We start from the raw sequence: 56,426 nt of genomic DNA on the forward strand, positions 1-56,426 counted from the left end.
TGAGCCGCTCGTGGATGCGATCCGAGGCCGCGCGAAAGCGCGCGGAAAGCTCGCGGTCGGCGGCGGCATCGCCAAGGTTCTTCCAGTCCTTGACCAGCTGGCGATGCCGGCGGTCGAGTTCGCCATCGCTGAGATCGCGATCGTCGGCCAGCGCTTCGAGGGCATGGCAGAGCTGCTCGCGCTTGGGGCCGGCGACGAAACCGCGCCAGTCGCGCAGTTCGGCGAGCTGGGCGCCAAGGCGCTTGAGCATTGGCAGGTGCTCGCGACGGGCGTCTTCGGGCAACTGCTCCAGGCGCTGGCGCAGGCTCTGATGAAGCCGGCTGGCGCGCTTGAAGGCGCCGCGGTCGAGCAGCTCGTCGAGCGTGCCCAACTCCCGGGCAAAGCGCTCGGCCGACGCGCTGGCCTCGCCGGCCGCTTCGTCGCGCTGGTCGTTCAGACGGCGCTGCGCGCGGGCGAGCAACGCCGGCGGCGGCAGGTCGGCGGGCCAGTCCAGTGCGGCGACGGCGTCCCGGAGCGGCGCATCGTCGCAAGCCTCGAGCGCCTGTTTGAGTGCCGCGGCCTGGGTCTCGGCACGTTGCCAGGCCGCCAGGATGCGTTCGTGCTCGAGCAGTGCCGCGTTGTAGCGCTCGCTGAGCGTGGCGTCCGGGGCGTGCTGATCGGAGAGCGTCTGCCAGCGATTGGCGAGCAGACGCTTCTGGGCCTGCAAGCTGGCGATATCCTGTTCGCCGATGCGCTCGCCCTGGCGCAGGCCGGCAAGGGTATCTTCCAGCGCCTCGATCAGCGAGCGCCGCGTCTCGTCGGCGTCCTCGCGGCGCTGGTCGGCGGCGGCGATCGCGTGGTGCCGGGCTTCGTGATCGGCGATGATCTTGCGACAGCGCAGCGCGGCTTCATGAAAGCGTTGCTCCTGGCTGCGGCTCGGCACGTCCGGCAGGGCCTCCCATTCACGCTGCAGATGGCGATAGCGGCCGGCGTAGAGTGGCTCCCAGGCATGCTCGGCGTGTTGCTCGAGTGCACTGAGCAGTTGTTCGCGGCGCGCCGCACGCTGGCGCGCCTCGGCGGCGTCCTCGCGTTGGCGGTTGAGGCGCAGGCGGGCGATTCGCGCCACCTGCTTGTCGCGCCGGGCGCGGCGGCTCAACTGGGTCAGCGCGGATTCGCTGGTGACGCGCTCGGCGGCCGCCTGGCGCACCGCGGCGATGCCGTTCTCGCAGGCCTGCGTGAGCAGCCGCGCTTCGTCGTCGAGGCGTGCCAGGGCAGCCAGCCGCAGGTCCTGGTTGTCGCCCTGCAGGGCGATCGCCTCGAGCAGCTCGGGATCATTGAGTCGCTCGACCAGCGTCAGCCGGAATGCCAGCGGCGTATCGCCGGCGCGCCCGATCAGCAAGGCCAGCAGGCGTTCGTGGAGTTCGCGGGAGGCGCCACGTTCGAGCAGTCCGACCAGCCGAGCCGGATCGTCGAAACGCGCCAGCGCGGCGCGTCGCACCTCGCCGTCGCTGTCGGTGGTCAGCGTTTCGAGACGCTGGCGGTCCTCGACGTCGGCGGGGTCGAGGCGGTCGATGGCCTGGCGGCGCACCGCGGGATCGCTGTGCTGCCAGCGTGGGGCGAAGAGGTGACGAAGAAATCCTGGCATGACTGGCATGAGTGGCTACGCATCCCTGATGATGTGGCGTACGAAAGTGAGGCATCCGGCGGCATCCGCTGCCGTCATTGTGGCCTCCATGCTATATAAGCATGCGCATCGACGCCGGAAAAGCCCGGGCGTCGTCGCCTGGCGACACTGACAAGCGTTGTATGCTGGGCGTATGATCAGTTGCAGCCCGGCGACCCCTCGCTTAGTTTTAACTGTCATTACCCGACCGTGGAGACCGGCTATGAGCCTCAATGTGGACAGGGCGGGCAGCGCCTTCACCTTCAAGGGTGGCATGCTGCCCATGACGGTCATGGAGCTGACCAGCGCCGATCCTGAAGCGATTCGCGATCAACTGGTCGGCAAGCTCAATCAGGCGCCGGCCTTCTTCCAGCACACCCCGGTGATGCTGAGTGTCGAAAAGCTCGACGAGCCGCACCTGGCGCTGGAGCGTGTCTGCGCGGTCTGCCGCGCCCACAAGTTGTTGCCGGTGGCGGTGCGTGGCGGCGGCGATCCGGTCAAGCAGTCGGCCTGGGCGTTGGGGCTGGGCTGGTTCCCGCCTCAGGAAGAACGTGTCCGCAACCTGGAAAGCGTCGAGCCGACGGGCGGTGAAGACGCGCTGCCCGAGGAAAAACCGCCCCTGGTGCCCGGCGTCGGTGGGGTGGTCGCGGTGGGCAGTCGCATTCATCGCGGCACGGTGCGCTCCGGGCAGCAGGTTACCGCGCCGGATGGCGACCTGGTCGTGCTCGGCGCGGTCAACGCCGGTGCCGAAGTGCTGGCGGGCGGCAACGTCCATGTCTACGGGGCGCTGCGCGGGCGTGCGCTGGCCGGTATCCACGGCGATCGCGAGGCCAGCATCTTCTGTCACGAACTGCGTGCCGAACTGCTTTCGCTGGCCGGCAATTACAAACGTCTGGAAGACATCGACCCGCAACTGCTGGGCAAGGCCGTGCAGGCGCGGCTCGATGACGATCAGCTGACCATTGCGCCGCTGGCCTGAGCCGGCCGCGGCGAGACGATCTTCGATATCAGCAACAGGAAGCTTATCTTGGCCAAGATCATTGTAGTGACCTCCGGCAAGGGCGGGGTCGGAAAAACGACCAGTGCAGCAGCCATCGCCACCGGGCTGGCACTGCGCGGCAAGAAAACGGTGGTAATCGACTTCGACGTGGGGTTGCGTAACCTCGACTTGATCATGGGCTGCGAACGACGCGTGGTCTACGATCTGATCAACGTGATCCAGGGCGAGGCGGGGCTCAACCAGGCGATGATCCGCGACAAGCGGGTCGAGAACCTGCATATCCTGCCGGCCTCGCAGACCCGCGACAAGGATGCGCTGACCGCCGAGGGCGTCGAGAAGGTGCTCGACACCCTGGGCAAGGACTTCGATTACGTGGTCTGCGATTCGCCGGCGGGCATCGAGCGCGGCGCGCAGCTGGCCATGTATTTCGCCGACGAGGCGGTGGTGGTGACCAATCCCGAAGTCTCCTCGGTGCGCGACTCCGATCGCATCCTCGGCCTGCTGGGTTCCAAGACCCGCCGCGCCGAGCAGAATCGCGATCCGGTCAAGGAGCACCTGCTGATCACGCGCTACGATCCGGAGCGGGTCACCGGCGGCGACATGCTCAACCTCGAGGACATCCACGAGATCCTGGCGATCAACCTGATCGGCCTGATCCCCGAGTCCGAGGCGGTGCTGCGAGCGTCCAACCAGGGCGTTCCGGTGACCCACGATCAGAAGAGCGATGCCGGCCAGGCCTACACCGACACGGTATCGCGCCTGCTCGGTGAAGAAGTGCCTTTGCGTTTCCATGAGTATCAGAAGAAGAGCCTGCTCTCCCGCATGTTCGGAGGAGGTCGTCGGTGAAGCTACTCGAATTTCTCAAGCGTGAACGCAAGAAATCCGCGTCGGTCGCCAAGGAGCGCCTGCAGATCATCGTGGCGCACCAGCGTAGCCAGCGTGACCAGCCGGATTACATGCCGATGCTCGAGAGGGAATTGCTGGAAGTGATTCGGCGCTACGTCAATGTCGATCAGGATGCCATCAACATCACCCTCGACAGCGAAGACGACTGCTCGGTGCTCGAGCTCAACGTCACGTTGCCGCGCTGACGCAGGTTGCTGAGTCGGGCGAGGCGCTGTGCTAGTCTGGACGCTTTGAGCCGGTAGAGGGAGCGTGCATGGCGCAGCGCAGCGATTCGCCGCAGACATTCCTGTGGCACGACTACGAGACGTTCGGCGCCGATCCGCGCAGCGACAGGCCTTCCCAGTTCGCGGCCATCCGCACCGATGCCGATTTCAACGAGCTCGGCGAGCCACTGACGCTCTATTGCCAGCCCGCGGACGACTATCTGCCGGCGCCGCAGGCCTGCCTGATCACTGGTATCACGCCGCAAACGGCGCGCCGGCGCGGGCTGCCCGAGATGGAGTTCGCGGTGCGCATCAACGCCGAGATGAGCGTGCCGGGCACCTGCGTGCTGGGCTACAACAGCCTGCGCTTCGACGACGAGGTCACTCGCCATCTGTTCTATCGCAATTTCCTCGACCCCTATGCCCGCGAGTGGCAGAACGGCAACTCGCGCTGGGACCTGATCGACGTGGTGCGGGCCTTTCATGCGCTGCGCCCGGCGGGCATCGAATGGCCGCTGCGCGATGACGGCGCGCCGAGCTTCCGGCTCGAGGATCTCACCGCGGCCAACGGCATCGAGCACGCCGGCGCCCACGATGCGCTGGCCGACGTGCGCGCGACGATCGCCCTGGCGCGGCTTCTGCGCGCGCGCAATCCCAAGCTGTTCGGCTACCTGCTCGATCTGCGCCGCAAGCGCGCGGTGGCCAGGCTGCTGGACATCCCCACACGCAAGCCGATGCTGCACATCTCGCGGCGCTATCCGGCCAGCCGCGGCTGCAGTGCATTGGTGATGCCGCTGGCCGAACATCCGTCGAACCCCAACGGGGTGATCGTCTACGACTTGAGCGTCGATCCCGAGCCGCTGTTCGAGCTCGACGTTGCGGCGATCCGCGCCCGGGTCTTCGCCAGTGCCGACGAGCTCAGCGAGGGCGAATCGCGGATCCCGCTCAAGGTCATCCATATCAACCGTAGCCCGGTACTGCTGCCGATCGCTGCGCTGACCGACGAGGTACAGGCGCGGCTCAGGCTCGACCGCGCGCGCTGCGAGGATCACTGGCAGGCGCTGCGCGCACGCCCCGAGGCGGCCCGCAAGGCCGCTGTGGCGTTTGCCGAGGGCCCGGGCAAGACGCCCAGCGACCCGGACCTGATGCTCTATTCCGGCGGTTTCTTCTCGCCGGCCGATCGTCAGCAGATGCAGCGCGTTCACGAAACCGAGCCCCAGGCGCTGGGCGAGACGGCCTTCGCCTTTCAGGACCCGCGACTCGAGGAGATGCTGTTCCGGCTGCGCGCTCGCAGCTATCCCGACACCTTGAATAGCGAGGAGCAGCAGCAGTGGGAGGCGTTTCGCTGGGCGCGGATGAACGATACCTCGCTGGGGATTCTGACTCTCAAGGCCTTCGCCCGCGAGATCGAGCAGCTCAACCAGGTCGCGCTGAGCGATCGCGATCGTCAGGTGCTCGAGGAACTGGTCATGCACGTCGAGGCGATAATGCCGCCCCAGGCCTTCGAGTAGCGTGAACGGTATGGCCGGCGTTAGCGATGCGCGGTCAACAGGCACAACAAGACCCCCGCCGGGATTGCCGGCGGGGGTCTTTGCGGATGACGATGAGCGATGGCGGTTCAGCGCCGTTCGGGCAGCGCCTCGAAGCCGGCGGTCCGGGCACTCACCTCGCTGGGCGCGTCGCCGGGGGTGAAGGTGACGGTCAGTGCCGGACTCGCTTGCAGGCTCTGCCAGGCCTTGCGTATATCCTCGACGTCGAGATTCGAGACCCGTTCGGCCAGCCGCTGGCGGCGATCGAAATCGGTGTCCTCGTAGGCCAGCTCGAGCCATAGCCGCTGGGTCAGCTCGGACAACGACGCATCACGTTCGAGCAGCCGGTCCTGCACCGCCTGACGGTAGGGCGCGAGGCTCGCTGCGTCGAGTCCGGCCAGACGCTTGCCGAAGTCGCCGAGGAAGGCGTCGATACGCGACTGGATGCGTGCGACGTCGGCGCTCGGTGACTGGACCAGCAGGCTGATGCCGGGCGCCTCGAGCAGCGGCTGATAGCCGGCGTTGACGATGTAGCCGAGCTGCTCCTCGGTACGCAGCTGCGCGTAGAAGGGCGTCTCGATCAACTGGCCGAGCACTGCCAGCCGGGCCTGGCTATCCAGCGAGCGGTCGTTGCCCTGCAGGTAGCCCAGCACGGCGCTGTCGTTGCGTGTCGAGCGCGGATGCAGGGTCGGCGGCTCGCGGGGCACCTCAAGCGTCTCGAGATCGGGGATCGCTGAATCGGCCAGCTCGGGGGCCAGGGCATTGGCGACGCTCAGCCCCACGCGACGCGCCCGTGCCGGCTCGAGGTTGCCGACCGCCAGGCTCTCGAGGTGCAGGCTATCCAGAAAGCGCCGGCGATAGGCGCGCAGGTCGTCGGCGTCGAGGGTGTCGATGGCGTCGAGCAGGGCGGTATTCGACCAGCTGGGACGAATCAATGCGTCGCCCAGGGTCTGTTGCATTTGCTGGTAGAGCGGTCCCTGGGGGGCATTGCGCCATTGGCGCTCGAGCCCTAGCTTGACGCGCGCCACGCTGTCCGCGGCGATCTCGCCCTGGCGCAGCTGTTCGAGCACGCGTTGAATGACCCGCTCCTGATTGTCCCGCCAGCCGGAAAACGACAGCGTCATGCCGCGGCCATGGGCGTAGGCGTTGAACGACTGGCCGGCCAGGCGCGCCGGATAGAGCGCTTCGTTGAGGCTGTCGTTGAGCCAGCCGGCGAGCAGCCGGGTCAGGGCGGCATCGCGTGCCTTGTTTGCCGCGGCGGGGTTCTGCAGGCTGAAGCGCCACTCGACGCGCGGCGTACCGAAGCTTGCGTCGGGGCGATACCACAGGGCGTGCTCGGGGGTGTCGATCAGTGCCTTGGGCGGTGCGGAATCGAGCGGCAGCAGGCTCAGGTTCTCGGCGATGTAGGGGTTGGGCTCGGGCAATGCCAGCCCGTCGAGCGGCTCGGCCGGGGGCCACTCGTCGAGGCGCGCTAGCCGATAGGGCGCGTCGAACCACTCGGTGGTTTGCTCGCCTTCGACAGCGGGCCCGCTGTAGACGCGCAGCAGGCGCTCGGGGGTGAGCTTGGCGAGGATCGTGCGCAGCTCGTCGGGCTGATAGCCATCCATGCGGTACGGCCCGTACTGGACGTCCTCGAGCGGATAGTAGGCCATGTTCATCGCCAGGCTGCTGGCCAGATCGATGGGCTCGCCGCGCTGCTGAAAGCGGAAATCCTGCTCGGCGAGTTGGGCCTGCTCCCGGTAGCGCCAGGCATCGAGGCCTGATTTGCGGATACGCTCGATCATCGCGAACAGGCTGGCCTGGATCCGGTCGAGTCGCTTGGCGCCCTGTGGCGTCAGGCTGATGTCGACCACGAACAGCGCGTCGTCCCCGTCGCCCTGCGCGCTACCCGCGGACAGACCATCGGCCCAGCCGGCTTGGCGCAGCGCAGCCAGCAGGCTGCCTTGGCCCTCGTGGCCGAGCAGGTTGGCGAGGTAGTCGAGCGACTTGTGACGATAATCCTGTTGCGGGTCGGCGATGGGAAAGACGAAGCGCACCTGGCGGCGATCCTCGAGGCTCTTGACCGCGAGCCGAGCCGGCAGCTGCTCGTCGGTCAGCAACGGTTGAGGCAGGGTGGGCCGGCTCAGGCCGCGATCGGGGATGGCGGCGAAATCGTCGCGAACCCAGCCTTCCAGGGTTTCCAGCGATTGCGGGGCGATCACCACCAGATTCATCACATTGGCGCCATAGCGGGCCTGGTAGAAGTCGATCAGCGATTGACGCAGTGATTGGCTGCCATCGTCGAGCGTCTCGAGATTGCCCACGGCGAAACGTGTCGAGGGATGCTCGGGGTTGAGCGCCTGGTTCATGGCTTCGTTGACGCGACGCCCATCGTCACGCAGTCGGGCCTGGTATTCGGAGTTCACGGCCTGGCGCTCGCGGTCGACATAGTCGGCGTTGAAGCGCGGGGCGATGAAGAACTGGCTGAAGCGATCGAGCGCACCCTCGAGTGCGCCAGGCTCGATATCGAAGAAATAGTTGGTGTCGCGGCTGGCGGTGAAGGCGTTGTGACTGCCGCCGTGCTGGTTGATGTATTGCTGGTAGCTGTCGGCTTGCGGATAGCGCTCGGTGCCCAGAAACAGCATGTGCTCGAGAAAATGTGCCAGACCCGGAGTGGCCTCGGGATTCTGGCTGCTGCCGACGGCGACATTCATTGCCGCGGCGGCCTTGTCGGCGTCAGGATCGCTGATCAGCAATACTTCGAGCCCGTTGTCCAGCGTCAGGCTACGGTAGTCGCGGTTGTCGTTAGGGCTGACGATCGGGGGGGCTGAGTCGGCCGTCGTGGCTTGGCTGCCATCGTCGGCCATGGCCGGTACGCTGAACAGCAGGCCGAGGAGCAGCGCAAGGGCGCTGGACCGGGGTCGCAGTGAGTGCATCATGTCTCCTGTTCGCTATGCCAACGGATCATCTTGCCGGTGGGGCGGCCGCAGGCCCAATCCTGATTGGCGGGGTCGTTTACCTGTCTTGATACAGGAAAAGCGCCCAACAGTTCCAAAGGCGCCGGCGACAGGCCGTCACGTACCCGCGACAGCGGCGTCGCCGGGTCGAGCCATTCGGCAAGGCGCTGGGGCGCTATTAGCGCCGGAAAGCGCTCGCTGAGCGGAGCCAGCAAGGGATTGGCCGGCACCGTGATCAGCGCCGTGGAATCGTTGTAGGCACTCAGCGTGGTGTGGTAGCGGCACCACAACCCGGCGAGCAGCAGGGGGCCGCGGTCGCCCCGGGTGATCAGAAACGGCTGCTTCATGCGCGGCTGGATCTTCCACAGGTAGACGCCGCTGACCGGGATCACGCAGCGGCGCGCGGCAAAGGCGTCACGGAACATGGCGCGTTCATCGAGGGATTCGGCGCGCGCGCAGTGCGGCGCGTGATCGAGCACCTTGAGCCAGGGCGGCGTCAGCCCCCAGAACGCCGTGGCCAGATGCCATCCCGAGCCTGTCTGGCGAACGATCGATAGCGGGTTGCGCGGGGCGCGGTTGGGGCTTTGCTGCAGCGGCTGATCGACGTGCAGTTCGTCTATCAGCTCGGCGAGCGGGTGCGCGGCGATGTGCAGGCGTCCGGCCATGGGCTCTCCTGGGGCGGTGCGCTGGCGCGCGGTGAGGGTGTCGGCGCGCGGTGTAGGCGCACTCAGCGGGCTTGCGTTTACGCACGGTGTCGATATGCTGGGGTGAAAACAGTGTTCGACCACGCCGTCCAACGTCGGACGGGCGACGAGACGAGGAACTCAATGGCACGTCCCAGACAGCATGCGCCCGAGGCGTTGCATGCCCAGGTCATGACGGCATGCGATGGCTGGCTGCGTGAACAGCCCGTGCATACGCTCTCGCTGCGTGCGCTGGCTCGGGAAATCGGCTGCGCGCCCAGTACCCTGCTGAAGCTGTACGGCAGCTTCAACAATCTACTGCAGTACGTCAATATCGAAACCCTCGAACGCTTGCGCGGAGCCATCGAGGAGATGGGCGAGGCCGCGCCCGAGCCGCGCCTCAAGGCGCTGGCGACGGCCTACTGGCAATTCGCTCGTCAGGATCCCTACCGCTGGCAGTTGCTGTTCGACTACCCGCTGGCCCAGGAGGGCGAGCTCGACCAGCGTCAGAGCAGCATGATCGAGGGCCTGTTCACCCGTGTCGAAGCGACCCTCAAGGAGTACCAGCCGGATCTCGATGCACTCGAATCGCGGCGCATGGCGCGCACCCTGTGGGGCAGCGTTCACGGCCTGGTCCAGTTGGGCCTGAACGAGCGCCTGGGCTACTGGCAAGGCCACCAGCTGGAAGTCGGCGAACTGCTCGACCAGCTCCTGACCACCATTCTCGCCGGGCTCAGGCACAGCCCGAGGACGCCGTGAGCCGATCGTTACTGGCGCGCCGCCATTTCGCCCCGTTCTTCTGGACCCAGGCACTGGGCGCCTTCAACGACAACGTCTTCAAGAACATTCTGCTGCTGCTGCTGACCTTCGTTGCGGTGCCGCGCTATGGCTGGGATACCGGCCTGCTCAACAATCTGGCGGCGGGGCTGTTCATTCTGCCGTTCCTGCTGTTCTCGGCCTGGGGCGGCACGCTGGCCGACCGCCTCGACAAGCAGCGTCTGGTGCGTCGGCTCAAGCTGCTTGAGCTTGTCACCATGTGCCTGGCCGCGGCGGCGGTATGGTTCGAGCAGTTTCTGCTGCTGCTCGGCCTGCTATTCATGATGGGCACCCAGTCGGCGCTGTTCGGGCCGGTCAAGTACTCGATCCTGCCGCAGCATCTGCCGCGCACTGAACTGGTGCGCGGCAATGCCTGGGTCAATCTGGGCACCTTCGTGTCGATCCTGCTGGGCACCCTGCTGGCGGGGGTGCTGACCTCGCTCGACGCGGCTACCGCGCGGTTGACGATTGGCGCCACGCTGATCGGCGTGGCCTTGCTCGGCTACGCCACCAGCCTGGCCGTGCCGGCGGCGCCCTCCAGCGATCCCGGGCCGGTCGGCTGGCGGCCGTTGTCCGGCAGCGTCGCGGTGCTGCGCGACAGTTGGCGTCAACCGCGGATCTTCCGCGCCCTGGTGGGCATCAGTCTGTTCTGGTTTCTGGGCGCCTGTTATCTGACTCAGTTGCCGGCGTGGGTGCGCGATGTGGTTCATGGTGGCGAAAGCGCCGTCAGCTGGCTGCTGGGTGCCTTCGCGCTGGGTGTCGGCGGCGGGGCGCTGCTCTGCGCGCGGCTTTCCGCCGGGCGCCTCGAGCTGGGCCTGGTGCCGCTGGGGGCGTTGTTGATCGCCGCCGGCGGGCTGACGTTTGCCGAGCAGCCGGCGCTGGCCGGCGAGGCGATGTCACTCGCCACGCTGCTGGCCACTCCGGGCTTCTGGGTGATGTCGCTGGCGCTGGCGCTGGTCGGCGTCGGTGGCGGGTTGTATATCGTGCCGCTTTATACCCTGGTTCAGGTGATCAGCGCCGAGCATCAGCGGGCGCGCATGATCGCCGCCAACAACCTGCTCAATGCGCTGTTCATGGTGCTTGCCGCGGGCTTCGGCATCCTGCTGTTGAGCGTGCTGGGCGTCTCGCTCAACGTCTTCTTCGCCTGGCTGGCGGGCATCGCCCTGCTGATCGGCCTGGCGGCCCTGACGATCAACCCGCGTGCGGTACTTCGGCTGGCGATCTTTGCCCTGACGCGGGTGCTCTATCGGCTGCGTTTCGTCGGACGCGGCCACATCCCCGCGCAAGGCCCGGCACTGGTGGTCTGCAATCACGTCAGCTTCATGGATGCGCTGGTGATCGGCGGGGCCAGCCCGCGACCGCTGCGCTTTCTGATGGACCGGCCGATCTACGAGTCGCCGGGGCTGAACTGGTTCTTCCGCCTGGCCGGGGCGATTCCGGTGGATTCCGAACGCCGCGATCCCGGCGGGGTGCGCCGCGCCATGCAGGAGGTCAGCCGAGCGCTACGCGATGGTCAAGTGGTGATGCTGTTTCCCGAGGGGCGGCTGACCATCGACGGCGAGGTCCAGTATTTTCGCCGCGGGGTCGACATGATCCTGCGCCGCGACGCGGTGCCGGTGGTGCCGGCGGCGCTGGCCGGCTTGTGGGGGTCATGGACCTCGCATTGCGAAGGCAGGGCCTTCACCAAGTTGCCGCGGCGCTTCCGGCCGCGGGTCGCGCTGGTGTTCGGCGAGGCATTGTCGCCGGGGCAGGCCGATCGTGCGACGCTCGAGGCGCGGGTGCGCACGCTCAAGCAAAACGCCGAGCAGAGCCTGGCCTGCAAGGCGGTCAAGGGGCGTCAGTAGGCGATCCGGCCGCGACGTGCCGACTGCCAGCAGCGCGCCGCGGTGATCAGGTTGTCCTTGACCTTGATGATCTCCATGCGCGTCGTACCCAGCTGCAGGCAGGCCGGCGCGTCGGGGAACGACTCGAGATGCTCGATGATCAGGCCGTTGAGGGTCTTGGGCCCGTCGGTGGGCAACTGCCAGCCGAGCATCTTGTTGATCTCGCGGATGTTGGCGGTGCCCTCGATGATGTAGCTGCCGTCATCCTGGAGATGGATCTCCTTGTGCATGCCGGCGACGTCGGTGGTGAATTCGCCAACGATCTCCTCGAGAATGTCCTCCAGCGTGACCAGTCCCTCCACGTCGCCGTACTCGTCGACGACGATGCCGATGCGCCGTTTCTGCTGCTGGAAGTTGAGCAGCTGGGTATGCAACGGCGTCGATTCGGGAATGAAATAGGGTTCGCGGGCCTCCTGGACGATCGCCGCCTTGGTCACTTCGCGCTTGGACAGAAAGCGCGCCGCGTTGCGCAGGTGCAGGATGCCGATGATGTTGTTGATGTCGCCCTTGAAGACCGGCACGCGGGTATGCTGGCTGGCGCGGATCTGGGCGAGGATGCTCTCCAGGTCGTCGTCCAGATCGATGCCGGCGATCTCGTGGCGTGGCACCATGATGTCGTTGACGGTGACGTTCTCGAGATCGAGGATCGACAGCAGCATTGCCTGGTGGCGACGCGGAATCATGGTGCCGGCTTCGTGGACCACGGTGCGCAGTTCGTCGCGGGTCAGATTGTCGGCGCCGCCCTCGATGTTCTTGACCCCGAGCATGCGCAGCAGGCCGTTGGACATCGCATTGACCAGCCAGACCAGCGGATAGAGTCCCTTGAGCAGCGGCTCCAGGGCCAGCGACGCCGGGAAGGCGATGCGTTCGGGCTTGATCGCCGCGTAGGTCTTGGGCGTGACCTCGGCGAAGATCAGGATGACGATGGTCAGCACCAGGGTCGCGATGGCCGGGCCCGACACGTCGCCGAAGAAATGGATGGCGATGATGGTGGCGATCGACGCCGCCAGGTTGTTGGCGAAGTTGTTGCCGATCAGGATCACCCCGATCAGCCGATCGGGACGCGCGAGTAGGCGCACGACTCGCTGGGCGCGCCGTTCGCCGCTTTTCGCCTGATGGCTCAGCCGGTAGCGATTGATCGACATCATGCCGGTCTCGGAGCTCGAGAAGAAGGCAGACAGGCAAACAAGCAGGAAAAGCAGGCCGAACAGCAGTCCCAAGGGGATGTCGTCGCTCAAGATCGAAGAGTCCTCAATCGCGTATCAAGCTCGTTTGTAGGGAATCGAGCGCCCCGGTGTCAAGGCGAGGGGCATCGGTGCGGGCTTTCAGACTCGCTCGAAAACCACTTCAAGGGCAAACTTGCTGCCGAAGTAGGCCAGCAGCAGCAACGCGCAGCCGCCCAGTGTCCAGCGTGCCGCGCGGTTGCCGCGCCAGCCCAGGAAATGCCGACCGGCGAGCAGCGTGGCGAAAATCACCCAGGCGGCAAACGACAGCACCGTCTTGTGCACCAGGTGCTGGGCGAAGATATTGTCGAGAAACACGATGCCGCTGATGATCGCCGCGGTGAGCAGCACCATGCCGACCCAGATCAGCTCGAACAGCACGCGTTCCATGGTGGTCAGCGGTGGCAGCGACTGCACCAGACCGCGCGTATGGTGATGGCGCAGCGCCTGATTCTGGCGCGCCATCAGAAACGCCTGGACGGCGGCGATGGCGAACACCGCGAAGGCCACGATCGAGGTCAGGATGTGAATCATGATCCCCGGCGTGAGTTCGGCCCGATGGCTGCCTACCGGCAGTTCGGTGGCCAGCAGGATGGTCGCGGCGGCGATCGGGAACAGCGCCACGGCGGCACTCAGCACCGGCTTGAAGAGGCTCGCCAGCAGCAGCAGGATGACGACCAGCCAACTGACCAGCGAAGCGCTGGCCGAGATGCCCAGGCTCATCTCGCCGAGATCGCCCAGCGCGGAGGCCACCACCACGCTGTGGCAGGCCACGGCGAGCACGCCCAGGGCGCGCACCAGAACTGGATGCGGCGGGACGCGCCGGGTCAGCGCCAGGCCCTGGCAAACGCCGCCGGCGACGTAGAAGACCATGGCCAAGATAGCGAAGGGGAACGCCTGCATGAAAGGTCCTGCCGACCTGAGAAGATGCTTACAAGCGACGTTTGTAACCACCTTCTGAGCTGGATGGAAAAGCGAATCGATACGCGCGCCACTATAGCGAATTGTGTCGCGCGCGCCCAGCCTGTGCCGGTCGCGAGCATGGAGACACGCCACGTGAACGCGTATAATCGTTGTCCAAACGCGTGGTGCCGCCGTGCGTGACGCCCCGTCCCGCCCATGCCGGGCACCGTGCACCCATAGCCGGAGAGTCACATGTTCGAGAGCCTCTCGGATCGTCTGTCGAAGACGCTAAAGTCGATTACCGGTCAGGCGCGACTGACCGAGGATAACATCAAGGACACGCTGCGCGAGGTGCGCCGCGCGTTGCTCGAGGCCGACGTCGCGCTGCCGGTGGTCAAGGCATTCATCGAGCGTGTGCGCGAGCGGGCGGTGGGTCAGGAAGTCTCGAAGAGCCTGTCGCCGGGCCAGCAGTTCGTCAAGATCGTCCAGCAGGAACTCGAGGCGATCATGGGCGAAGGCAACGTGCCGCTCGAACTCAAGACGCAGCCGTCGGTGATCCTGATGGCGGGCCTGCAGGGTGCGGGCAAGACCACCTCGGTGGCCAAGCTGGCGCGTTTTCTGCGCGAACGCGAGAAGAAGAAGGTGCTGGTGGTATCCGCCGACGTCTATCGCCCGGCGGCGATCGACCAGCTCGAGACCCTGGCCAAGGAGGTCGAGGTCGACTTCTTCCCCTCGGCCAGCGACCAGCAGCCGGTGGCGATCGCCACCGCCGCGGTCAAGCACGCCAAGATCCAGTTTCATGACGTGGTGATCGTCGACACCGCAGGTCGCCTGCATGTCGACAGCGACATGATGGACGAGATCCAGGCGCTGCATAAGGCGTTGACGCCGCAGGAGACGCTGTTCGTCGTCGACGCCATGACCGGCCAGGACGCCGCCAATACCGCCAAGGCTTTCCATGATGCGTTGCCGCTGACCGGGGTCATCCTGACCAAGGCCGACGGCGACGCGCGCGGCGGGGCGGCGCTGTCGGTGCGCCAAGTCACCGGCAAGCCGATCAAGTTCATGGGCATGGGCGAGAAGGTCGATGCCCTGGAGCCGTTCCACCCCGATCGCGTGGCGTCGCGGATTCTCGGCATGGGCGACATGCTGTCGCTGATCGAGGAGGCCGAGCGCAGCGTCGACAAGGGCAAGGCCGAGCGGCTCGCCAAGAAGGTCAAGAAGGGCGACGGCTTCGATCTCGAGGATTTCCGCGATCAGCTCCAGCAGCTCAAGAAGATGGGCGGCATGGGCGGACTGATGGGCAAGTTGCCCGGCATGGGGCAGATGGCCGAGGCGGCCCAGGGTCCGGGAATGGAGAAGGAGCTGGGCAGGCTCGAGGCGCTGATCAACTCGATGACCCCCAAGGAGCGCCACAAGCCGGACATCATCAACGGCTCGCGCAAGCGCCGCATCGCCGCCGGCGCCGGCCTGCAGGTGCCCGATCTCAACCGCCTGCTCAAGCAGCACAAGCAGATGCAGAAGATGATGAAGAAGGTCGGCAAGAAGGGCGGCATGCAGAAGATGATGCGCGGCATGGGCGGAATGCCCGGCATGGGGGGCGGCCCGGGTGGTATGGGCGGTCCCGGCGGCATGGGCGGCATGGGCGGCATGGGCGGCCCGGGGGGATTTCCGCGCCGCTGAGCGAAGCGGAAAAAGGTTTCCAACGCCGGCCGATTTCCGTAGAATGCTGCGTCTTCGTGGCAAGCTGCGCGCATGCGCGGCGAATGACTGCAGCTGCAGTCGTCACTGTGGCGTAATTTCTGAATACAACCGAAGGACAGTAACGCAATGGTTACCATTCGTCTGGCACGGGGTGGCGCCAAGAAGCGTCCCTTCTATCATCTGGCCGTCAGCGATTCGCGCAAGTCTCGCGATGGTCGTTTCATCGAGCGCGTCGGCTTCTTCAACCCGGTCGCCCGCGGTCAGGAAGAGCGTCTGCGCGTCGACCTCGAGCGCATCAGCCACTGGCAGAGCCTCGGTGCGCAGGTTTCCGATCGTGTTGCCGAGCTGATCAAAGAAGCCCGCAAGCAGCAGGCCTGAGGCGGTGTCCGGCATGCCGAGTAACGCGATGAAGGGTGCCGCTACCGGCGCGTCGGATGACGACTACGTCGTATTGGGCAAGTTGACCAGCCCCTACGGCGTCAAGGGGTGGTTGAAGGTGTATTCGTATACCAGCCCGATGGACGGCATTCTCGCCTACCCTCAATGGATCGTCGTGGCACGCGGCGAACGCGTGGCCCGGTGCCTGGTTCAGGGGCGGCGTCAGGGCAATGGCCTGGTGGCCAGTCTCGAAGGCATCGATTCGCGGGAACAGGCCGAACGGCTGGCGGGCGCGGAGATACTGCTGCCCAAGCAGACATTGCCGGCGCTCGATGCGGGCGATTACTACTGGTACCAGCTCGAGGGGCTGCGGGTGGTGACGCTGCAGGGCGTCGATCTGGGCTACGTGAATTACCTGTTCGAGACCGGCGCCAACGATGTGCTGGTGGTGCAGGGCGACGAACTCAGCCTTGATGGCAAGGAGCGGCTGCTGCCGTTTCTGCCCGACGAGGTGATTCGCGAGGCGGATCTCGACGCCGGCCGGTTGACGGTCGACTGGGATCCGGATTTCTAGCATCGGGCTGCCCGAACGTGCCTTGGGGCACTGTCGATTTTGGGCCCTAGGGATCTGCCGTGTGGATTGGTGTCGTCTCACTGTTTCCGGGCATGTTCGAAGCCGTGACCGGCTTCGGGGTGACCGGTCGAGCGGTCAGCCAGGGGCTCCTGGAAATCGAGCTCTGGAACCCGCGGGATTACGCCACGGATCGCCACCGCACGGTCGATGACCGGCCCTACGGCGGCGGTCCGGGGATGCTGATGAAGGTCGACACCCTGCGCCAGGCGATCCATGCGGCGCGCGAGCAGGGCGAGCGACGCTCGCACGCCCCGCCCAAGGTGGTCTACCTGTCGCCGCAGGGGCGGCCTCTGGATCAGCGGGGCGTGCAGCAATTGGCGGCCAGCGGCCCCCTGGTGCTGGTTGCGGGGCGCTATGAAGGCATCGATGAGCGCGTGGTGGAGAGCGACATCGACGAAGAGGTCTCGATCGGCGACTACGTGCTGAGCGGCGGCGAGCTGCCGGCGATGGTGCTGATCGACGCGGCGGCCCGCCTGGTGCCGGGGGTGCTCGGCCATCAGGGGTCCGCCGTGGAGGACTCCTTCAGCGACGGTTTGCTGGACTGTCCGCACTATACGCGCCCCGAGACGATCGACGGGCGTCGGGTGCCGGACGTGCTGCTCAGCGGCAACCATGAAATGATTCGTCGCTGGCGCCTCAAGCAGTCGCTGGGGCGCACCTGGCTCAGGCGCCCCGAGCTGTTGCAGAGCCAGGCGTTGAACGCCGAGCAGCGCGAGTTGCTCGAGGCCTTCATCGCCGAACACGCCGACCCGGCGGAGGAGCGTGGCCCGGGGCCGGTCGAGACCGGCTAGCGCGAGCGCCACGCGTCACCCATACTCGTTCCCGCGTCGTTGAGCGTCGGGATCACACGCCAGGCGGGCGTGTGCGGTCGCCAAAGGACCGTCAGTCACCGTGCCAAGGCACGGCGCGACCCGCCCGGCAAGAACATCAGTCAAGGAGTTGCATCATGAGTAGCAAGAACAAGGTGATCCAGGCGCTCGAGGCCGAGCAGATGGAGAAGGCCGTTCCGGAGTTCTCTCCCGGTGACACTGTGATCGTGCAGGTCAAGGTCGTCGAGGGCGCTCGCGAGCGTCTGCAGGCCTTCGAGGGCGTGGTGATCGGCAAGCGCAACCGCGGCCTGAACTCCGCCTTCACCGTGCGCAAGGTGTCCCACGGTGTCGGCGTCGAACGGACCTTCCAGACCTACAGCCCGCAGGTGGCGACCATCGAGGTCAAGCGTCGCGGCGACGTGCGTCAGGCCAAGCTCTACTACCTCCGCGAGCGCAGCGGCAAGTCGGCGCGAATCAAGGAAAAGCTGGCCTGACAAGCCCGCTTCAGCGCGCCACGCGACCCCGTCGCCGCATCCTGCGGGGCGGGGTTTTGCGTATCTGGCTTGCGTATCTGGCCCTGTGCATCGGGCAATGGCGACGACATAGGACGACACCATGAGCGGTCGCGATGACGACACTCAACTGATCGATGCCTTTCTCGATGCCCTGTGGCTCGACCAGGGCGCCAGCGAGCATACCCTGAGCGCCTATCGTCATGACCTGCAGGCCTGGTGCGCGTGCCTGACGGAACGTGGCCTTGCGCTGCTCGAGCCGGGGGGCGAGACGCTGCCCGACTGGCTGGAGGCGCGCCGCCGGGCGGGCTATCAACTGCGCAGCAACGCGCGGCTATTGTCGAGTCTCAGGCGCTTCTACCGCTGGGCGCTGGCCCAGGGAATGTGCGATGCTGACCCGCTGACGGAAGTGCGGCTGCCGCGGGTGCATGCCAGATTGCCCGACACCCTCGACGAGGCCGAGGTCGAGCGGCTGCTCGAGGCGCCCGACGTCGAGACGCCGCTGGGGCTGCGCGACCGGGCGATGCTCGAGCTGTTGTATGCCTGCGGGCTGCGGGTCTCGGAACTCGTCGGTCTGCGCCAGGACAGCGTCAATCTGCGCCAGGGGGTGGTGCGGGTGCGGGGCAAGGGCGACAAGGAGCGCCTGGTGCCGATGGGCGAGGAGGCCCAGCGCTGGATCGAGCGCTATCTGCGCGGCGGGCGCGGGCAGTTGATGGACGATATTCGTCAGGCGCCGCTGTTTACGGGGCGCCGCGACGGCTTCATGACCCGCCAGACCTTCTGGCACCGCATCAAGCACTATGCGCGTTTGGCCGGGATCGACAAGCCGCTGTCGCCGCACACGCTGCGCCATGCTTTCGCCACCCATCTGTTGAATCATGGGGCTAACCTGCGGGTCGTACAGCTGTTGCTGGGGCATAGCGATCTATCGACCACGCAGATCTATACCCATGTGGCGCAGGCGCGCCTGGAGGCGCTGCACGCCGAACACCATCCACGAGGTTGAATCATGCATCGAACGTCACGCACTCTGTCCGCCGGCCTGCTGGCCATCGCCACCCTGTCGATCGCTGCGCTCTCCCAGGCGGCGACTCCGGAGGCCGGCGCGCTGAACGTCAACCGCCCCGAGGGGCAGGTCAACCAGACCCAGCAGGCCAATAACGCCGAGCGCGCCGAACGCCTGGCCGCCGTGCCCGAAGACCAGCGCATCGTCTTCCGCGGCAGCGAAAAGCCCCGGGCCGTCATCCAGGTCTTCACCGACGTCACCTGCCCGTATTCCCGCAAGTTCCACAAGGAAGTGCCGCGGCTCAACGAGATGGGCATCGAGGTCGAGTACCTGGCCTTTCCGCGCAGCGGCCTGCAATCCGGCGGCGCGCGGCAATTCGCCCAGGTGTGGTGTGCCGCCAATCCCGCCGAGGCGCTGAGCGCGGCCAAGCGGGGCGACACGCTGAGTAATGCCCCGGATTGCGACAATCCGGTCTCGGAGCAGTATTATCTGGGGCTCGAGCTGGGCGTGCAGGGCACACCCACCATCGTGCTGCCCGACGGGCGCATGGTGCCGGGTTACGTTTCCGCCGAGCGACTGGCCAACATGCTTGGCCTCGATACACGCAAGTCCGGCTGAGAGCGGAGGCGTTGGAGACAAGCGTTCGGCCGCAGGCCGGGTCGAGACCATACAGACAAGATAGGGAGCATGACGTTGAAACCGGTGAGAGTGGGTATCTGTGGGCTGGGGACCGTCGGTAGCGGCACGTTCAATGTGCTGATGCGCAACGCCGACGAAATCGCGCGTCGCGCGGGGCGGCCGATCGTCATCGAGCAGGTCGCCGCGCGGCGCGACAACCCCGATTGCGATACCACCGGGGTCAAGGTCACCGCCGATATCTTCGAGGTGGCGCAGAATCCCGACGTCGACGTGCTGGTCGAACTGATCGGCGGCTACGATGTCGCCCGCGAACTGGTGCTGATGGCGATCGCCAACGGCAAGCACGTGGTCACCGCCAACAAGGCGCTGATCGCCGTGCACGGCAACGAGATATTCCGGGCCGCCCACGACAAGGGGGTGATCGTCGCCTTCGAGGCGGCGGTGGCCGGCGGCATTCCGGTGATCAAGTCGATCCGCGAAGGCCTCGGCGCCAACTGCATCGAGTGGCTGGCGGGGATCATCAACGGCACCGGCAACTACATCCTCACCCACATGCGCGACGAGGGCCGGGCCTTCGAGGACGTGCTCGCCGAAGCTCAGGCGCTGGGCTACGCCGAGTCCGACCCGACCTTCGATGTCGAGGGCATCGACGCTGCCCACAAGCTGACCATCCTCGCCTCGATCGCCTACGGCGTGCCGCTGCAGTTCGAGAAGGCCTACACCGAAGGCATCTCGCGGATCACCGCCGAGGACGTCGAGCAGGCCGATAATCTCGGCTACATCATCAAGCACCTGGGCATTTCCAAGCGCACCGAGGCCGGTCTCGAGTTGCGCGTGCATCCCACGCTGATCCCCAAGGAGCGCCTGCTGGCCAGTGTGCACGGCGTCAAGAACGCCATCGCGGTGATGGGCGATGCCGTCGGTCCGACGCTCTACTACGGCGCCGGCGCGGGCGCCGAGCCGACCGCCTCGGCGGTGGTCGCGGATCTGCTCGACGTGGCCCGCGACATCGCCACCGAACATCATTACCGGGTGCCCTACCTGGCCTTCAGCGGCATCACCGAAGGCGATGACAGCCTGCCGATCCTGCCCATGGAGGACATCGTCACCGCCTACTACCTGCGGCTGCTGGCGGTGGACCGCCCCGGCGTGCTGGCGCGGGTGGCAACGATCCTCTCCGAACAGGGCATCTCGATCGAGGCGATCATCCAGAAGGAAGCCACCGAGGGCGAGCTGGTGCCGATCATCCTGCTCACCCATCGCACCCGCGAGAAGCAGATGAACGAGGTGATCCGCCAGCTCGAGTCGCTGTCGGACATCGCCGGCCCGGTGACCCGGATCCGCGTTGAGTCGCTCGACGAACAGCAATGACATCAGCTTCGAGCCGCGAGCTCCGGGCATCGAGCGAGATGGCTCGCGGCTCGTAGGCTCGAAGCTCGTCACTCACGGAGTGAATCATGCGCTATATCAGCACGCGTGGGCAGGCGCCCGCGCTTAACTTCGAAGACGTGGTACTCACCGGCATGGCCAGCGACGGCGGGCTCTACGTGCCCAAGAGCGTGCCGACGCTGTCCCGCGACGAACTCGCGGCGATGGCCGGGCTGTCCTACGCCGAGATCGCCTTTCGAGTGATGAAACCGTTCGTCGGCGGCGAGATCGACGACGCGACCTTCCGCGACATCGTCCACGACGCCTACGCGACGTTCAGCCACGAGGCGGTGGTGCCGCTCAATCAGCTCGACAGCAACCACTTCCTGCTCGAGCTGTTCCACGGCCCGACCCTGGCCTTCAAGGATGTCGCCCTGCAACTGCTGGGCCGGATCCTCGATCATTTCCTCATCAAGCGCGGCGAGCGCGCAGTGATCATGGGCGCCACCTCCGGCGATACCGGTTCGGCGGCGATCGAGGGCTGCCGGCATTGCGACAATCTCGACATCTTCATCCTGCATCCGCACAACCGCGTCTCGGAAGTGCAGCGCCGGCAGATGACCTCGGTGCTCGCGGACAACGTCTTCAACATCGCCATCGAGGGCAACTTCGACGACGCCCAGGCGATGGTCAAGGCCAGCTTCGCCGACCAGGCGTTCCTCGACGGTACGCGGCTGGTGGCAGTGAATTCGATCAACTGGGCGCGGATCATGGCGCAGATCGTCTACTACGTCGCCGCCGGCGTGGCGCTCGGCGCGCCGCACCGCGAGGTCAGCTTCTGCGTGCCCTCGGCCAACTTCGGCAACGTCTTCGCCGGCTACATGGCCTACCAGATGGGCCTGCCGGTCAAGCAGTTCGTGATCGCCACCAACGCCAACGACATCCTGCACCGCACGCTGGCCGACAACGACTTCGCCAAGCGCGAACTCGCGGCGACCCTGGCGCCGTCGATGGACATCGTGGTGTCATCGAACTTCGAGCGGTTGCTGTTCGACGCCTACCAGCGCGACGGCGAGGCGGTACGCGCGCTGCTCGAACGCTTCCAGCACGAGCCCGCCGCGCTGGCCGAGGCGCCGCTGGCCCGGCTGCGCGAGAAATTCGCCAGCCACAGCGTCGACGATGCGACGATCCTCGAAGTGATCCGCGAGGCGCATCATCGCACCAAGCAACTGCTCGACCCGCACACCGCTACCGGCTACCGCGCCGCTGAGGTCTGCCGGGCGGACGCCGCCACGCCGATGATCACCCTGGCCACCGCCCACCCGGCCAAGTTCGCCGATGCGGTGGTCAAGGCCGGCTTTCCCGGCGTGCCCCTTCCGGCGCACATGGACGACCTGCTCGAGCGCGAGGAGCGCTATACGGTGCTGCCGGCCGAGCTGGCCGTGGTCCAGGCGTTCGTCGCCGAGCATCGTCGCATGCCAGCCGCCTGATTCGCCGTCCGGTATTCAGGGGCCGACTCGCGCGGCCCCTCGTTCCTCGTATTTTGTCGTCGTGACCGAGTCGCAAGGAGCCGTCGTGCCCGCCGTCATCACCGAATCCCCGACCGAATCCTCAAGCAGCGATCTGCTGACCCGGCGTATCCGGGCGCGCCCGCGCGACGCGGCGCTCTACCAGCGTGGGCTCGATGCGGGGCTTTCCGAGTTGCAGGCGCGTATCCTCGCCGGGCGGCTCGCCGGCTACCAGGGCGAGCTGGAACCGCTGGTGACGCCCAGCCTGCGCCATCTCGAGCATCCCGAGCGGCTCACCGACGCCCGGCGCGGTGCCGAGCGCATCGCCCGGGCGGTCGCCGAGGGCGAGCACATCGGCATCCTCACCGATTACGACGTCGACGGCATCACCTCGCACGTGGTGATCCTGCGGACCCTGAACGAGCTGTTCGGGGTGCCGGCCTGCAAGCTGCACAGCCTGATCGGCCATCGCATCTTTGATGGCTACGGCATCAGCCTGCCGCTGGTCGAGCGGGCGCTGGCGCTGTCGCCGCGGCCCAGCGTGATCATCACCGCCGACTGTGGCTCTTCCGACGAGCCGCGCATCGCCCGGCTGCGCGAGGCCGGCATCGACGTCATCGTCAGCGACCATCACGCCTTGCCGGTGGAGGGGCCGCCGGCCTCGGCCTACGCCACCATCAACCCGACCCGCGAGGACTGCGGCTTCCCCGATCCGACCATCGCCGGCTGCATGGTCGCCTGGCTATTGATGTCGCTGAGCCGCGCGGTGCTGATCGAGATCGGCCATGCCTCGCCGTCGACGCCCAAGCTGTCGCCGTGGCTGTCCTACGTGGCGCTGGGCACCGTCGCCGACTGCGTCTCGCTGGGCGGCAGCGCCATCAACCGCGCGGTGGTGACCCAGGGGCTGACGCTGATCAATCGCATGCAGTCGCCCTGCTGGCGGGTGATGGCCGAGCGCCTGGGCGCCGACAGCACGCCGTTCGACGCCGAGACGCTGGCCTTCCAGATGGGCCCGCGGATCAACGCCCGCTCGCGGCTCGACGACCCCTATGCAGCGTTGCACTTCATGCTGGCCGCCGACGACGCCAGCGCGCGCGAGCATCTCGAAGTGCTCGATGCCGACAACCAGTCGCGCAAGGCGATCGAGGCCGAAATGACCGAGCTGGCCCGCGAACGGGCGATGGCCCAGCTCGCCGAAGGCGCCCGGGTGATGATCGTGCATCTCGATCAGGGCCATGCCGGGGTGCAGGGCATCGTCGCATCTAGGCTGGTCCAGGCCTTCGGGCGGCCGGCGCTGGTGCTGACTCCGGCGGTCACGCCGGGCATGCTCACCGGCTCGGGGCGCTCGATCGACGGCCTGCACCTGCGCGATGCGCTGCAGCGCGCCTACGAGCTGGCGCCGCAGGCGCTGCCGCGCTTCGGCGGCCATCGCGGCGCGGCGGGTGTCGGCGTGCCCCGCGAACGGCTCGAGGAGTTTGCCGCGGCGCTGCGTCAGGCAGCCGACGAACAGCTCGGCGAGTGCGAGCTGTACCCTTGCGTGTATACCGACGGCGAGCTGCTGGCGGCGCAGCTGTGCCTGACCACCCTCGACGAGCTCGAGCGGCTGGCGCCGTTCGGTCGCGAGTTCGACGCGCCGCTGTTCGATGGCGAGTTTCTGGTCGACGGCCTGCGGGTGGTCGGCGCCGATGGCAGCCACGTGATGCTGACCTTGAGCCAGGGCCAGGCCAGCGTGCGGGCGATCTGGTTTCGCGCCCTGACGCCGGGCGAATTGCCGGCCTTCGATCTCGGTGCACGGCTGCGCTGCGCCTACAAGCTCTCGCGCAACCGCTGGAAGGGGCAGGAGTCGCTTCAGCTAATGATCGAGCATGCCGAGCTCTGCCGGGAAGGCTGATTTATTGCTGCGCTCGATATCCTGACCATCGGCGGTACGCGCGATCCTCATTTACTGGAGTAAATTCCGGTCGCTGTGTTCCGGCGATGGCCAGCCTCTCGTCGCTCGCGACATAAATCAGCTCTCCCTGGAACCAAGGGCTGACCGAAAGAAGATTGATGATTTCAGTGCACCTCGGCATCCATGAGTCGCTCACTGCTAGTAGTTCGGCCAGACACCGGGGGTGGCGAGTTCCAGCAGATGGCCGTCGGGGTCGCGAAAGTAGAGGCTCTCGCCGCCACGCGGCCAGTGGGTGCGCCCCTCGATTGCTACCGTGTGTTCGGCGAGCCGCGCTTGCCAGGCGCCGAGCTGGTCGGCGTCGATGGCCAGCGCCATATGGCTGCGCCCAGCGCCGTCGTGGGGCGGAATGGTACCCATCGCGTCCGGCAGGATGACGGTCTGCCCGGTCTCGCCGTGCAAGAACAGCAGCAGTACCGTCCGGTTGCCGACATCGTAGGCGGTGAAGCGATGATCGGCGGTGAACGGCGCGAGTCCCAGCACCGTTTCGAAAAAGTCGCGGGCACGCGGCATGTCGGCGACATACAGCGCCGTCTCGAGGACGCCGTTGAGGGTCGGCATGGGCTCTCCGGAAATGGCGGTATTCGACTCAGCATAGCAATGCCGAAGCCATGAGGCGCTAACGAACGATGGGCTGGTCAGCCGCCGTAGGTCAGGCCGCCGGGGTCAGCGGCCAGGTGGTGGCGCGGTGTTGAACGATCTCGCTCATGAACGCTGTTTGCGGATTGGCACGGTTGGTTCCAGTGCTCGATCAGCTGGCAGATGGTATTGCCGTCGGGCACGCCATCGGGCATTTCGGCCCAGCTGTTCAACGCGCTTCCCATGCGCGCGGCCAATTGCTCGAGTTCGCTGATGCGCTGCTGGATCTCGGGCAGACGCGCGGCGAGCAGGTCGCGCACCATGGGACACGGCGAATCGCCGTGGTCGGCGTGACCGAGGATCTCGCCGATCTCCCTGAGGCTGAAGCCCAGCGTGCGGGCACGCTGAATGAAGCGCAGCCGGGTCAGCGAGTCGTTGCCGTAACACTGGTAACCGTTGCGCGGATCACGTTCGGGATGAAGCAGGCCTTCGCGGGTGTAATGGCGCACCGTTTCGGCGGTGACGCCGGCGCTGCGGGCCAGTTCGATGACTTTCATGGCGCCTCCTGGGCAGGCTCTTGGCAAGGAATCTATAACCTGAGGATCATACATGGATAAAGGGTCGGGTCGAGGGGTTGGTAAAACGGCCAAGCGCAACATAGCGATTCCGCGCTATCCAGCATGGCGCGGGGCCTGGCGAGAAGGGTACGCATCGTCTTCGACCAATGGATAGGTGTTGCAGGCAATTGAAACGGTCGTTTGTTCTTGACTTGGTTTCATCGATCAGCCAAAACGACTAGGACTGCCATTATCTGGTAGGGGCAAGCCCATCATCACGCCAGCTTAAGAATAGGGAACGGATCATCATGCACAACAAGATCAACAAGCTCACCATCGCGATTGCCGCTGCCTCGGCGGCGCTGGTTTCTAGCCAGGCCATGGCCGGTGCCTTCCAGCTCAACGAACAGAGCGTCAGTGGGCAGGGATCTGCCTTTGCGGGGCGAACTTCCAACGTGTCCGATGCCACCATCGTGTTCGGCAACCCGGCGGGCATGTCGTTTCTCGATCGTGCGCAGCTGAGCGCGGGGGCGACGTATCTCGACGTCAATACCGATATCAAGAATGCTTCGGGGGCCCAGCCCGTGTTGAACCCTAGCACCGGTGCGCTGGGGCTCACGTCGACGGCCGGCTCCAATGACGGCGATATGGTGCCGGGGACGGCGGTCCCGTTCGGCTACTACGTCCATCCTCTCAATGATCGCATGGCGTTCGGCTTTGGCGTCTACGCCCCGTTCGGCCAGATCACCGACTACGAGAGCGGTTTCCAGGGACGCTACTTCGGCAACAGGACCGAAATCCAAGTCATCACCGCCCAGCCGACGCTCTCCTACCGTTTCAATGACCAGTTTTCCGTCGGTGTCGGTGTGACCTACAACATGATGGAGGGCCAGCTCGATGCACGTACGCCCAATCCCTTGAACCCGACGACTGCCGGCGACGGTAGCGTCAAGATCGATGGTGACGACGAGGCATGGGGCTACAATATCGGCCTGATCTATCGTCCCATGCCATCGACCACGCTGGGCCTGACCTATCGTTCCAAGGTCGAGTACGAACTGGAAGGCGATGCCAAATTCGACAATGTCGTGGGCATAGGATCGCGCTCGGCAGCCAATCCGCTCGCCATGGGCTCGCTTAGCTCCTCCGGTTCGCTGGACCTGACGTTGCCGGAAACCATCGATTTCTCGATCACCCATAAACTGGACGATCGCTGGACGGTGATGGCCGGGGCGGCTTTCGTCCGCTGGAGCCGCTTCGATAAGCTGATCGTCGAAAACGAGGTGATGCCGATCGAAGAGGCGCAAAGCTACGAGAATGCCTGGCAGTTCGCCGTGGGCGCCGCCTACCAGCTCAACCCGCAGTGGGTACTGCGTAGCGGCCTGGCCGTCGACGAGTCGCCGATTCCGGATGATGCCCGTACCGTCCGTGTGCCGTCCTCTGATCGTACCGCCGTCTCCTTCGGTGCCGGCTGGACTCCCATGCCGGACATGACCATCGATCTGGCCTACACCTATCTCTGGGAAGACACCGCACCGGTGAGCCAGACGGACGAAGAGAACGGCTACCGCTACCAGGCCGACTACGAGAACTCCGCTCACGGCTTCGGCGCGCAGCTGACCTATCGCTTCTGACCCTGGCGTACGCTTTGGCGTATCGAGAAAAACCCGGCCTGGTGCCGGGTTTTTCGGGTTCTGGCGAACGGCCTGCAGCGCCGTTGGTCAAGCGGCGTCGTTGACGAAGGCCGCCCGCATCAGTTCCTGAGTGTAGCGCTGTCTGGGGTTGGCGAAGATCTCCTGCGTCGTGCCCTGTTCGACGACCCGCCCTTCCTTCATCACCAGCACGGTATCGGCGAGCGCACGTACCACCGCCAGATCGTGGCTGATGAACAGGTAGGTCAGGTCGTGCTTGCGCTGCAGCTCACGTAGCAGGTCGATCACCGTGACCTGTACCGAACGGTCGAGCGCCGAGGTGGGCTCGTCGAGCAGCAGAAATTCCGGTTTGAGCACCAGTGCCCGGGCGATGGCGATGCGCTGACGCTGGCCGCCGGAGAACTCGTGGGGATAGCGATTGCGCATCGCCGGGTCGAGCGCGACTTCCTTGAGTGCGGCGATCACCTGCGCTTCGCGCTGGCGGCGGTTGAATTCCGGATGATGCACGCCCAGCCCCTCGCTGATCACCTCGCCGACGGTCATGCGCGGCGACAGCGAGCCGAAGGGGTCCTGGAAGACCACCTGCATGCGCGAGCGCAGCGGGCGCATGCCCGATGCGTCCAGTACACTGAGATCGTGATCGCCGAAGCGAATATCGCCCTGGCTCTTGAGCAGCCGCAACAGCGCCCGGCCGAGTGTCGACTTGCCCGAGCCGGACTCGCCGACGATGCCCACGGTCTGGCCGCGACGGATGCTCAGGTCGATACCGCGCACCGCCTCGAAGTATTCGCTGTCGCGGAACAGGCGTTTGTTGAGCGTGAAGCGCACGCGCAGGCCCCTGGCCTCGAGCAGCACCGGCAGGGTGTCGTCGACCGGCGCCTTGCGACCGTGGGGGTCGGCATCGATCAGCATGCGCGTGTAGTCGTGCTGCGGGTTGCCGAACACCTCGCCGGTGGTGCCGCTCTCGACCAGCTCGCCGCGACGCATCACGCACACCCGGTCGGCGAAGTGGCGGACGATGCCCAGATCATGGGTGATGAACAGGATCGCCATGCCATAGCGCGCCTGCAGGTCCTTGAGCAGCGCCAGGATCTGCGCCTGAACGGTAACGTCGAGCGCGGTGGTGGGTTCGTCGGCGATCAACAGTTCCGGCTCGCAGGCCAGCGCCATGGCGATCATCACTCGCTGGCGCTGGCCCCCGGAAAGCTCGTAGGGGTAGCTGTGTGAGCGTCGGGCGGGCTCGGGAATGCCGACCTGCTCGAGCAGGTCGACGACCTTGGCGCGAGCCTTGCGGCCCTTGAGCCCGCGGTGCTTTTCCAGCACCTCGGCGATCTGCGCCCCGATGCGGTGCAGCGGATTGAGCGAGGTCATCGGCTCCTGGAAGATCATCGAGATGGCATTGCCGCGGATGCGCCGCATGCGCTTGGGCGTGACCCTCAACAGATCCTCGCCCTTGAAGCGAATGGCGCCCGAGGTCTGGGCCAGTTCGGGCAGCAGGCGCATCGCGGCGGTCGATGACACCGACTTGCCCGAGCCCGATTCGCCGACCAGCGCCAGCGTCTCGCCGGGCTGGATCGAAAAGCTCACCCCCTTGACCGCGGAGACCGTGCCGGTGGGCAGTTGGAAGTCGACCGTCAGGTTGTCGATTTCGAGTAACGTGTCGGACATGGCGTTTTCCTAACGGGTCTTGGGGTCCAGGGCGTCACGCAGCCCATCGCCCAGGAAGTTGAGACAGAATAGCGTCGTGGCGAGGAACAGCGAGGGCACGATCAGCAGCCACGGCGCGCTCTGCATCATGTCGGTGCCTTCGGAGATCAGCACGCCCCAGCTGGTCAGCGGCTCCTGCACGCCGAGGCCGAGGAACGACAGGAAGCTCTCGAGCAGGATGACCTTGGGCACGGTGAGCGTGACGTAGACGATCACCGGGCCGATGGCGTTGGGAATCAGATGGCGGGTGACGATCTTGCGATCGCGCACGCCCAGCGCGTGGGCGGCCTCGATGAATTCGCGCTGCTTGAGCGCCAGCGTCTGGCCACGCACGATGCGCGCCATGTCCAGCCATTCGACCGCGCCGATGGCGGCATAGATCAGGAAGATGTTGCGCCCGAACACCACCATCAGCAGGATCACCAGGAACATGAACGGCAGCGAGTACATGATGTCGACGAAGCGCATCATGACGCTGTCCAGGCGTCCGCCGACGTAGCCGGAGATGGCGCCGTAGAGTACCCCGATCACCAGGCTGACGAAGCTCGCCACCAGCGCCACCGACAGCGACACGCGGCCGCCGTAGAGGGTGCGGGTGAGCAAGTCGCGACCGTTGGCGTCGGTGCCCAGGAAGTGGCCATTCTCGAGGCTCGGCGCGGCGTTGAAGGCGCTCCAGTCGACTTCGGCGAGCCCCCAGGGCAGCAGATAGGGGCCGATCAGGCAGGCCGCGGCGATCGCGATCAGCAGCACCAGGCTGACCATCGCCGCCCGGTTCTGCTTGAGCCGTCGCCAGGCGTCTCGGCTCAGGCTCTCGCCAGCGACCGGATCGCCGGCCGCCGGGTCTGGCTCGGCGGGTGGGTTGGGGCCGCCGGCGGGCATGTTGTGGCCGCTGTAGGGCGTGGTGTCGGTGGTCATGGCAGTGCATCCCTGGCCGGTCAGTCGTCATAGCGGATTTGCGGGTCGAGCGCGGAATAGATCAGATCGACGAGCAGGTTCATCAGTACGATCAACGCGCCGTAGAACACCACCGTGCCCATCACCAGGGTGTAGTCGCGGTTGAGCGCACCCTGCACGAAGTAGCGGCCGATGCCGGGAATGCCGAAGATCTGCTCGATCACCACCGAGCCGGTGATGATCCCGGCGATCGCCGGCCCCAGGTAGGAGGTCACCGGCAGCAGCGCCGGGCGGATCGCATGGCGCCAGATCACCTGGCGCTCGGAGAGTCCCTTGGCGCGCGCGGTGCGGATGTAGTGGCTGCCGAGCACCTCGATCATGCTGGCACGCATCATCCGCGCGATGTAGGCGATCTGCTGGATCGACAGGGCGATCACCGGCAGCACCAGGTTGGGCAGCGCGCCGCCATTCCAGCCGCCGGCCGGCAGCCAGGCGAGCAGCACGCCGAAGACCAGCGCCAGGATCGGCGCGATCACGAAGTTGGGCACCGCGATGCCGGCCAGCGCCACGCTCATCACCGCATAATCGACGCCGGAGTTGCGTCTGAGCGCGGCGATGATTCCCAGCGGCAGGCCGAGCAGCAGCGCGAGCAGGATCGCCAGCCCGCCGATCTCGAGACTCACCGGGAAGCCCTGGGCGATCAACTCGGTGACCGAGAAGTCCTTGTACTTGAACGACGGACCGAAATCGCCCTGCAGCAGGTTGCCCATGTAGCGCAGGTACTGCATCGGCAAGGGGTCGTCGAGATGATAGGCCGCCTTGAGGTTGGCCTCGATCTCGGGTGGCAACTGGCGCTCGCCGTCGAACGGGCCGCCCGGGGCAACGCGCATCAGGAAAAACGAAAGGGTGATCACCACCAGCATCGTTGGGACGGCCTGCAGCAGCCGCTTCAGCGTATAGCTCAGCATGGAGTATTCCGCACGCCGCCCCGGCAGGGGCGGCGAATTCGTCATGGGAAGGGGGCTTACTCGGTGAAGGTCACCCAGCGCGAGGGGTGGTCGTCCTCGGCGTTGTCCTGCCAGCCGGCGATCGACGGATTCACCAGATTGCGCGTCACGTAGTAGAGCAGCGGCGCCAGGGCGTAGTCGTCGAGGGCGACGTTCTCGGCCTGCTGCAGGAGTTGCTGGCGCTTGTCGAGATCCAGCGTATTGGCGGCCTGGTCGAGCAACTTGTCGTACTCGGGGTTGGAGTAGCCGCCGTAGTTGTTGCCGACACCGCTGCGCAGCAGGGTCAGGAAATTCTCGGCATCGTTGTAGTCGGCGATCCAGCCGGCCCGGGCGATATCGAAGTCGCCCTGCTGAATGGTCTGATAGTGGACGGTGGCCTCGGCGTTGGTCATCTGGATATTGACGCCGAGCGGCTTCCACATCGCCGCCAGGGCGATGGCGATCTTCTTGTGCTCGTCGGAGGTGTTGTAGCGAAGCTGCAGGTTCAGCGGGTTGTCGGGGCCGTAGCCGGCCTCCTTGATCAGCTGCTTGGCCTTGGCCAGGCGCGCCTGATAGTCACCATCGACACCGTCCATGCGCTGAACCTCGTAACGGCTGGTGCCCGGCGGGACCAGCGAGTAGGCGTCCTTGAAGCTGCCGGCCATGATCTGCTCGGACAGCACCTTGCGCCGCACCACCAGGTTGAGCGCTTCGCGGACCCGTGCGTCGGCGGTCGGCCGGCCTTCGCGGGCGTTGAGCACGTAGTAGTAGGAACCCAGCATCGGGCTCAGGTGGGTGGCGTCCGGCAGATTGTCCTTCAGCCACTGATAGCGGCTCGACGGATAGTCGCGGATGATGTCCAGCTCGCCGGCGCGAAAGCGCGAGATCGCGGCGTTGCGGTCCTCGGTGGTGAAGTAGTTGACACCGTCCAGGGAAACCTCGTCAGCGTCATAGTATTCGGGGTTCTTTTCGACGCTGATGCGCGACTGCGAGATCCACTCGACGGGCTTGAAGGCGCCATTGGTGACGATGTTGTCCATCTTGACCCAGTCATCGCCGTATTTCTCGACGGCATGCTTGGGTACCGGATACGCGGTGTAGTGGGTCAGCAGTTGAAGGAAGAACGGCGTTGGCGACTCGAGGGTGACCTTGAGGGTCTTGCCACCGTCCAGCGACTCGGCGCCGAGCGCGTCGAGCGGCTTGTCGCCTGAGTTGACCGCTTTGGCATTCTTGATCGGGTAGAGCAGATAGGCGTACTTCGAGGCACTGGCCGGGTCGAGGAGGTGCTGCCAGCCGAACACGAAGTCCTCGGCGGTGACCGGCTCGCCGTCCGACCACTTGGCACCCTCGCGCAGACGGAACGTATAGGTCTTGCCGTCTTCGGAGACCTCCCACTCGGTGGCCATGCCGGGCATCAACTCGCCTTCGGGGTTCTGCTTGAGCAGACCCTCGTAGACGTCCATGAGGATCTGCGATTCCCATACCCCGCCGGAGACCTGCGAAGTGTCGAAGGAGGCCAGCTCACCCATGACCCCGATGTCCAGGGTCTCGGCGTACAGCGGGCCGGCCATCAGGCCGGAGGACAGGACGATGGCGGCGATCAGCGAACGACGTTTGAAGTGCATAGCTTTTCCTGGCTGGTTGTTGTTGTCTCGATGACGACTGAGCCATTAGCAGGCTCGCTAAAGTCACGAACTTGTCAGACCATCTCGCTACGCCGGGGCGATGTCCATTGCGAATTTTGAATATGGCTTTTCGAATTACGCATAGCCGCTCTGCGTCGCAAGCTACACGGCGCTTGACGGTGGGTGGTGTTTGACGGCGGCGATGCCTCGCGCCCGGTGGGGCGGATGACGGTCCTGCCCGGTTTGGCTACAATGTCGGTCTTTTCTCGTGCGCCGGGTTCCTGCCCGGCGCCTTTGACTGCAGCTTTTTACTGAACGTCACCGCACGCCGACACAGGATCACCATGCAAGAGATCAATCCGATCAATCAGCAGATCAAGGACCTGTCCGCACGGACAGACGTCCTGAGGGGGTATCTTTGACTATGCCGAGAAGAAGGATCGGCTAGAGGAGGTCACCCGCGAACTCGAGAATCCGGACGTCTGGAACGATCCGGACCATGCCCAGAAGCTGGGCAAGGAGCGTTCGACGCTCGAGCAGATCGTCGCCACCATCGACCAGCTGGACCAGGGCCTCGGCGACAATGCCGACCTGCTGGAGCTGGCGGTGATGGAAGAGGACGACGATACCGTCGACGAGGTTCGCAGGGAGCTCGATCAGCTCGAGGCGGCGCTCGAGCAGCTCGAGTTCCGGCGGATGTTCTCCGGCGAGATGGACGCCAACAACGCCTATCTCGACATCCAGGCCGGTTCCGGCGGCACCGAAGCCCAGGACTGGGCCAACATGCTGTTGCGCATGTACCTGCGCTGGTGCGAGCACCATGGCTTCAAGACCGACATCGTCGAGCTTTCCGCCGGCGAGGTGGCCGGCATCAAGTCGGCGACGCTGCACGTGCAGGGCGAGTACGCCTTCGGCTGGCTGCGCACCGAAACCGGCGTGCACCGGCTGGTGCGCAAGAGCCCGTTCGATTCCGGCGGGCGCCGCCACACCTCGTTCGCCTCGGTGTTCCTGTCGCCGGAGATCGACGACAGCTTCGAGGTCGAGATCAACCCCGCCGACCTGCGCACCGACACCTACCGCTCCAGCGGCGCCGGCGGCCAGCACGTCAACACCACCGACTCGGCGGTGCGCATCACCCACGAGCCCAGCGGCATCGTCGTCTCGTGCCAGAGCCAGCGCAGCCAGCACGCCAACCGCGACTTCGCCATGAAGCAGTTGAAGGCCAAGCTGTGGGAGCTCGAGATGCAAAAGCGCAACGCCGCCAAGCAGGAAGCCGAGGACTCGAAGGCCGACATCGGCTGGGGCAGCCAGATCCGCTCCTACGTGCTCGACGACCAGCGCATCAAGGATCTGCGCACCGGCGTGCAGTCGAGCAACTGCGAGAAGGTGCTCGACGGGGATCTGGATCAGTACATCGTGGCCAGCTTGAAGCAGGGGTTGTAGCCTCGAGCTGCGAGCCACGGGCCCCGAGCGATAGCTCGTCGGTGTGCGCTCGTAGCTCGTGTCTCGCAGCCCGTAGCCAACTCTTTACAGGTAACGACATGGCGAATCAGGACAACCCGCAATCTTCCCCCGAGGCCCAGGACGAGAACCGCCTGATCGCCGAGCGCCGCGCCAAGCTGGCCGCGCGTCGCGAGCAGGCGGCCGCCCAGGGCGGCAGCGCCTTTCCCAACGACTTTCGCCGCGACAGTCTGGCCGCCGAGCTGCAGGCCGAGCTGGGCGACAGGGACAAGGCCGAGCTCGAGGCGCTGGGTCGTCAGGCGGCGGTCGCCGGGCGCATCCTGCGCAAGCGCGGGCCGTTTCTGGTGATCCAGGACGTCTCCGGGCAGATCCAGCTCTACGTCGACAAGCAGGGCCTGCCCGAGGACGTGCTCGAGGACGTCAAGGGTTGGGACATCGGCGACATCGTCGCCGCGCGCGGGCCGGTGCACAAGTCCGGCAAGGGCGATCTGTACGTCAAGATGGACGAGGCGCAGCTGCTGACCAAGAGCCTGCGCCCGCTGCCCGACAAGTTCCACGGCCTGACCGACATGGAAGCGCGCTATCGCCAGCGCTACGTCGATCTGATCATGAACCCCGAGTCGCGCCGCGCGTTCGAAGTGCGCGCCGGCGTGATCGCCTCGATCCGTCGCTTCTTCGAGGCGCGCGGCTTCATGGAGGTCGAGACGCCGATGCTGCAGCCGATCCCCGGCGGGGCGACGGCGCGGCCGTTCACCACCCACCACAACGCGCTGGACATCGACATGTACCTGCGCATCGCCCCGGAGCTGTATCTCAAGCGGCTGGTGGTGGGCGGCTTCGAGCGGGTGTTCGAGATCAACCGCAACTTCCGCAACGAGGGGCTGTCGACGCGCCACAACCCCGAGTTCACCATGCTCGAATTCTACTGGGCGTATGCGGACTACAAGGACCTGCTCGATCTCACCGAGGCGATGATCCGCAATGCCGCCGAGGAAGTGCTGGGCACCAGCGTGCTGAACTACCAGGGCGCCGAGTACGACCTGGGCCGGCCGTTTCGCCGCCTGACGCTGCGCCAGGCGATCCTCGAGCACGGCGACAGCCTGACCGAGGATGATATCGCGACCCTCGAGACGGCCCGCGCCACCGCCGAGCGCCTGGGCATCCAGGCCAAGCCCGGCTGGGGGCTGGGCAAGCTGCAGACCGAGATCTTCGAGGAGGTCGCCGAGCATCGCCTCGACCAGCCGACCTTCATCGTCGAATACCCGGCCGAGGTCAGCCCGCTGGCGCGACGCAACGATGCCGATCCGTTCGTCACCGACCGCTTCGAGTTCTTCGTCGGCGGGCGCGAGATCGCCAACGGCTTCTCGGAGCTCAACGACGCCGAGGACCAGGCCGAGCGCTTCGCCGCCCAGGTCGCCGAGAAGAACGCCGGCGATCTCGAGGCGATGTATTTTGATGCCGACTACGTGCGCGCGCTGGAGTACGGTCTGCCGCCGACCGCCGGCGAGGGCATCGGCATCGACCGGCTGGTGATGCTGTTCACCGACAGCGCCTCGATCCGCGACGTGCTGCTGTTTCCCGCCATGCGCCCGGAGTGAGGCTGGGCTACGGGCTACGGGCTACGGGCTACGGGCTACGGGCTACGAGCCACGGGCTACGGGCTACGGGCTAGCCTGATGCTCGCGGCTCGCGGCTCGCGGCTCGCGGCTCGCGGGAAGTATTGGTAAGCGGCGCCGCGAGCGCCCATAATGAGCGGCGTTTCGACGCCGCGCCATCGAGACACTGCTGCTGCTTCGGCACGCGTTCCCGGACAGGTCTGCCGAGACCCGTCCACCGGGAGTTCGTCTGTCGAAGACGCCATCTGTCGAGGAGCCGTTTGTCGAGGCCCATCTGTCCAGGCCATTTCTCCAGGAGAGTGACGATGAAACTGCTCAACCGTTCCGCGCTGAGCGTCAAGCCTACCCAGGCGTTCGTCGACTGGGTCAACTCGCTGGAACCAACCGTCGGCGAGGACGACCTGACCCTCGCCGACGTCGATAGCGAGAGCACCGTCTACCTGATTCCCGAGATGGACACCCCGGAAGCGCTGGCCGCCTATGTGCGCGAGCGCCACCTCGACATCCTCGAGAACGAGCTGCGGGCCTGGGAGGAAGACACCCGGCAATGGCCCGACCGCCTCGACTGGGCGCTGTTCGAGCGCTTCGTGGTGGTCGAGCACAGCTACCTGGCGCTCGATCTCGAGGACGACGAGCCCATCGAGATCTCCGATATCGACGATGAGTTGCTGCTCGAAACCGACGAGGACTGAGACCGTCGGTGAGCCGCTCGAGCCATTCCCGCCACGCCCCTGAGCCCGTTTCGCTTGCGCCTGTCGGCCGGAGCCGCCCGACATGCTGATCAAGCGACTGTTCGAAACCCGCCCCGGTGACACCGGATTGCCCGGCCCGCAGCGCCGTCTGGCGATGCTGGTGCTGATACTCGGTACCCTGATGGCGGTGCTCGACGGCGGCATCGTCAACATCGCGCTGCCGACCCTGGCCCGCGAGCTCGACGTCAGCGAGTCCCGCGCGGTATGGATCACCAATATCTACCAACTGGTCAGCGCCTCGACGCTGCTGGCGTTCGCCGCGCTGAGCCGGTTGGTCGGCCGTCACCGGCTGTATATCGGCGGGTTGGGCGTGTTCACGTTGGCTTCGCTGGCCTGTGCGCTTTCGCGCAGTTTCGAATGGCTGGTGGTGTCGCGGATGGTGCAAGGGATCGGCGCGGCGGCCATGCTGAGCATCGGCCCGTCGATGTATCGGGTGATCTTCCCGCCGCGCCTGCTGGGCTCGGCGATCGGCCTGGGCGCGCTGGTGGTGGCTTTCGGCATCGCCTTCGGGCCGTCGCTGGGCGGCGCTATCCTGTATCTGGCGAGCTGGCCCTGGCTGTTCGCCATCAACGTGCCGATCGGCATCGCCGCGCTGGCTCTGGCGCTTCGCGCGCTGCCCCGCGAGACGCCCGAGGCGGGGCGCTTCGACTGGCCCGGGGCGCTGCTGTCGATGGTCATGGTCAGTGGCTTCGTGTTCGCCCTCGACCGCCTCGGCCGCGACCACGCCAGTTCGGCGGCGCTGTTGCCGCTCGCGGCGAGCCTGGGTTGTCTGGTGCTGTTCGTGTGGCGTCAGCGCCGTGCAATGAGCCCGCTGGTACCGCTGGTGATCTTTCGCGAGCCGCGCTTCAGCGTGGCGGCGGTGATCTCGATGCTGGCGTTCATCGCCCAGGGCGCGGCGTTCGTCGGTCTGCCGATTCTGTTCCAGAGCGTGATGGGCCTGAGCCCGATCGCCGCGGCGGTGCTGTTCACGCCCTGGCCGCTGGCACTGATGCTGACCGGTCCGTTCGCCGGCCGCCTGGCGGATCGCTTCAACCCGACGCTGATCTCGTCGCTGGGGCTGGCGATCTTCCTGCTCGGCATGCTGACGTTGGCCATGCTCGGCGAGGCGGCATTGCCCGGCGACATCGCCTGGCGGGTGGCGCTGTGCGGGGTCGGCTACGGGATCTTCCAGGCGCCCAACAATCGCGAGATGATCGGCAGCGTGGCGCTCGAGTACAGCGCCAACGCCTCCGGCGTACTGGCCTCGGTGCGCACCTTCGGCCAGGCGCTGGGCACCGCGATGGTCGGCATGATGCTGGCGCTGCCGTTCGGCTCGCTGTCCCTGGCGCTATGGCTAGGTTGTGGCTTCGTCGTGGTGGCCCTGGTGCTGAGCCTGTGGCGCGTGCCGCTGGCGAGGCGTTCCCGCGCGGCGTGAGCGAGCCTTATCCAGCGCGTGGCTTATCCAGCGCGTGGCTTAGACGTTACAATGAAACGCTTGCGACCCGGGAGGAGACGCCATGAATGTTCAGGCACGAATCGAAGACAAGCTGCGCTCGCTCGAGCCGGTCCATCTGACCGTCGAGAACGAGAGCCACATGCATAGTGTGCCGGCCAACTCGGAGACCCACTTCAAGGTCACGCTGGTATCTGAACGTTTCGCCGGGCTGATGCCGGTCAAGCGCCATCAGCAGATCTACGCGACGCTGGCCGACGAGCTGTCCGGCCCGGTGCACGCCCTGGCCCTGCACCTGTACACCCCGGCCGAATGGCAGGCGCGCGGCAATGCGCGCCCCGATTCGCCCAATTGCCGGGGCGGCAGTGGTGGTTGATACGGCGGGCGAACCGCAGCGCTCGCAATATCTTGAAGCGATGGGGCTGACCGTCTGGGTCAGCCGCTATCGGCTGCCCAACGCCCTGGAAACGCCGCGTTGCGAATGGCCGGAGGCGCCCGTCGAACCCCGTCAGCCGCCGGCAAGGCGCCTGCATGCGCTGCTCGACGACGCCCGCGAAGCGACCGCACAGGCGACGCCGCCGGCCGCCACCCCGACGCCGCGGGCCGCCGGCTCGCCGACCAAGCGGGCCCGGGCGCTGCTCGGCAAGCCGCAGGCCAGTGAGCCCGAAGCGCCGGTTCCCGCCGACTCATCGGCAGGCTCAGCGGGCATGAGCGTCGAGGAAGTGCCCGGCGAGGCGCTGCGCTTCACGCTGCAGGTCGCCGCGCTGGAAGGCCGTTGGCTGATTCTGCAGGTCGCCGACGGCGCGCCGTCGTCCGCCGCCCGGCGGCTGCTGGCCAACCTGTTCAAGGCTGCCGCCATCGAGACCGCGCAGCCACCGGCCTTCGAAGCCTTCCGTTGGCCATTGATGGACGACATCCCGGCGCAGACGCCGCTGGAGGAGGCCCGCGAGGGCCTGCGAGCATTCATCGAGGGTCGGCGCCGGCGCGGCTGGCAGCTCGAGCGGCTGCTGTTGTTCGGCGCTCACCACGATCTCGAGCGGGTGCTGGAGATTGCCGAAAGTCGCAGTCGGCTGCTCGAGCTTCCCGCCTGGTGCGGTCCCGCGCTGGACGAACTGATGGCATCGGCCGACGCCAAGCGGGACCTGCTGCCGCTGTTGGTGGACTGGCGCAAGGCCTGGCATCGCGGCGCGAGCCACGTCGATGAAAGCGGCAGGGTGAACGATGACTGAGCTACGGCTGAGCAGATTGACCCCGGGGGACATCGACGAACTGACCGCGCTCGAACGCCTGGGGCAGGCGCACCCCTGGCGCGAGGCGTGGCTCAGCGAGGCGCTCGACGACGGTCATGCCGAATGCTGGGGGGCGCATGACGGGCGCGGTGCGCTGGTGGGGCATGCGATACTCTATCGGCTGCCGTTCGAGGCCGAACTCCAGGCGATCACCGTCGATCCGGGGATGCGCCGGCGTGGTGTGGCCCGACGCTTGCTCGAACGCTTGATCGCCCGGGCCGAGACATGGGGCAGCGAGCGCATGCTGCTCGAAGTGCGCGGTACCAATCACGGCGCCCAGGCGCTGTATCGCGCCATGGGCTTCGTCGTCGACGGACGGCGCGCGAACTATTACCCGGCGCATGCCGGGCGGCGCGAGGATGCGCTGCTGATGTCGCGAGTGTGCAAATAATAAGCCGTGCGGGCTGGTACCGGCAGCGGAGAATCGCTACCGGCGGCGACAGACTCTCCGCTCAGGAAAGCGGATGCCGGGCGCTCTCGCTGCCTTCCAGTTCACGGAACTGGGCCAGCAGGCCGTTCAGGCGGCGTTCCCACTCCTCGTGTTCCTGTTTGAGGCGGGCATTCTCCTCGCGCAACTCCTCGGCTTCCATCTTCAGCATCTCGAGCGACTCGATCGCGTTGCCGACCTTCTGTTCGAGCTGATTGAAAAGTTCGCTGCTCATTCGTCTCTCCTGAATTATTGGCCTGAACTGCTTGCCTGAATCTTCGTGTGCGGCGCGGCGTGCTGGCCGTCAGCGTACGCCGTGGCCTATGGCGCGACAAGCGTCTCCCGGCGGAGACGCCTGGCGCCGGTACAGCCGCCCGTGGGTGTCTCCGGCAGCGACTTCGCGGTGCAGCGCCCAATTGTCCGGGACCTCGACCGGGGCCTCGGCCTCCTGTTCGACATAGACCCACGCCGGGTCGCTCAGCCAGTCGGCATCCTCCAGCGCTCGGCAGGTTGGCGCGACGCGCTGCTGACGAAAGGGCGGGTCGAGGAAGACTACCCCGAAAGGCGTTGCCGGGCCGGCCAGGAACGCCATGACGTCCTTCTCGATCACCTCGCCGCTCACGCCCAGCGTGGCGAGGTTGCCCTCGATGGCCCGGGCGACCGGGGTGGCGGATTCGACGAAGGTGGCCATGCCGGCCCCGCGCGACAGCGCCTCCAGGCCCAGTGCGCCGGTGCCGGCGTAAAGATCGAGCACGCGGGCCCCGGCGAGCTCGAACGCCAGCCAGCTGAACAGCGTCTCGCGCACTCGATCCGGTGTCGGACGCAGTCCCGGGCTGTCGGCGACGCTCAGTAGCCGGCGACGAAACTGCCCGCCGATGATGCGCAGCTTGCCCGACGACTGGGGGGCCCGCCCGCGGCGCGACGGCGGTCTTGAACGATGACGACTCATAGGTGGCGGATTGTACGCGGGGCTTATCCACAGTGGTAGCGGGGGGTGTTACGATGGGCCAATCGTTTACCTGCCAATCGACTGACTCGCCCATGTTCGGTTTATTCAAGCGCAAGAAGAAAGAGCAACCCTCCGATCGCGACCCGTCACTCGACGAGATCGAGCGCGAATCCGACAGCGTGCCCGACGAGAGCCCCGTCGATACGACCCGCGAGGATCTCGCCGTGGAAGCGCGTCGCCCCGAGGACGACGCCCTGGAGGCGGCCTCGGCCGAATCAGCTGCGCCGGACAGCGAAGCGGCCGAACGCCAGGTGGAACTCGACGAGCAAGTGGAAGTGCCGACGTCGGTTGCGTCCGAGTCGCAGCGCGACGTCGGCGAGGTGGATAGCACGCCGCCGGCCATCGAACCCTCGAGCTCCGCCGACGCCGATGAGGCGCCGCCTTCCGACAGCGCCACCGCCGGGCGCGACAAGCCGAGCGGCGCGAAACGGGGCTGGCTGGCGCGCATCAAGGCCGGGCTGGGCAAGACCCGCGCCAACCTTACCGACGGCCTGGCCGATCTGTTCCTCGGCAAGAAGCAGATCGACGACGAGTTGATGGAGGATCTCGAGACCCAACTGCTGATGGCCGACGTGGGCATCGAGGCGACCACCGAGATCATCGACAACCTCACCGCACGGGTCTCGCGCAAGGAACTCAACGATCCCGAGGCGCTGCTCAGCGCACTGCAGGAGGAGTTGATCACCCTGCTCGCGCCGGTGACCACCCCGCTGGAGCTGCCGGCCAAGGGCGAAGGGCCGTTCGTGATCCTGATGGTCGGCGTCAACGGCGTCGGCAAGACCACCACCATCGGCAAGCTGACCCAGCGCTTCCAGAACCAGGGGCGCAGCGTGATGCTTGCCGCCGGCGACACCTTCCGCGCCGCGGCGGTCGAGCAGCTCAAGGTCTGGGGCGAGCGCAACAAGGTGCCGGTGATCGCCCAGCATACCGGCGCCGACAGCGCCTCGGTGATCTACGACGCGCTGTCCGCCGCCAAGGCGCGTGGCGTCGACGTGCTGATCGCCGACACCGCCGGCCGGCTGCACAACAAGAGCCACCTGATGGAAGAGCTCAAGAAGGTTCAGCGGGTGATGGCCAAGCTCGACGCCACCGCGCCCCACGAGGTGATGCTGGTGCTCGATGCCGGCACCGGCCAGAACGCGTTGTCCCAGGCCAAGACCTTCGACGAGGCGATTCCGGTCACCGGCATCACCCTGACCAAGCTCGACGGTACCGCCAAGGGCGGGATCATCTTCGCCCTGGCCAAGCAGCAGGGCACGCCGATCCGCTTCATCGGCGTCGGCGAAGGCCTCGACGACCTGCGGCCGTTCGCCGCCGAGGAATTCGTCGGTGCGCTGTTCGACCGCGACACCGCGGATCGCTAGCCCGTGATCGCCTTCGAGCACGTCGGCAAGCGCTACGGTGGGCGTTTCGAGGCGCTCGCCGACATCGATTTCGGCGTCGCGCGCGGCGAGATGCTGTTCCTGACCGGGCACTCCGGCGCCGGCAAGAGTTCGCTGCTGCGCCTGATCATGCGCCTCGAGCGGCCCTCGCGCGGGCGCCTGCTGGTGGCCGGCCACGATATCGACCGGCTGCACAACAGCCAGATCCCCTTCTACCGGCGCCAGATCGGTGTGGTCTTCCAGGATCACCAATTGCTGTTCGACCGCGACATCTTCGCCAACGTCGCCCTGCCGCTGGAGATCCAGGGCGTCGAGCCCCGCGAAGGCGCGCGGCGGGTGCGTGCGGCACTCGACAAGGTGGGGCTGTTGCATCGCGAGCGCGCACTGCCGATCGAGCTTTCCAGCGGTGAACAGCAGCGCGTGGGGATCGCCCGGGCGGTGGTCAACAAGCCGGCGTTGCTGCTCGCCGACGAGCCCACCGGCAATCTCGACCCGCAACTGTCCGCCGACATCATGCGGCTGTTCGAGGAGTTCAACCGCATCGGTACCACCGTGCTGGTCGCCAGCCACGACCTGGCGTTGATCGCCCGGCTGCGTCATCGCCTGCTGCGCTTGCGCGAAGGTCGCCTGATCAGCGACGAGCGTATCGATCAGGGAGGCGCGGCATGAGCGACGCCTCGCGCGGCAACGATTCCCGCCAGCCAGCACCGCGTCGCGGCGCGCGCAGCCACCGGCCGGGCTTCGACAGTCGCCGCCGTGCCTGGGTGCGTCACCATCGCCAGATGGCCTCCGACAGCGCCCGGCGGCTGCTGCGCCAGCCGCTTGCCAGCCTGATGACGATGCTTGCCATCGGCATCGCGCTGCTGCTGCCGGCGGGTCTGTGGCTGGCGCTCGACGGCGCCAAGGGCGTCGGCTCGCGACTCGAGGAGAGCGCCACGCTGACCGCCTACCTGGCGCCCGCGGTGGGCGAACGCCAGGCGATGCAACTGGCCGATACCCTGCGCAGCCATCCCGAGGTCGACGGGGCCCGACTGATCACCGCCGCCGAAGGCATGGCCGAGTTCCAGCAGGCGCTGGGGCTCGACGATGCGCTGGCCGAACTCGACGATAACCCGCTGCCGGCCAGCGTGGTGGTATCGCCGCTCGACACCAGTCCCGCGGCGGTCGACGATCTGCGCAGTCAGCTGGCGAGCGTCGACGGCGTCGACGAGGTGCGCGTCGACCTTGCCTGGCTGGAACGGCTGAGCAGTCTGGCGGCGTTCGGCCAGCGCCTGGCCCTGGCCCTGGCGGTACTGTTCGGCTTCGGCGCCTTGCTGATCGTCGGCAATACCATCCGCCTGGCCGTCGAGAGTCGGCGACGCGAGATCGAGGTGGTGACGCTGATCGGCGCGACCCACGCCTTCGTGCGCCGGCCGTTTCTGTACAGCGGCGCCTGGTACGGGTTGGGCGGCGGGCTGAGCGCCTGGCTGTTGCTGAGCCTGGGCGGGCGCTGGCTGACCGCGCCGTTGCAGACGCTGGCCGAGAGCTACGGCGCGCAATTCGTGATGCCCGGGCTCGGCTGGCAGGGCTCGGCAATTCTGCTGGCTTCGAGTACACTGTTAGGCTGGTTGGGCGGCTGGGTCGCGGTGCATCGGCATCTTGCCGAAACCCGCCCGCGTTAAGCTGGCAGTAACAATCAACCCGAAATGAAGTCAACATGAAATGAAGCAGCAAGCGGGAAGCAGTTCGGGCGTAAAATGTGCCCGCGAGCCGCTTGCGCGAGCGTTGAACTTGTTTCTACGCTAAAGGTCTTAGTATGAGAACGTCGAAGTCAGGCTTTTTTAATGTCAACGGTTACCGGGTCGAGCCCACTGCTCCCCGCGTTGGGTAATTTCTTTTGGGCAACATGGAGACACCCTGCATGAGCACCAGTCTTCAGCCTATTGGCCAGCTTTCACCCGGCCATGACTTGAACGGCTATATCCAGGCGGTGAATGGCATCCCGGTGCTGACCGTGGACGAAGAGCGCGAGCTTGCTTTCCGCCTGCACGATGAAAACGATCTCGAGGCGGCGCGTCGTCTGGTCATGTCGCATCTGCGCTTCGTGGTGCATATCGCCAGAAGCTATTCGGGCTACGGTCTGCCCCAGGCCGACCTGATCCAGGAAGGCAATGTCGGCCTGATGAAGGCCGTCAAGCGTTTCGATCCCAATCAGGGCGTACGGCTGGTGTCGTTTGCCGTGCACTGGATCAAGGCCGAGATCCACGAGTTCGTGCTGCGCAACTGGCGGATCGTCAAGGTGGCGACCACCAAGGCCCAGCGCAAGCTGTTCTTCAACCTGCGCAGCGCCAAGAAGCGCCTGGCCTGGCTGAACACCGACGAAGTCGACGCCATCGCCAAGGATCTCGACGTCAAGCCCGAGGTCGTGCGCGAGATGGAAGGGCGGCTGTCGGCCTTCGATGCCGGTTTCGACGCCTCGCCGAGCGATGACGACGAGCAGAGCAGCTATCAGGCGCCGGCGCAGTATCTCGACGACGCCCGCTACGATCCGGCCGTGCAGCTCGAGGACAGCGACTGGGAGGCCGACTCCACGCGTCGCCTGCAGGAGGCGCTGGGCAGCCTCGACGAGCGCTCGCGGCACATCCTGCAGAGCCGTTGGCTGGCCGACAGCAAGGCCACGCTGCACGAGCTGGCCGACGTCTACGGGGTTTCCGCCGAGCGGATCCGCCAGCTCGAGAAGAACGCCATGAAGAAGATTCGTCAGCAGCTGGGCGAATCGCTGGCGGCCTGATCGGGTAGCGCTCGCGCGTTACCCGGCAACAGGCCCTAACGACAGTACGATGCAGGCGCCCCGCCAGGCGGGGCGTGATGGCAGGCGCCGCGGCTCAGCGGCGTAGCCGTTCGGCTGCGCGTGTCAGCAGCGACTCGGTAGTGTCCCAGCCCAGGCAGGCATCGGTGATCGACACCCCGTAGCGCAGCGCGCCGGGCTTGAGCGGCTGCTTGCCCTCGTTGAGATGGCCCTCGAGCATGACCCCGACCAGGCTGTCGTCGCCGGCCAGGCGCTGGTCGAGCACGTCGAGCAGTACCTCGCTCTGGCGGCGATGATCCTTGCGCGAGTTGGCATGGCTGCAATCGACCATGATCCGGGCCGGCAGGCCGGCCTCGCCGAGTGCCCGGCGACTGGCAGCAACGCTCGCGGCATCATAGTTGGGTCGGCCATGGCCGCCGCGCAGCACCAGGTGGGTATGGGCGTTGCCGTCGGTCTCGCGCATCTCGGGGCTGCCGTCGAGGCCCATGGCGAAATGCCGGTGGCCGTGCGCGGCGGCCTGCATGGCGTCGATCGCCACGCCAATATCGCCGTCGGTGGCGTTCTTGAAGCCCACAATGGCCTCGAGCCCGCTGGCCATCTCGCGGTGGATCTGCGATTCGGTGGTGCGCGCGCCGATCGCCGCCCAGGCCAGCAGGTCATCGAAGTAGCCGGCCGCCAACGGCTGCAGCAGTTCGCTCGCCACCGGCAGCCCCAGCGCGGCGATGTCGCGCATCAGCCGCCGCGACAGCGCCAACCCGCTGGCCATGTCGTCGCTGCCGTCGAGGTGCGGATCGTAGGCCAGCCCTTTCCAGCCCACCGTGGTACGCGGTTTCTCGACATACACACGCATCACCAGCAGCAGCCGGTGGTCGATCAGCCGGTTGAGCTCGGCCAGGCGCTCGGCGTAGGCCAGCGCGGCCTCTGGGTCGTGGATCGAGCAGGGCCCGACGACCACCAGCAGGCGATCGTCACGGCCGTCGAGAACGGCGCGAATCGCCTGGCGCTGGGCATCGATCCGCGCCGCCAGCGCGCCGCCAAGGGGAATGTCGCGACGCAGTTCGGCGGCGGTGGGCAAGGCGCGCTGCGGCGCTCGGCTGGCTTTTCGCGTCTCGCGCGGGGCATCGGTCAGGGTCAAGGGGGCATTCATGAGCAGATTCCTGGCACAAGCCCGCATCAGCGGGCTGGGAGACTTCGTGGCGTTCGTTGGCCGCCCATGGGCTGGCTACCCAGACCTGCCCGGCCAGAGGCGGCAGACTGTACTGACCGGGAGCGGCTAAATCGCCAATAGCCCGCGTCCCGAGAAGCCTCTGAATAGCGCGGATAGGCGAATGTGCAGCGGGTCATGGTCGTCTCCTTGTCGCGATTGGTGTCTGCCGGGCATTAAAAAACCCCCGCCGGGTTGCCGACGGGGGTCTGGGGAGGCAACCCTGCGGTCAGGGTGCGCTCGTGGCTCAGGCCTAATCGGCCGGGCCGCCGGGCGCACCCCGCGTAAACCAATAGCCATAACCCTGCCAGCCGGACACCACAAAGTCGCCGGCGAAAGCGCGGCGGAGCGTCGTGGCGATGGCTGACTGCGGGTTGCTGACCATGGGTCGTCTCCTGATGTTCGCTTTCAATCCTACACGCCCGGCGCGGTTTGGCAACCCCGACGAACGCCAGGCGAACAAATCCGCTGCTCAGCAGCCAGCAGAGCCGCCATCCACCGTCAGGGTCACGCCGGTGGTGAAGCGATTGTCGAGCAGGTAGCGCAGGCTCTGGTAGATCACCCCGGGGCCCGGTACCAGGCCCATCGCCGAGTGGAGGCGTGCATCCTCGCCGATCGCGCCGTCGTCCTCGCCGTTGAGCATCACCGGCCCCGGAGCGATGGCGTTGACCTGGATACGCGGGGCGTACAGTGCGGCGAACGAGCGGGTGAGGTTGTCAAGCCCCGCCTTGGTCGCGGCATAGGCGGCATGCTCTTTCATCCCGTGCAGGGCCAGGTGATCGGTGATGTGGACGATGTCGCGCTGTGGCTCGCCACACGCCTCGAGCAGTTCGCGACAGTGGCGGTTGATCAGGTACGGCGCCTGCATGTGGACGTTGAACAGCCGCTCGAAATGCGCCCCGTTGCCATCGTCCTCGGCATCCGCCGCCCAGCTCGCGGCGTTGTGGACGATTGCCCGCAGTGCGGACGTTTCTTCGCGCAGCCGGGCGATGAAATCGAGGATCCCGGCCCGCTCGGCGAAGTCCCCCTGCAGAGTGATCGCGCCACGCCGGCGCAGCGCCTCGAGCGAGGCGTGCTCGCGCCGGTAGCCGACGATCAGCGGGTGGCCGTCATCGAGCAATCGCTGGGCGCAGTAGTGGCCGACCCGCTGGGCGCCACCGGTGATCAGGATCGGCGAGGCGCTCATGCCCGCTTCTCCCGCACCAGGCTGCCTAGCGTGGGCACCAACGGCTCGCGCGGCGCATAGGCGAACACATCGGAAAACACCCGCGAGGGCTCGAGCCCCAGCGACGCCAGGACGTCGACGCAGGCATAGACCATGCCCGGCGAGCCGGAGAGATAGACGTCATGGCCGGAAACGTCGACATCGTCCAGAGCCTCGCCCAGCGCGGCATCGATGCGGCCGACATGGCCGTGGATGCGCTCGGCGGCGAAGGTGTCGTCCATGCCCTGCTCGCTGACGCCGTGGAAGGCCATGCCCGGGTACTGGGCGGCCCATTCCCGGGCCAGGCTCTCCAGGTAGAACTCGCGGCGTTCCCTGGCCGCCCACCACAGGGCGATCTCGCGCTCGGGGTCGGCATGCAGCGCGGCCTCGACGATCGCCTTCATCTGGGCGAAGCCGGTGCCCGCGGCCAGCAGCAGCAGCGGGCGGGTACTGCCGGGGTCGAGCACGCAGTCCCCGCCGGGCAGGCGCAGGGTCAGCTTCCGGGCTTCCGCCAGCAGCTCCCGCAGTCGCGCGGAGTTGCTGCGCTCGGGCCAGTGCTGGATATGCAGTTCCAGGCGGCCATCGCCGTCGTGGGCGTTGGCGATGGAGAACGGTACCCAGGTCGCGGGGTCCAGCTGCATCTCCAGGTACTGGCCGGGCGCATGGGCCATGGCCTCGGCACGGCCCTCCAGGTGCACCCGGAAGACGTCGGGGGTGAGGTCCTCGACCTCGACGACCTGGCAGGTCAGGGTCCTTGCCGTCATGCTGTCCTCATGATTGATCGGGCAGGTTGATGCCGAGTTCCGCCCAGCGTGCATCGACCCGCGCCTTGGTGGCCTCGTCCATGACGATCGGCCGGCCCCACTCGCGGTCGGTTTCGCCGGGCCACTTGTCGGTGGCGTCCAGGCCCATCTTCGAGCCCAGCCCGGCGATCGGCGAGGCGAAGTCGAGATAATCGATCGGGGTGTTCTCGACCATCACCGTATCACGCGCGGGATCCATGCGCGTGGTGATCGCCCAGATCACGTCCTGCCAGTTGCGCGCGTCGACATCGGCGTCGAGCACGATCACGAACTTGGTGTACATGAACTGGCGCAGGAAGCTCCACACGCCCATCATCACCCGCTTGGCGTGCCCCGGGTACTGCTTGTTCATGGTCACCACCGCCATGCGGTAGGAGCAGCCCTCCGGGGGCAGGTAGAAGTCGACGATCTCGGGGAATTGCTTGCGCAGGATCGGCACGAAGACCTCGTTGAGCGCCAGCCCGAGGATCGCCGGCTCGTCCGGCGGGCGTCCGGTGTAGGTGGAATGGTAGATCGGATCGCGACGGTGGGTGATGCGCTTAACGGTGAACACCGGGAAGGTCTCGACCTCGTTGTAGTAACCGGTGTGATCGCCGTAGGGTCCCTCCTCCGCGGTGTCGTCGGGGTAGATGAAGCCTTCGAGGACGATCTCGCTCGATGCCGGCACCTCGAGTTCGGCGTGTCCGCACTTGACCAGTTCGGTGCGCGAGCCGCGCAGTAGCCCGGCGAAGGCGTATTCCGAGAGCGTATCCGGGACCGGCGTCACCGCCCCGAGAATCGTCGCCGGGTCGGCGCCCAGCGCCACTGCCACCGGGAACGGCTCGCCGGGGTGGGCCTGCTGCCATTCGAGAAAATCCAGCGCGCCGCCACGATGGGAGAGCCAGCGCATGATCAGGCGATTCTTGCCGAGCTTCTGCTGGCGATAGATGCCCAAGTTCTGGCGTTCCTTGTATGGGCCCCTGGTCACCACCAGCGCCCAGGTGACCAGCGGCGCGACGTCGCCCGGCCAGCAGTGCTGGATGGGGATGCGGTCGAGATCGACCGCTTCGCCCTCGTGCACGACCTCCTGAACCGGGGCCTTGCGCAGCGTCCTGGGCCCCATGCTCATCACCTGGCGGAACACCGGCAGCTTGTCGATGGCATCGCGAAAGCCCTTGGGCGGCTCGGGCTCCTTGAGGAACGCCAGCAGCTCGCCGACCTCGCGCAGCGCGGCCACGCTGTCCTGGCCCATGCCCAGCGCCACGCGGCGCGGCGTGCCGAACAGATTGCCCAGCACCGGCATTTCATGGCCCTTGACGTTCTCGAACAGCAGCGCCGGGCCGCCGGCGCGCAGGGTGCGATCGCAGATCTCGGTGATCTCAAGATACGGATCGACCTCGGCGCTGATCCGCTGCAACTCGCCCTGCGCCTCGAGCGCCGCGACGAACTCGCGCAAGTCCTTGTACTTCATTCGGATTCCCGATTCCGGAACGACGAAAAGGGCAGCATAGCATGCCGCCCCTTCAGTTCATTGCCCTGGTATTGCTCGCTGCCGAGTGATGAGAAGAAGCCAGGTGCGTTATGAGCGATACGCAGACAAGGCGAATCCGACTGAGGCCGCGGAATGTACGAGTTTGTACATGAGCATGCCGAAGGAGGATTCAACACCGTCTGCGTGAGCGCAATAGCACCTGGTCAGCGGCGCTTCATGGCCTCGAAAAACTCGATATTCGTCTTCGTGTCCTTCAATCGGTCGATCAGGAACTCGGTCGCCGCGGTATCGTCCATCGGATTGAGCAGCTTGCGCAGGATCCACATGCGCTGCATCTCGTCCTCGGAGGCGATCAGGTCCTCGCGTCGGGTGCCGCTGCGGCGAATGTTCATCGCCGGGTAGACGCGCTTCTCGGCGAGCTTGCGGTCGAGATGGGCTTCCATGTTGCCGGTACCCTTGAACTCCTCGAAGATCACCTCGTCCATCTTGGAGCCGGTGTCGACCAGTGCGGTGGCGATGATCGTCAGGCTGCCGCCCTCCTCGATGTTGCGCGCCGCGCCAAAGAAGCGCTTGGGCTTTTCCAGGGCATGGGCGTCGACACCGCCGGTGAGCACCTTGCCGGAGCTCGGCACCACGGTGTTGTAGGCGCGCGCCAGGCGGGTGATGGAGTCGAGCAGGATCACCACGTCCTTCTTGTGCTCGACCAGCCGCTTGGCCTTCTCGATCACCATCTCGGCGACCTGCACGTGGCGCGCCGGCGGCTCGTCGAAGGTCGAGGCGACGACTTCACCGCGCACGGTGCGCGACATCTCGGTGACCTCTTCCGGGCGCTCGTCGATCAGCAGCACGATCAGGTGACATTCGGGATTGTTGCGGGTGATCGAGGTGGCGATGTTCTGCAGCATCAGCGTCTTGCCGGCCTTGGGCGGCGAGACGATCAGCCCGCGCTGGCCCTTGCCGATGGGCGCGGTGAGATCGATGATGCGCGAGGTCAGGTCCTCGGTGGACCCGTTGCCGATCTCCATGAACATGCGTTCCTGGGGAAACAGCGGGGTGAGGTTCTCGAAGAGGATCTTGTGCTTGGCGTTTTCGGGCTTGTCGAGGTTGATCTGATTGACCTTCAACAGCGCGAAATAGCGTTCGCCTTCCTTGGGCGGGCGAATCTTGCCCGAGATCGAGTCGCCCTTGCGCAGATTGAAGCGGCGAATCTGCGACGGCGAGACGTAGATGTCGTCGGGCCCGGCCAGATAGGAGCTGTCGGCGCTGCGCAGGAAGCCGAAACCGTCCTGGAGGATCTCGAGAACGCCATCGCCGTAGATATCCTCGCCGCTCTTGGCGTGCTTCTTGAGGATGGCGAAGATTATGTCCTGCTTGCGGGAGCGGGCGAGGTTGTCGATGCCCATCTCCTGGGCGATCTCCAGCAGCTCCGGAACGGTCTTTTGCTTGAGTTCGGTAAGATTCATCTTTTGTTCAGAAATAGCTCGTGTCAGCGTGGCGGCTTTGGGCCGATAGGACAGGAGGCGGTGACGGTACGCCGCGCGGTGCGTTCAGAACCCGATGTGAGCCTCTCGCCGGATGTGGGCATCGAATAGCGTCTCCGCGAGGAGGCCATGGATACTATCGGAATCGAGGGAGGCGCTGTTCCTTCGCCTGGTGTTACGTTCCTTCAATCAACGACTGCCAATCGACAGCGGAGATGAACAGCGGGTTTTCTGACGACTTGGGATTGACCGCGTCGGTGGCACCGCGCGACGGTCGGGAAGCTTTCGGAACAGGCGAACGCTTCGATACTAGTTAAGCGCGAAGATAAACGCAACCCCTGCGACGGGCCGGGCCCCGAAAAGGGCCGGCACCATCGTCGAAACCGCGCGGCGCTCATGCGTCGAGGGCGGTTTCGATGAAGCTCGCCAGTTGGGCGTCATCGAGCGCGCCCACCCGCGTGGCGTCGAGATCGCCATCCTCGAACAGCGCCAGCGTCGGCATCCCGCGCACGCCGTATTTCTGCGCCGTCTGGGGGTCGCGGTCGACGTCGACCAGGTAGCAGCGCAGCCGCTCGCGCTGCTGGGCGGCGAGCCTTTCCAGGCGCGGGACAAGCGCCTGACAGGGCTCGCACCATTCGGCGACGAACACCAGCAACAGACTGCCCGGGGCCGATAGCTGCGTCTCGAGCACGTCGCCGGAGAGCCATTCGATGGATGCTTCGGCCATGATCTCGATTCTCCGTTGGTTGAAGTGTTGGTTGAAGTGTCGGTTGAAGTGTTGGTCGATAGTAGGGCGGCCATGCCTCTCCACCCGCCATTGGACGACGCCCGACGGCGATTGACAAGCCACCGGGGGGCCAGCAACCTTGCTTGAATGATCAGACAGGGACAGCACATGAGCAGGATGCCCGCCACCGCTCGGGAGCCGCGACGACTCGCGGCCATCGATCTGGGTTCGAACAGCTTTCACCTGCTGGTGGCCAACACGCACCAAGGTGAGTTGCAAGTGGTCGCCAGGCAGGGCGAAAAAGTCCAACTGGCGGCCGGCCTGGACGACGACGAACGGCTCGACGAAGCCGCCATGCAGCGGGCCCTGAGTTGCCTCGAGCGCTTCGCGCCCTTCGTCGAGGGCATCCCGGCCCAGCAGTTGCGCGTGGTCGGCACCAACGCGCTGCGCTCGGCCAGCAACAGCCAGACGCTGATCGCCCGCGCCGAGGCGCTGCTGGGTCACGAGATCGAGATCATCGCGGGGCGCGAGGAAGCGCGGCTGATCTACCTGGGCGCGGCCCATGCGCTGGCCGACGTCCATGGCAAGCGGCTGATCGTCGACATCGGCGGCGGCTCGACCGAGCTGATCATCGGCGAACATTTCGAGCCGCTGGCGCTGGAAAGCCTGCACATGGGCTGTGTGGCCTACACGCGGCGCTTCTTCGACGCTGGCGAGATCACCGAGCGGCGCTTTCGCCAGGCCGAACTCGCCGCACGGTCGGAAATCGCCAATATACGACGCGCCTATCGCGAATTGGGCTGGAGCGACCCGGTCGGCTCGAGCGGCACCATCAAGGCCGTCGCCGCGGTACTCGCCGCCGCCGGCGACAGCCCCGAGGGGATCATCCAGCGTGACGGCCTCGAGCGACTGCGCAAGCGCCTGATCAAGTGCAAGCAGCTCGACAAGGTGGAGCTCGACGGTCTCAAGGCCGACCGCGCGCGGGTATTCCCCGCCGGCGTGGCGATCCTCTGCGCGATCTTCGAAGCCTTCGAACTTACCCACATGCGCTATTCCGACGGCGCGCTGCGCGAGGGCGTGCTCTACGACCTGATCGGCCGCGATACCGCCGAGGATCCGCGCCTGCAGACGCTGGCCGCCCAGAAGCGCCGCTATGGCGTCGACACCCGCCAGGCCGACAACGTCGCCGCCACCGCCATGGCCGCCTTCGCCCAGGTGCAAACGAGCTGGCGGCTGAGCGACGAAGCCGGTCAGTTCCTGGCCTGGGCCGCCGAGCTGCACGAGATCGGTCTGGCCATATCGCACAGTCAGTTTCACCGTCACGGCGCCTACTTGCTGGAAAACGCCGATCTGGCAGGGTTCTCGCGCCCCGAACAGCAGTTGCTGGCGTTCCTGGTGCGCTGCCACCGGCGCAAGTTCGCCGTCAAGGAACTCGAGGCCCTGCCAACGGCCCTGCAGCCGCGCTATGCACGCCTGGCGCGGCTGCTGCGCCTGGCAGTGGCGCTCAATCACTCGCGCCCCGAGCAGCCGGTCATGGATTTCGCGCTCAATGTCGAGGGCGAGGCGCTGCAACTGACCCTGCCCCGGCACCTCGGCGAACATGCGCTGCTGCTCAACGACCTGCAGCAGGAGATCGCGTATCAACAGAGCGCTGGTTACCGGCTGGCAGTCGATCCGGTGGCGGTCGAGGTCTGAACGAGCGACGCACCGTGGCTTCGCTATCGAGCGGCAACTAGCACTGCTCCCAGCCCTCGGCGACGGCCACGCCCAGCACCGCGACCAGCATTGGGCCATGCCAAGCCAGTAATTGGCGGGGCCGCTGCCAGGGCGGCACCCCGGCCTCCTGCAACAAACGCTTGACGTCGCGTCGGCCGCGCCCGGCGACGCGCAGCGATTCGCCGCCCCGCCGCAGAGTCAGAACCAGCGCTTGCGGCGCGCCTCCCAGCGGCGCCAAATAGCCATCGACCGACCCCACCGGCGTCATCAGCGGCGTGTGGCCGTCCCATTCGCTTCGCCACTCGCCCGGCAGCGGTGCCGGCGGCGCCAGCAGATAGCAATGCCCGCGCCAGCAACGCGCCTCGCCACCCGGCCAGGCGACATGCACCTGAGCATCGTCGCGTGCCTCGAGCTGGGCGAGCAGCGTGTCGAGGCGCGCAGTGGGCGGAGTCGGCAGGTCGAGACGCTGACAGGCGTAGCGAATCAGTAGGCGCTGGCGGGCGGGGGAAAGCTGGCGTAGAACATCCAGCGCGAGCCGCGCCGGCACGCCACCAGCACGCGCCAGATCGAGCGCCGCCAGCTCGTCGAGCAGCGTATCGGCTTCCGAAGCGCGCGCGGCGACCCCGGCAAGCGATGCCGCGGCCTTGGGCCAACGCTCGGTGAGCAACGGCAGCACCTCCCGGCGCAGGAAGTTACGGTCGTAAGCGCTGTCGGCATTGCTCGGGTCGTCGCACCAGCGCACGCCTAGTACGGCAGCCTCCTCCGCCAGGCGTGCCCGCGTGACGCCCAGCAGCGGCCGTACCAGTTGCCGGCCCCACCAGTCGCGCCACGCCGGCATCGCCGCCAGCCCGCGCATGCCGCCACCACGCAGCGCGGCGAGCAGCACGCTCTCGGCCTGATCGTCGGCGTGCTGGGCCAGCCACAGCGTCTCGCCCGGAGCGACCCGCCGCGCAAAGGCCGCGTAACGCGCATCGCGGGCCGCCGCCTCGAGCCCTTGACCGGCCGGCACGACCGTCACCCGTTCGACGAACAGCGGCACGCCCAGGCGCGAACACAGCGCCCGGCAGTGCCGCTCGAAGTCGTCGGCAGCCGGTTGCAGGGCGTGATTGACGTGCAGCGCGTACAGTGGTCGCGGCACGCAGTGGGCGGCGTGCGCGGCCAGGGTCAGCAACAGTGAGGAATCGAGCCCGCCGGAAAGCGCGATCCACAGCGGGCGCCCTCGCGGCACAGCCATCAGGGCCTCACCGATCAAGAGTGAAAGGGCATGGCTAGACGTCATGCATAATCGGCTGGCAAAAATGATTATCAGCCTGCTCGAATCGGGCAATGCGAACAAGCTCGCGTCCACTTCCACCCTTTTCCAGAAACGCAGAAGCCCGGGTGGAAGAGGATTTATCCTCGAACCGGGTGCACCTGGCATTCGCGAACAAGTTCGCTCCCACGAATGCTGTTAAGCCGGTGCGCCGTAGCTCATCAGCCGCTTGTACCGCCGCTCGAGCAGCTCGTCGGTATCCATCGCCTGCAGGCGATCGAGACTCGCGGTCAGCGATTCCTTGACGCGCTCGGCGGTGACCCGCGGGTGACGGTGAGCGCCGCCCACCGGCTCGTCGATCAGCGTGTCGACGAAGCCCAGCTCCTTGAGGCGTTCGGCGGTGATGCCCATCGCCTGCGCCGCTTCCGAGGCTTTTTCGGCGCTCTTCCAGAGGATCGAGGCGCAGCCTTCCGGCGAGATCACCGCATAGGTCGAGTACTGCAGCATGGCGAGTTCGTCGCACACGCCGATCGCCAGCGCGCCGCCGGAACCGCCTTCGCCGATCACCGTGGCGACGATCGGCGTCTTCAGCCGCGACATCACCGCCAGGTTGTAGGCGATCGCCTCGGACTGGCCGCGCTCCTCGGCATCGATGCCTGGGTAGGCGCCCGGGGTGTCGATGAAGGTCAGCACCGGCATCTTGAAGCGCTCGGCCATCTCCATCAGCCGACAGGCCTTGCGATAACCCTCGGGGCGCGGCATGCCGAAGTTGCGGCGCACCTTCTCCTTGACGTCGCGGCCCTTCTGGTGGCCGATGACCATCACCGGCTGGTCGTCGAGCCGGGCGATGCCGCCAACGATCGCCGCGTCGTCGGCGAAGTGGCGATCGCCGTGCAACTCGTCGAAATCGCTGAACACCCGCTCGAGGTAGTCCAGCGTGTAGGGCCGCTGGGGGTGGCGCGAAAGCTGCGAGACCTGCCACGCGGACAGATCGCGGAAGATCGACTCGGTGAGCTTCTTGCTCTTTTCCTCGAGCTTGCCGATCTCGTCGCTGATATTGATCTTGCTGTCGTTGCCGACCAGCCGCAGCTCCTCGATCTTGGCCTGCAGTTCGGCAATCGGCTGTTCGAAGTCCAGATAGTTGGGATTCATAAGGCTTCTGCTTTTCGAAGTGCTTTTGGAAACAGGCACGGGCAGCCTGGAGGCCACGGCTGTCTTGCGACGCTGCCACGATCGGCGTGCGGTAACCGTGTATTATCGCAGCTTGCTCGCCTCACGCAAGGTACGCGAGTTTGCCGTCAGTACAATCGCAGCCAACCGTCGACAGGTCTTCGAGGAGGCGCTGTGAATACCCCCGTGTACGCTACCGACGCCATCCATGGCGTCGGACCTCCTCTTCGACCTGTCTCGGTGCCCTTTATTCGCGTGTCCAAGGCGTCAGCCACGATACTTGAGACGGATGCCATCCTGGCCCTCGACGTCGCGTAGCGCGGCGAGCAGCTCGTCGGCCGGCGAGACCTTCCACTCGCCGCCGAGCTCCAGCCAGCCACTGGCGTGGTCGTTGCGATAGCGCACCCGCACCGGCAGCCCGGCGTCGCTGCGCCACGGGTCGAGACTTGCCCGCAGGCTGGCAACGAAGCGCCCGTTGCAGCGCGCGCCGTCCACCAACAGCTCGACGGCCTCGCCGTAGCGCGCCCGGGCGTCGACCATCGCGGTGATCTCCTTGCCGCGCAGCCGCAGGCCGCCGGAATAGTCGTCGCTCTGGACCTCGCCCTCGACGATCAGCACCTGGTCGGTGCCCAGGTTGTCGCGCGCCTGATCGAACAGCTCGCCGAACAGCGACGCCTCGATGCGCCCGGTACGATCGTCCAGCGTGACGAAGGCCATGGTGTCGCCGCGCTTGGACTTCATGGTGCGCATCGCCACCACCAGCCCGGCGATCCGCTGCGGCTCGCGGGACGGCTTGAGGTCGCCGATTCGCGTCGACACGAAGCGTGCAAGCTCGTGCTCGTACTCGTCGATCGGGTGGCCGGTGAGATACAGCCCCAGGGTATCCTTCTCGCCGGCCAGGCGCTCCTTGTCGCTCCACTCGCGCACGTCGCGGTAGTCGGCGTAGGCGTCGCCGGTCTCGGGCTCGCTGAACGCCTCGCCGAACATGTCCATCATGCCCAGGTTGGCGTTG

52 protein-coding genes (2 of these 52 running past the window's edge) are annotated in these 56,426 nt (G+C 66.4%); 29 read left to right on the forward strand and 23 right to left on the reverse strand.

Going from position 1 to position 56,426, the window contains the following annotated elements; genetic code table 11:
* A protein-coding gene (locus K7I12_RS02000) for a DUF349 domain-containing protein (RefSeq protein ID WP_331460568.1) crosses the window boundary here: on the reverse strand, positions 1–1,633 show its 5' portion. Its footprint begins 1,151 nt before the window's first position; 1,633 of the gene's 2,784 nt are visible here — the first part of the coding sequence; its start codon is at positions 1,631–1,633; the stop codon falls past the left edge of the window.
* Between the two features lie 232 nt (positions 1,634–1,865).
* On the opposite strand from K7I12_RS02000, the gene minC reads away from it, so the two are divergent.
* The 4 genes from minC (at position 1,866) to sbcB (ending at position 5,262) form a co-directional block, all read left to right on the forward strand.
* The gene (gene minC / locus K7I12_RS02005) at positions 1,866–2,621 is read left to right on the forward strand and encodes a septum site-determining protein MinC (RefSeq protein WP_031384733.1); all 756 of its coding nucleotides are present in this window, start codon (positions 1,866–1,868) and stop codon (positions 2,619–2,621) included.
* Between the two features lie 48 nt (positions 2,622–2,669).
* Positions 2,670–3,488 (forward strand): septum site-determining protein MinD, encoded by an 819-nt coding sequence (minD, locus tag K7I12_RS02010; RefSeq protein WP_231662840.1) that lies wholly within the window; start codon positions 2,670–2,672, stop codon positions 3,486–3,488.
* Positions 3,485–3,733, forward strand: coding sequence for a cell division topological specificity factor MinE (gene minE / locus K7I12_RS02015; protein WP_031384731.1), 249 nt, complete (start codon positions 3,485–3,487; stop codon positions 3,731–3,733). Before minD ends, minE begins: the two co-directional genes overlap by 4 nt.
* Positions 3,734–3,801: 68 nt before the next feature.
* On the forward strand, positions 3,802–5,262 hold the full coding sequence (sbcB, locus tag K7I12_RS02020; protein WP_231662841.1) for an exodeoxyribonuclease I: 1,461 nt from the start codon (positions 3,802–3,804) through the stop codon (positions 5,260–5,262).
* Between the two features lie 107 nt (positions 5,263–5,369).
* Here sbcB and K7I12_RS02025 read toward each other — a convergent pair whose 3' ends face one another.
* The gene (locus K7I12_RS02025) at positions 5,370–8,195 is read right to left on the reverse strand and encodes an insulinase family protein (RefSeq protein WP_231662843.1); all 2,826 of its coding nucleotides are present in this window, start codon (positions 8,193–8,195) and stop codon (positions 5,370–5,372) included.
* On the reverse strand, positions 8,195–8,881 hold the full coding sequence (locus tag K7I12_RS02030; protein ID WP_231662844.1) for an SOS response-associated peptidase: 687 nt from the start codon (positions 8,879–8,881) through the stop codon (positions 8,195–8,197). Before K7I12_RS02030 ends, K7I12_RS02025 begins: the two co-directional genes overlap by 1 nt.
* 162 nt (positions 8,882–9,043) lie before the next feature.
* Between K7I12_RS02030 and K7I12_RS02035 the strand changes: the two genes are divergently transcribed.
* Together K7I12_RS02035 and K7I12_RS02040 are read left to right on the forward strand one after the other, a co-directional pair.
* Positions 9,044–9,658: a TetR/AcrR family transcriptional regulator gene (locus tag K7I12_RS02035; protein ID WP_031384727.1), complete on the forward strand. Its 615-nt coding sequence runs from the start codon at positions 9,044–9,046 to the stop codon at positions 9,656–9,658.
* Positions 9,655–11,559: an MFS transporter gene (locus tag K7I12_RS02040; protein ID WP_031384726.1), complete on the forward strand. Its 1,905-nt coding sequence runs from the start codon at positions 9,655–9,657 to the stop codon at positions 11,557–11,559. The genes K7I12_RS02035 and K7I12_RS02040 overlap by 4 nt, the downstream gene beginning before the upstream one ends.
* Here K7I12_RS02040 and K7I12_RS02045 read toward each other — a convergent pair.
* Together K7I12_RS02045 and K7I12_RS02050 are read right to left on the reverse strand one after the other, a co-directional pair.
* On the reverse strand, positions 11,553–12,836 hold the full coding sequence (locus tag K7I12_RS02045; RefSeq protein ID WP_031384725.1) for an HlyC/CorC family transporter: 1,284 nt from the start codon (positions 12,834–12,836) through the stop codon (positions 11,553–11,555). The genes K7I12_RS02040 and K7I12_RS02045 overlap by 7 nt on opposite strands.
* A gap of 87 nt (positions 12,837–12,923) precedes the next feature.
* Positions 12,924–13,724 carry a cytochrome C assembly family protein gene (locus tag K7I12_RS02050; RefSeq protein ID WP_031384724.1) on the reverse strand — a complete coding sequence of 267 codons (801 nt, stop codon included), beginning with the start codon at positions 13,722–13,724 and terminating at the stop codon, positions 12,924–12,926.
* A 252-nt stretch (positions 13,725–13,976) separates the two neighbouring features.
* Between K7I12_RS02050 and ffh the strand changes: the two genes are divergently transcribed.
* The 10 genes from ffh to K7I12_RS02100 all read left to right on the forward strand — a co-directional run bounded on the left by ffh (position 13,977) and on the right by K7I12_RS02100 (position 24,173).
* Positions 13,977–15,407 (forward strand): signal recognition particle protein, encoded by a 1,431-nt coding sequence (ffh, locus tag K7I12_RS02055; RefSeq protein ID WP_031384723.1) that lies wholly within the window; start codon positions 13,977–13,979, stop codon positions 15,405–15,407.
* A gap of 147 nt (positions 15,408–15,554) precedes the next feature.
* Entirely contained in the window at positions 15,555–15,806 is a 252-nt protein-coding gene (gene rpsP / locus K7I12_RS02060; protein ID WP_231662845.1) for a 30S ribosomal protein S16, read from the forward strand.
* A 13-nt stretch (positions 15,807–15,819) separates the two neighbouring features.
* A complete protein-coding gene (gene rimM / locus K7I12_RS02065) occupies positions 15,820–16,380 on the forward strand; it encodes a ribosome maturation factor RimM (protein WP_231662846.1) in 561 nt (186 codons plus the stop codon).
* Positions 16,381–16,439: 59 nt separating this feature from the next.
* Entirely contained in the window at positions 16,440–17,231 is a 792-nt protein-coding gene (trmD, locus tag K7I12_RS02070; RefSeq protein ID WP_031384720.1) for a tRNA (guanosine(37)-N1)-methyltransferase TrmD, read from the forward strand.
* A 155-nt stretch (positions 17,232–17,386) separates the two neighbouring features.
* A complete protein-coding gene (rplS, locus tag K7I12_RS02075) occupies positions 17,387–17,743 on the forward strand; it encodes a 50S ribosomal protein L19 (RefSeq protein ID WP_031384719.1) in 357 nt (118 codons plus the stop codon).
* Between the two features lie 121 nt (positions 17,744–17,864).
* The gene (xerD, locus tag K7I12_RS02080) at positions 17,865–18,767 is read left to right on the forward strand and encodes a site-specific tyrosine recombinase XerD (protein WP_231662847.1); all 903 of its coding nucleotides are present in this window, start codon (positions 17,865–17,867) and stop codon (positions 18,765–18,767) included.
* 3 nt (positions 18,768–18,770) lie between these two features.
* Entirely contained in the window at positions 18,771–19,385 is a 615-nt protein-coding gene (locus tag K7I12_RS02085) for a DsbC family protein (RefSeq protein ID WP_231662848.1), read from the forward strand.
* A 75-nt stretch (positions 19,386–19,460) separates the two neighbouring features.
* Entirely contained in the window at positions 19,461–20,777 is a 1,317-nt protein-coding gene (locus K7I12_RS02090) for a homoserine dehydrogenase (RefSeq protein ID WP_031384716.1), read from the forward strand.
* A gap of 86 nt (positions 20,778–20,863) precedes the next feature.
* Positions 20,864–22,264: a threonine synthase gene (thrC, locus tag K7I12_RS02095; RefSeq protein WP_231662849.1), complete on the forward strand. Its 1,401-nt coding sequence runs from the start codon at positions 20,864–20,866 to the stop codon at positions 22,262–22,264.
* 85 nt (positions 22,265–22,349) lie between these two features.
* A complete protein-coding gene (locus K7I12_RS02100) occupies positions 22,350–24,173 on the forward strand; it encodes a single-stranded-DNA-specific exonuclease RecJ (protein ID WP_231662850.1) in 1,824 nt (607 codons plus the stop codon).
* Between the two features lie 198 nt (positions 24,174–24,371).
* Here the strand turns inward: K7I12_RS02100 and K7I12_RS02105 are convergent, their stop codons facing one another.
* Together K7I12_RS02105 and K7I12_RS02110 are read right to left on the reverse strand one after the other, a co-directional pair.
* On the reverse strand, positions 24,372–24,791 hold the full coding sequence (locus K7I12_RS02105; RefSeq protein WP_231662851.1) for a VOC family protein: 420 nt from the start codon (positions 24,789–24,791) through the stop codon (positions 24,372–24,374).
* A gap of 77 nt (positions 24,792–24,868) precedes the next feature.
* A complete protein-coding gene (locus K7I12_RS02110; RefSeq protein WP_035575371.1) occupies positions 24,869–25,366 on the reverse strand; it encodes a MerR family transcriptional regulator in 498 nt (165 codons plus the stop codon).
* Between the two features lie 308 nt (positions 25,367–25,674).
* Here K7I12_RS02110 and K7I12_RS02115 point away from each other — a divergent pair, with 308 nt between their 5' ends.
* Entirely contained in the window at positions 25,675–27,000 is a 1,326-nt protein-coding gene (locus tag K7I12_RS02115; RefSeq protein WP_231662852.1) for an OmpP1/FadL family transporter, read from the forward strand.
* 87 nt (positions 27,001–27,087) lie between these two features.
* Here K7I12_RS02115 and K7I12_RS02120 read toward each other — a convergent pair whose 3' ends face one another.
* Genes K7I12_RS02120 through K7I12_RS02135 form a run of 4 tightly spaced genes read right to left on the reverse strand, consistent with a single transcriptional unit; the run spans position 27,088 to position 32,230 of the window.
* Positions 27,088–28,686 carry an ABC transporter ATP-binding protein gene (locus K7I12_RS02120; protein ID WP_231662853.1) on the reverse strand — a complete coding sequence of 533 codons (1,599 nt, stop codon included), beginning with the start codon at positions 28,684–28,686 and terminating at the stop codon, positions 27,088–27,090.
* Positions 28,687–28,695: 9 nt separating this feature from the next.
* Positions 28,696–29,604 (reverse strand): ABC transporter permease, encoded by a 909-nt coding sequence (locus K7I12_RS02125; protein WP_231662925.1) that lies wholly within the window; start codon positions 29,602–29,604, stop codon positions 28,696–28,698.
* 56 nt (positions 29,605–29,660) lie between these two features.
* Complete coding sequence (oppB, locus tag K7I12_RS02130) at positions 29,661–30,587, reverse strand: oligopeptide ABC transporter permease OppB (RefSeq protein ID WP_231662854.1); 927 nt, start codon at positions 30,585–30,587, stop codon at positions 29,661–29,663.
* 56 nt (positions 30,588–30,643) lie between these two features.
* The gene (locus tag K7I12_RS02135; RefSeq protein ID WP_231662855.1) at positions 30,644–32,230 is read right to left on the reverse strand and encodes a peptide ABC transporter substrate-binding protein; all 1,587 of its coding nucleotides are present in this window, start codon (positions 32,228–32,230) and stop codon (positions 30,644–30,646) included.
* Between the two features lie 344 nt (positions 32,231–32,574).
* Here K7I12_RS02135 and prfB point away from each other — a divergent pair.
* From prfB to rimI, 7 genes are all read left to right on the forward strand, one after another.
* A protein-coding gene (gene prfB, locus K7I12_RS02140; protein ID WP_231662857.1) for a peptide chain release factor 2 occupies positions 32,575–33,673 on the forward strand; the annotation gives its coding sequence in 2 pieces (ribosomal slippage) (positions 32,575–32,649 and positions 32,651–33,673; 1,098 coding nt in all).
* A gap of 98 nt (positions 33,674–33,771) precedes the next feature.
* The gene (lysS, locus tag K7I12_RS02145) at positions 33,772–35,289 is read left to right on the forward strand and encodes a lysine--tRNA ligase (RefSeq protein WP_031384705.1); all 1,518 of its coding nucleotides are present in this window, start codon (positions 33,772–33,774) and stop codon (positions 35,287–35,289) included.
* A gap of 323 nt (positions 35,290–35,612) precedes the next feature.
* On the forward strand, positions 35,613–35,999 hold the full coding sequence (locus K7I12_RS02150) for a hypothetical protein (protein ID WP_031384704.1): 387 nt from the start codon (positions 35,613–35,615) through the stop codon (positions 35,997–35,999).
* 82 nt (positions 36,000–36,081) lie between these two features.
* Positions 36,082–37,473 carry an MFS transporter gene (locus K7I12_RS02155; RefSeq protein ID WP_031384703.1) on the forward strand — a complete coding sequence of 464 codons (1,392 nt, stop codon included), beginning with the start codon at positions 36,082–36,084 and terminating at the stop codon, positions 37,471–37,473.
* A gap of 82 nt (positions 37,474–37,555) precedes the next feature.
* On the forward strand, positions 37,556–37,867 hold the full coding sequence (locus K7I12_RS02160; protein ID WP_031384702.1) for a BolA family protein: 312 nt from the start codon (positions 37,556–37,558) through the stop codon (positions 37,865–37,867).
* A complete protein-coding gene (locus tag K7I12_RS02165) occupies positions 37,821–38,720 on the forward strand; it encodes a hypothetical protein (protein WP_150113119.1) in 900 nt (299 codons plus the stop codon). The genes K7I12_RS02160 and K7I12_RS02165 overlap by 47 nt, the downstream gene beginning before the upstream one ends.
* Positions 38,713–39,171, forward strand: a complete 459-nt coding sequence (gene rimI, locus K7I12_RS02170; protein WP_231662858.1) for a ribosomal protein S18-alanine N-acetyltransferase — start codon at positions 38,713–38,715, stop codon at positions 39,169–39,171. Before K7I12_RS02165 ends, rimI begins: the two co-directional genes overlap by 8 nt.
* A 61-nt stretch (positions 39,172–39,232) precedes the next feature.
* Here rimI and K7I12_RS02175 read toward each other — a convergent pair whose 3' ends face one another.
* Both K7I12_RS02175 and rsmD read right to left on the reverse strand, forming a co-directional pair.
* On the reverse strand, positions 39,233–39,442 hold the full coding sequence (locus K7I12_RS02175; RefSeq protein WP_231662860.1) for a cell division protein ZapB: 210 nt from the start codon (positions 39,440–39,442) through the stop codon (positions 39,233–39,235).
* A gap of 69 nt (positions 39,443–39,511) precedes the next feature.
* Positions 39,512–40,156 carry a 16S rRNA (guanine(966)-N(2))-methyltransferase RsmD gene (gene rsmD, locus K7I12_RS02180; protein ID WP_231662861.1) on the reverse strand — a complete coding sequence of 215 codons (645 nt, stop codon included), beginning with the start codon at positions 40,154–40,156 and terminating at the stop codon, positions 39,512–39,514.
* Positions 40,157–40,248: 92 nt separating this feature from the next.
* Between rsmD and ftsY the strand changes: the two genes are divergently transcribed.
* The 4 genes from ftsY (at position 40,249) to rpoH (ending at position 44,368) form a co-directional block, all read left to right on the forward strand.
* Complete coding sequence (gene ftsY, locus K7I12_RS02185; RefSeq protein ID WP_231662862.1) at positions 40,249–41,580, forward strand: signal recognition particle-docking protein FtsY; 1,332 nt, start codon at positions 40,249–40,251, stop codon at positions 41,578–41,580.
* 3 nt (positions 41,581–41,583) lie between these two features.
* Positions 41,584–42,267, forward strand: a complete 684-nt coding sequence (gene ftsE, locus K7I12_RS02190) for a cell division ATP-binding protein FtsE (protein ID WP_231662863.1) — start codon at positions 41,584–41,586, stop codon at positions 42,265–42,267.
* Positions 42,264–43,259 (forward strand): permease-like cell division protein FtsX, encoded by a 996-nt coding sequence (gene ftsX, locus K7I12_RS02195; protein ID WP_031384695.1) that lies wholly within the window; start codon positions 42,264–42,266, stop codon positions 43,257–43,259. The genes ftsE and ftsX overlap by 4 nt, the downstream gene beginning before the upstream one ends.
* A 239-nt stretch (positions 43,260–43,498) precedes the next feature.
* Entirely contained in the window at positions 43,499–44,368 is an 870-nt protein-coding gene (gene rpoH, locus K7I12_RS02200; RefSeq protein WP_031384694.1) for an RNA polymerase sigma factor RpoH, read from the forward strand.
* 94 nt (positions 44,369–44,462) lie between these two features.
* Here rpoH and K7I12_RS02205 read toward each other — a convergent pair whose 3' ends face one another.
* The 7 genes from K7I12_RS02205 to K7I12_RS02230 all read right to left on the reverse strand — a co-directional run bounded on the left by K7I12_RS02205 (position 44,463) and on the right by K7I12_RS02230 (position 51,276).
* Positions 44,463–45,533, reverse strand: coding sequence for a 3-deoxy-7-phosphoheptulonate synthase (locus K7I12_RS02205; protein ID WP_231662864.1), 1,071 nt, complete (start codon positions 45,531–45,533; stop codon positions 44,463–44,465).
* Between the two features lie 310 nt (positions 45,534–45,843).
* Positions 45,844–45,975, reverse strand: coding sequence for a hypothetical protein (locus tag K7I12_RS17440; protein ID WP_269438538.1), 132 nt, complete (start codon positions 45,973–45,975; stop codon positions 45,844–45,846).
* A gap of 87 nt (positions 45,976–46,062) precedes the next feature.
* Positions 46,063–46,776, reverse strand: a complete 714-nt coding sequence (folM, locus tag K7I12_RS02210; protein ID WP_231662865.1) for a dihydromonapterin reductase — start codon at positions 46,774–46,776, stop codon at positions 46,063–46,065.
* Positions 46,773–47,558, reverse strand: a complete 786-nt coding sequence (locus tag K7I12_RS02215; RefSeq protein WP_231662866.1) for an FAD-binding oxidoreductase — start codon at positions 47,556–47,558, stop codon at positions 46,773–46,775. Before K7I12_RS02215 ends, folM begins: the two co-directional genes overlap by 4 nt.
* A gap of 7 nt (positions 47,559–47,565) precedes the next feature.
* Entirely contained in the window at positions 47,566–49,047 is a 1,482-nt protein-coding gene (ubiD, locus tag K7I12_RS02220; RefSeq protein ID WP_231662868.1) for a 4-hydroxy-3-polyprenylbenzoate decarboxylase, read from the reverse strand.
* 224 nt (positions 49,048–49,271) lie between these two features.
* The gene (rho, locus tag K7I12_RS02225; RefSeq protein WP_031384689.1) at positions 49,272–50,531 is read right to left on the reverse strand and encodes a transcription termination factor Rho; all 1,260 of its coding nucleotides are present in this window, start codon (positions 50,529–50,531) and stop codon (positions 49,272–49,274) included.
* A 412-nt stretch (positions 50,532–50,943) separates the two neighbouring features.
* Positions 50,944–51,276 carry a thioredoxin family protein gene (locus K7I12_RS02230; protein ID WP_031384688.1) on the reverse strand — a complete coding sequence of 111 codons (333 nt, stop codon included), beginning with the start codon at positions 51,274–51,276 and terminating at the stop codon, positions 50,944–50,946.
* A gap of 168 nt (positions 51,277–51,444) precedes the next feature.
* Between K7I12_RS02230 and ppx the strand changes: the two genes are divergently transcribed.
* The gene (gene ppx / locus K7I12_RS02235) at positions 51,445–52,971 is read left to right on the forward strand and encodes an exopolyphosphatase (RefSeq protein ID WP_231662870.1); all 1,527 of its coding nucleotides are present in this window, start codon (positions 51,445–51,447) and stop codon (positions 52,969–52,971) included.
* Positions 52,972–53,008: 37 nt separating this feature from the next.
* Here the strand turns inward: ppx and tilS are convergent, their stop codons facing one another.
* The 3 genes from tilS to dnaE form a co-directional block, all read right to left on the reverse strand.
* Complete coding sequence (tilS, locus tag K7I12_RS02240) at positions 53,009–54,226, reverse strand: tRNA lysidine(34) synthetase TilS (RefSeq protein WP_231662871.1); 1,218 nt, start codon at positions 54,224–54,226, stop codon at positions 53,009–53,011.
* Positions 54,227–54,442: 216 nt separating this feature from the next.
* Positions 54,443–55,396 (reverse strand): acetyl-CoA carboxylase carboxyltransferase subunit alpha, encoded by a 954-nt coding sequence (locus K7I12_RS02245; RefSeq protein ID WP_031384685.1) that lies wholly within the window; start codon positions 55,394–55,396, stop codon positions 54,443–54,445.
* A gap of 285 nt (positions 55,397–55,681) precedes the next feature.
* Positions 55,682–56,426, reverse strand: the end of a protein-coding gene (dnaE, locus tag K7I12_RS02250) for a DNA polymerase III subunit alpha (protein WP_231662872.1). Its footprint extends 2,759 nt past the window's final position; only the last 745 of its 3,504 coding nucleotides appear in the window; its start codon lies beyond the right edge, outside the window — the gene reads right to left on this strand; its stop codon occupies positions 55,682–55,684.

The organism is Halomonas sp. IOP_31 (genome assembly GCF_021151495.1).
Classification (GTDB): domain Bacteria; phylum Pseudomonadota; class Gammaproteobacteria; order Pseudomonadales; family Halomonadaceae; genus Modicisalibacter; species Modicisalibacter zincidurans.

Excerpts from the sequence above, each read along its gene's own strand:
- minC (WP_031384733.1), top strand. The coding sequence starts at position 1,866 with ATGAGCCTCAATGTGGACAGGGCGGGCAGCGCCTTCACCTTCAAGGGT.
- sbcB (WP_231662841.1), top strand. The coding sequence starts at position 3,802 with ATGGCGCAGCGCAGCGATTCGCCGCAGACATTCCTGTGGCACGACTAC.
- K7I12_RS02025 (WP_231662843.1), bottom strand. The coding sequence starts at position 8,195 with ATGCACTCACTGCGACCCCGGTCCAGCGCCCTTGCGCTGCTCCTCGGC.
- K7I12_RS02030 (WP_231662844.1), bottom strand. The coding sequence starts at position 8,881 with ATGGCCGGACGCCTGCACATCGCCGCGCACCCGCTCGCCGAGCTGATA.
- K7I12_RS02035 (WP_031384727.1), top strand. The coding sequence starts at position 9,044 with ATGGCACGTCCCAGACAGCATGCGCCCGAGGCGTTGCATGCCCAGGTC.
- K7I12_RS02050 (WP_031384724.1), bottom strand. The coding sequence starts at position 13,724 with ATGCAGGCGTTCCCCTTCGCTATCTTGGCCATGGTCTTCTACGTCGCC.
- ffh (WP_031384723.1), top strand. The coding sequence starts at position 13,977 with ATGTTCGAGAGCCTCTCGGATCGTCTGTCGAAGACGCTAAAGTCGATT.
- rpsP (WP_231662845.1), top strand. The coding sequence starts at position 15,555 with ATGGTTACCATTCGTCTGGCACGGGGTGGCGCCAAGAAGCGTCCCTTC.
- rimM (WP_231662846.1), top strand. The coding sequence starts at position 15,820 with ATGCCGAGTAACGCGATGAAGGGTGCCGCTACCGGCGCGTCGGATGAC.
- rplS (WP_031384719.1), top strand. The coding sequence starts at position 17,387 with ATGAGTAGCAAGAACAAGGTGATCCAGGCGCTCGAGGCCGAGCAGATG.
- xerD (WP_231662847.1), top strand. The coding sequence starts at position 17,865 with ATGAGCGGTCGCGATGACGACACTCAACTGATCGATGCCTTTCTCGAT.
- K7I12_RS02085 (WP_231662848.1), top strand. The coding sequence starts at position 18,771 with ATGCATCGAACGTCACGCACTCTGTCCGCCGGCCTGCTGGCCATCGCC.
- thrC (WP_231662849.1), top strand. The coding sequence starts at position 20,864 with ATGCGCTATATCAGCACGCGTGGGCAGGCGCCCGCGCTTAACTTCGAA.
- K7I12_RS02105 (WP_231662851.1), bottom strand. The coding sequence starts at position 24,791 with ATGCCGACCCTCAACGGCGTCCTCGAGACGGCGCTGTATGTCGCCGAC.
- K7I12_RS02110 (WP_035575371.1), bottom strand. The coding sequence starts at position 25,366 with ATGAAAGTCATCGAACTGGCCCGCAGCGCCGGCGTCACCGCCGAAACG.
- K7I12_RS02115 (WP_231662852.1), top strand. The coding sequence starts at position 25,675 with ATGCACAACAAGATCAACAAGCTCACCATCGCGATTGCCGCTGCCTCG.
- K7I12_RS02120 (WP_231662853.1), bottom strand. The coding sequence starts at position 28,686 with ATGTCCGACACGTTACTCGAAATCGACAACCTGACGGTCGACTTCCAA.
- K7I12_RS02125 (WP_231662925.1), bottom strand. The coding sequence starts at position 29,604 with ATGCCCGCCGGCGGCCCCAACCCACCCGCCGAGCCAGACCCGGCGGCC.
- oppB (WP_231662854.1), bottom strand. The coding sequence starts at position 30,587 with ATGCTGAGCTATACGCTGAAGCGGCTGCTGCAGGCCGTCCCAACGATG.
- K7I12_RS02135 (WP_231662855.1), bottom strand. The coding sequence starts at position 32,230 with ATGCACTTCAAACGTCGTTCGCTGATCGCCGCCATCGTCCTGTCCTCC.
- lysS (WP_031384705.1), top strand. The coding sequence starts at position 33,772 with ATGGCGAATCAGGACAACCCGCAATCTTCCCCCGAGGCCCAGGACGAG.
- K7I12_RS02150 (WP_031384704.1), top strand. The coding sequence starts at position 35,613 with ATGAAACTGCTCAACCGTTCCGCGCTGAGCGTCAAGCCTACCCAGGCG.
- K7I12_RS02155 (WP_031384703.1), top strand. The coding sequence starts at position 36,082 with ATGCTGATCAAGCGACTGTTCGAAACCCGCCCCGGTGACACCGGATTG.
- K7I12_RS02160 (WP_031384702.1), top strand. The coding sequence starts at position 37,556 with ATGAATGTTCAGGCACGAATCGAAGACAAGCTGCGCTCGCTCGAGCCG.
- K7I12_RS02165 (WP_150113119.1), top strand. The coding sequence starts at position 37,821 with ATGCGCGCCCCGATTCGCCCAATTGCCGGGGCGGCAGTGGTGGTTGAT.
- rimI (WP_231662858.1), top strand. The coding sequence starts at position 38,713 with ATGACTGAGCTACGGCTGAGCAGATTGACCCCGGGGGACATCGACGAA.
- K7I12_RS02175 (WP_231662860.1), bottom strand. The coding sequence starts at position 39,442 with ATGAGCAGCGAACTTTTCAATCAGCTCGAACAGAAGGTCGGCAACGCG.
- rsmD (WP_231662861.1), bottom strand. The coding sequence starts at position 40,156 with ATGAGTCGTCATCGTTCAAGACCGCCGTCGCGCCGCGGGCGGGCCCCC.
- ftsY (WP_231662862.1), top strand. The coding sequence starts at position 40,249 with ATGTTCGGTTTATTCAAGCGCAAGAAGAAAGAGCAACCCTCCGATCGC.
- ftsX (WP_031384695.1), top strand. The coding sequence starts at position 42,264 with ATGAGCGACGCCTCGCGCGGCAACGATTCCCGCCAGCCAGCACCGCGT.
- rpoH (WP_031384694.1), top strand. The coding sequence starts at position 43,499 with ATGAGCACCAGTCTTCAGCCTATTGGCCAGCTTTCACCCGGCCATGAC.
- K7I12_RS02205 (WP_231662864.1), bottom strand. The coding sequence starts at position 45,533 with ATGAATGCCCCCTTGACCCTGACCGATGCCCCGCGCGAGACGCGAAAA.
- K7I12_RS17440 (WP_269438538.1), bottom strand. The coding sequence starts at position 45,975 with ATGGTCAGCAACCCGCAGTCAGCCATCGCCACGACGCTCCGCCGCGCT.
- folM (WP_231662865.1), bottom strand. The coding sequence starts at position 46,776 with ATGAGCGCCTCGCCGATCCTGATCACCGGTGGCGCCCAGCGGGTCGGC.
- K7I12_RS02215 (WP_231662866.1), bottom strand. The coding sequence starts at position 47,558 with ATGACGGCAAGGACCCTGACCTGCCAGGTCGTCGAGGTCGAGGACCTC.
- ubiD (WP_231662868.1), bottom strand. The coding sequence starts at position 49,047 with ATGAAGTACAAGGACTTGCGCGAGTTCGTCGCGGCGCTCGAGGCGCAG.
- rho (WP_031384689.1), bottom strand. The coding sequence starts at position 50,531 with ATGAATCTTACCGAACTCAAGCAAAAGACCGTTCCGGAGCTGCTGGAG.
- K7I12_RS02230 (WP_031384688.1), bottom strand. The coding sequence starts at position 51,276 with ATGGCCGAAGCATCCATCGAATGGCTCTCCGGCGACGTGCTCGAGACG.
- ppx (WP_231662870.1), top strand. The coding sequence starts at position 51,445 with ATGAGCAGGATGCCCGCCACCGCTCGGGAGCCGCGACGACTCGCGGCC.
- tilS (WP_231662871.1), bottom strand. The coding sequence starts at position 54,226 with ATGGCTGTGCCGCGAGGGCGCCCGCTGTGGATCGCGCTTTCCGGCGGG.
- K7I12_RS02245 (WP_031384685.1), bottom strand. The coding sequence starts at position 55,396 with ATGAATCCCAACTATCTGGACTTCGAACAGCCGATTGCCGAACTGCAG.